Origin of the sequence: Streptococcus sp. CCH8-C6 (assembly GCF_001557225.1) — a bacterium.
GTDB classification, from domain to species: Bacteria; Bacillota; Bacilli; order Lactobacillales; family Streptococcaceae; genus Streptococcus; species Streptococcus sanguinis_C.
On the sequence record NZ_LSJN01000061.1, the window covers coordinates 1 to 54,718 of the forward strand.

The following is a 54,718-nucleotide window of genomic DNA, read 5'->3' on the forward strand; positions in this document are numbered from 1 at the left end:
CGACAACTATATTAGTATATCACCTATACCACCCAACTGTCAATACCTTTTTTGAAAAAAATTAAAAGTTTTCTAGAATTTTTTATTCATCAGAGGCTAGCCTCTATTAAAGAGTGGGAAGATAAGCTTCCTCACCTAGTTGACGAGCTAATAAACCAGCTCTCGCCAGCTGAAGCAAACTCTTTGTGAATTCATAAATATGCTCTCTTTCGCTTGTGGTCAACTCTTTTTTAGAAAATTTTCTTCTTAAAGCTTTGTAATCCCGACCTTCCTCTTGAAAGAAGGGAGCATCTTGTAAATAGGCTTTTACATTCTCCAAGTTTTCTAAAATACCAAGATGAAAAGCGGCAGAAGCAAAAGTTTTATCAAAAGGCTGGGTGCAAACGCTTCGAAACTCTACTGTCCCCCGTGTCGTCAAATCTTGATACTGGTAACTTCTGTGATTCTTGAAGTCTACTTCCCTTGGAGTCAAGTTTGCTTTTTCGCCTGAAAGGTCATAAGCCTCAATAGTTTTCTGGCTCAAGTATTCATTAGCAGCTATCGGATAGAAATAGTAGGATTGACCATTTCGTTCGGCAGTAAAAAGTGCTGATCTATCAAGATATGCAAAAAATTCATCTTCAGTTTGAAAATCTTTCGAATTAACACCCGCATTTTCCTGTAAAATGCCATGCATCGATTGCTCCCAGAAAATATCCCGTGCTATTTTTGTATCCCAAGAAGAATCAGAAAACTCTGAATTGGCAAAGAGATATGCCTTAGCAGCTTCAATTTGATTGAAGACATTGATAACAGTTAAATAATTTTCTCTTGAAACATCCAGCTGAACTTGACTCCCACAAATAAAAGCACCATATTCTGGATAATTGTGCAGACCATCCATGTTCTTTCCCATAGCCAAATACTGCATCAACATTTCATATCTTGGATACTTAACTGGACTATTATCATTTTCTGCCCAGAAAGGATGAATTCCTTTACCTTGAATTTCATGGTTTTCTTTGCGTAGAATTGGCTGAATAATGTTCAGATAGTTCTTAAAACGCTCTTCAACTTCTTGAATTCTGCTAGCCTTGGCAAAAGCAAATTCCAAAGTATTGTAAGAAACCTCAAAAAGAATCCTGTCTTCATTTTTAGTAGATTTCAGTTGGATAGGATTCCCGTCTCTGTCAAATCGTTCCGACTCAAAATCATACTCTTCCAACAGACGCTTCAAGAGATTCTTGGCAACATTTGTATCCGTTGCTCCACCCTGGCAATTGACAATAGGAAATTCTAACTCAATGCCAATGTATACCGTTGGATTCTCTTTAATATTCTTTAAATAACGCTCTTTTAAAATTTGGATTGAATCAGTCATTTTCATTTCCTATAAATTTTTGATAGTGTTAGAGTATTATAACAAAATTTCAGGTATTTTCCTAGCCTCATACAAAAACGCCTGCTTACGAAATTGTTTTTGCCTTAAAAGCAATTTCGTAAACAAGCGTCTACCTATTATCAACTATATGATGAGTGTTCCCGCTAGGAAAATTCCTAGCGGTAGACCAGAGCTAGACTAAGAATAGAGATTCTATTCCATCATCATAACACTCAACAAAGATTGATGATCTTATACCAATTCGATGATTGCCATTGGCGCAGCATCTCCGCGGCGCGGTTCAGTTTTCAGGATACGAGTATATCCACCGTTGCGCTCTGCATAGCGTGGTGCAATCTCAGAGAACAATTTTTGAAGAGCAGTAGTTGTAGTATACTTTTCTGTTGCTTCATCATAGTTTTCTGATGCAATTTCATTGCGTACAAAAGCTGCTGCTTGACGACGAGCATGCAAGTCTCCACGTTTGCCCAATGTAATCATTTTTTCAACTGTTTTACGGATTTCTTTAGCACGAGCTTCAGTTGTCACGATTGATTCGTTGATCAGCAAATCAGTAGTCAAATCGCGAAGCATTGCTTTACGTTGTGAGCTAGTGCGTCCTAGTTTACGGTAAGCCATGTATTCCTCCTTTATTTATCGTTTTTTAACCCCAGACCGAGATCAGCAAGTTTAACTTTTACTTCTTCCAGACTCTTGCGTCCCAAGTTACGAACTTTCATCATTTCAGGCTCAGATTTTTCTGTCAAATCAAATACAGTATTGATACCTGCACGTTTCAAACAGTTGTATGAGCGAACTGACAAATCTAATTCTTCGATGGTCCGTTCCAAAATGCGGTCATCAGAAGTCTTTTCTGCTTCCTTCATAACGTCTGCAGCGATAGCTACTTCTGTCAGGTTAGTGAAGAGATTCAAGTGTTCCGTAAGGATGCGGGCTGAAAGTCCCAAAGCATCTTCTGGAATAATTGTTCCATTCGTTAAAATTTCAAGGGTTAGTTTGTCAAAACCATCGTTGCTACCAACACGAGCTGGCTCAACCTGGTAATTAACTTTTGTCACTGGCGTATAGATAGAATCCACCGCAAGTGTTCCCACTGGCGCATCATCTTTCTTATTTTCATCTGCAGGCACATAACCACGACCACTGTTAACAGTCATCGTTGCCTTAAAGCTTGCGCCTTCTCCGATTGTAAAGAGATAATGATCAGGGTTTATAATTTCAATATCACTGTCTGTCAAAATGTCTCCGGCAGTTACTTCTGCTGGTCCTTCAACATCCAGTTCAATAATCTTTTCGTCTTGGACGTAAGATTTTACAGCAATCCCTTTGACGTTCAGAATAATTTGCATCACGTCTTCACGGACACCGGAAATCGTATCAAACTCGTGTAGCACACCTTCAATATTAATTGAAGTAACAGCAGCACCTGGAAGTGAAGCCAAAAGCACACGACGAAGAGAATTTCCCAGTGTTGTACCATAACCACGCTCAAGCGGCTCTACTACAAACTTGCCATAATCTTTATTTTCATCAATTTTTGTTATATTTGGTTTTTCAAACTCAATCATTTGCTATACTCCCTCTTAAACGAAAAGCAGTGTAACGGTTGGTGATTATACACGGCGACGTTTTGGAGGACGAGCACCATTGTGTGGTACAGGAGTCACATCACGAATAGCTGTTACTTCAAGACCAGCGGCAGCAAGAGCACGAATAGCAGACTCACGACCAGAACCTGGACCTTTTACAGTAACTTCAACTGATTTCAGACCGTGTTCCTGTGCAGATTTAGCAGCTGCTTCAGATGCCATTTGGGCAGCAAATGGTGTAGATTTACGAGAACCTTTAAATCCAAGAGCTCCAGCAGATGACCAAGCAATCGCGTTACCATGCACATCAGTAATCATAACAATAGTGTTATTAAATGTAGCGTGAATATGAGCAATACCGGATTCGATATTTTTCTTCACACGACGTTTACGTGTTGGTTTAGCCAAGACTTTTTACCTCCTTATATTATTTTTTCTTACCTGCAATCGCAACAGCTTTACCTTTACGAGTGCGGGCGTTATTTTTAGTGTTTTGTCCACGGACAGGAAGTCCACGACGGTGACGGATTCCACGGTATGAACCGATTTCCATCAAACGTTTGATGTTCAAGTTTACTTCACGACGAAGGTCACCTTCAACTTTAATCGCATCTACTTCACGACGGATAGCGTCTTCTTGTTCGATTGTAAGATCTTTTACACGGATGTCTTCTGAAACCCCAGCAGCTGCCAAGATTTTCTTAGAAGTTGGAAGTCCGATACCGTACACATAAGTCAGTGAAACGACTACACGTTTGTCATTTGGAATGTCAACTCCAGCAATACGAGCCATTTTTTCTCCTTTCTATCTTATCCTTGACGTTGTTTGTGTTTTGGATTTGCTGGGCAAATTACCATAACACGACCATTACGACGAATAACTTTGCAGTATTCGCAAATTGGTTTGACCGATGGTCTTACTTTCATTTTTTCCCTCCAAGTTTTTCGATTATTTAAAGCGGTATGTGATCCGTCCACGTGTCAAATCATAAGGACTCATTTCTACAGTCACACGGTCTCCCGCTAAAATACGAATATAGTTTTTACGAATTTTACCAGAAACTGTTGCTAAAATCTGATGTCCATTTTCAAGTTCAACCGTAAACATTGCATTAGGCATTGTATCAACTACCTTGCCTTCAACCTCAATCACATCGTCTTTTGCCACGCAAAAGTACCTCCATAAATTTCGATTTGATCCCTCTGAGCACAGAGGTAACAATTATAAGTCAGACTAATTCATTGTATCACTACTTGTCAAATATTGCAAGCAGGAAAAACGCTTTTATTTCAAATTTGTCAAGACTTTTTCGATAGCTGAGAAGACATCATTAATATCTTGATTTCCTTGAATATCATGGACCAGACCTTTGCTGCGATAGTGATCAATAATCGGCTGACCCTGAGCAATATTAACATCCAAACGACGTTTAACTGTCTCAGGCTTATCATCTTCGCGCTGGTAATAATCCTCTTCCTTGTAGTCTGCTGGCGGATTGAAGACCTTGTGGAAGGTTTCACCTGTTTCACGATGGATAATCCGACCGCTCAAACGCTCCAGCAAGCTGCTAGGATCCACTTCGATATTGATAACTCCGTCCAAAGCTAAATCAAGCTCTGCTAGCGTTTGATCCAAGGCATTTGCTTGCTCAATCGTGCGCGGATAGCCATCCAAGAGGAAGCCTGTTTGCTTAATATCATCCTGACTCAAGCGCTCTTTGACAATGCCGTTTGTCACTTGGTCTGGAACCAACTCGCCCTTGTCAATATAGGACTTGGCTAAAACGCCCATCTCTGTTTGGTTAGCAATCGCCGCACGGAACATATCTCCAGTTGAAATATGCGCAACATTGAAATGCTCAACGATTTTAGCAGCTTGAGTTCCTTTACCAGCACCTGGTAAGCCCATAATCAAAAGATTCATGATTGGTCTCCTTTTTTGTTTTTAAAGCAATCTATTAAACCGATTAATAAACTCGTTTAAAAACAAAATAGAAGGGGGTGAGTCTACTCTGTCCCCTTTTATTTTGTTTATTTTCGGTTCAAGAAAGGTTATCTGAACGGGCTTCTCATTAGAAAAGCTATTCAAAAAGTCCCTTACTCTGAAGTATCCATAAAGCCGACATACTTTCTCTTCAGCAGGTAGCCTTCTAGCTGTTTCATTCCCTCAATACCGGTTGAGATGATGATCAAGAGACTGGTTCCTCCAAGAGCAACGGCATCTGTCAATCCAAATACATCTTTAGCCAAGATAGGCAGGATAGAAATGAAACCTAGGAAGAGAGATCCCACTGTTGCCAAACGGCGCAGCAGTTTAGACATGTAGTCTTCTGTTCCTTTACCTGGACGAACACCTGGAATATAGGCTCCGCTCTTTTGCAGATTTTCTGCTGTCTTCTCTGGATTAATCTGTACAAAAGTATAGAAGAATGTAAAGAGGACAATCAGGAAGGCGTACATGAACATGCCACTAATGGTCGTTGTTGCCAAAAGTGACTGAGCTGTCTTAACCCAATCTGCGTCATAGCCCAAGGCACTGACAACTTGGAAAATCGCTGCCGGTGCAGCTGTAATCGAGCTGGCAAAGATTACTGGAATAACCCCAGCCGGATTGACTTTCAGTGGCAGATAGGAGCTAGAAGGTGCACCCTTAGCTACTTTCGTATACTGAACTGGAATTTTATATTCAGCCTGCTGTACAAAGGTTGTAAAGTAAATGATAAGCAGGACTGCCACAATCAGAATCCCTACAAAAATGAAGGATGAAGTCAAACGTTCACTAGGAATATTGACAAAGTAATCTTCATAGATACCTTTAATCATATCAGGGATAGCGGAAACGATACCAGCAAAGATAATCATGGAAACGCCATTTCCGTAACCCTTGTCTGTAATCTGCTCACCCAGCCAAGTTACAATCATTGAACCAGTTGCTAGAAGAACGCAAATCAAAGCGTAGGTCTGAACATTAGGATTGGCAACCAGATTAGCTCTTGAGAGAGTATCAAAACCAGCGGTAATCCCAATCGCCTGCACAAAGGCCAAAACCAGGGCGATATAACGGGTCGCTTGATTGAGCTTTCTACGTCCCACTTCCCCTTGCTTGCCCCACTCTACAAACTTCGGAAGCAAGTCCATCTGCAGCAACTGAACAACGATAGAAGCTGTGATATAAGGACTGACCCCAAGTGCAAAGACAGAGAAGTTGCGCATGGCATTACCAGAGACCAAGCTCAGCATATTCAAGAATGGCAAATCATTCAAATTGCTTAAGGCTTTGGCATTAATCCCCGGAACCGTTATGGTTGTACCGATACGGAAAACTAAGATGATAAAAATCGTGAACAAAATCTTAGACCGTACCTGTTTGATTTTAAATGCGTCTTTTAATAGTTTGAAAAACATAGGTCACCTCGCTTAGATGACTTCCACTGAACCACCTTTAGCAGTGATAGCTTCTTCAGCTGATTTAGAGAATTTAGCTGCCTTAACAGTCAATTTCTTTGTCAATTCTCCGTTACCAAGAATCTTGATACCTGATTTTTCAGCTTTTACAATACCTGCTTCGATGAGAACAACTGGTGTTACTTCAGCGCCATCTTCAAAGGCGTTCAGTTGGTCAAGGTTAACAATCGCATATTCTTTGCGGTTGATGTTCAAGAAACCACGTTTTGGAAGACGACGGAACAATGGAGTTTGTCCACCTTCAAAACCAAGGCGAACGCCGCCACCGCTACGAGCTTTTTGACCTTTTTGACCACGGCCAGATGTTTTACCGTTACCAGATGAAGTACCACGACCAACACGGTTGCGGACTTTACGAGAACCTGCAGCAGGTTGTAATTCATGAAGTTTCATTATATTATTTCTCCTCTTTTGTAAAATGCTAGCGCTCATATAGGAGAAAAGGTGTCTCCTATATAAACTCGCCTATACATATATTTAGTTTTAGGGGCTGAGAAAATCCCATCCCCTAACGTATTTTAATTTAAAGTTGTTAAACCAGCAAAGCTTATTTAACTTCTTCAACAGTTACCAAGTGTGATACTGCAGTAATCATACCGCGTACTGCTGGATTATCTTCTTTGATAACTGAGCTGTTCAATTTGCCAAGTCCAAGTGCTACAACAGTTTTACGTTGTGACGGGATGCGTCCGATTGGAGACTTAGTCAAAGTAATTTTAATTTGAGCCATGTTATCCCCTTTCTTATGCCAAGTCAGAAACTGAAATACCACGAAGGGCAGCAACTTCTTCAGCGCGTTTTAATTGTTTCAAACCTTCAACAGTTGCGCGAACGATGTTGATTGGAGTGTTAGAGCCAAGAGATTTAGATGTAACATCTGCTACACCTGCCAACTCGATGACGGCACGAACCGCACCACCGGCAGCAACTCCAGAACCCTCAACAGCTGGCTTAAGCAATACTTTAGCTCCGCCAAATTCTGAAAGAACTTCGTGAGGAATTGTTGTGCCAACCATTGGTACTTCAATCAAATTCTTCTTCGCATCTTCAACTGCTTTGCGGATTGCTTCTGGTACTTCTTGAGCTTTACCAGTACCGAAGCCAACACGACCATTGCGATCACCAACAACTACAAGAGCTGCAAAGCGAAGACGACGTCCACCTTTAACAACTTTTGTAACACGGTTGATGGCAACTAAACGTTCTTCAAGTTCAACTGCGTTGTCTTTAAATGCCATTTTCTAGTGTCCTCCTCTTAGAATTTCAATCCGTTTTCACGAGCTGCATCAGCCAAAGCTTTTACACGTCCGTGATAGAGATATCCACCGCGGTCGAAGACGACTTCAGAAATACCTTTAGCAACTGCACGTTCAGCAACGAGCTTACCAACAACAACGGCTTGTTCTGTTTTAGTTCCTTTTGAAACTTCTTTGTCAAGAGTTGAAGCGCTTGCGAGCGTTACACCCGCTACGTCATCAATCACTTGAGCGTAGATGCCTGTATTAGAACGGAATACGTTCAAACGTGGGCGATCAGCAGTTCCAGAGAGTTTTCCGCGAACGCGACGGTGGCGTTTTTGGCGGATTTTATTTTTATCTGGTTTCGTAATCACAATTTTCACCTCTTAATTTTAATCTTGTGCTTATGCACAACCTTGGGAAACAGCTTGTTTGGCTGAAAAAATCAGCCAGACAAGATTATTTACCAGTTTTACCTTCTTTGCGGCGAACGAATTCACCAACGTAGCGGATACCTTTACCTTTGTATGGCTCTGGAGCACGCAGACTACGTACGTAAGCTGCAGTTTGTCCGACTACTTCTTTTGAAATTCCGCTGACAACGATAGTTGTTGGGTTTGGAAGTTCAAAAGTGATGCCTTCTGGTGCTTCTACTTCGTCTGGATGAGATTTACCAACTGAAAGTACAAGCTTTTTGCCTTGAAGTTGTGCACGGTAACCAACCCCGCGCATTTCAAGTTCTTTCTTGAATCCTTCTGATACACCAACAACCATGTTGTTCAAAAGGGCACGAGTTGTTCCGTGGATTGTTTTCATTTCTTTTGAATCGTTTGGACGGTGAAGAGTTACTTCAGTTCCTTCCACACGGATTTCAATATCTTTTGAGAACTCACGAGTCAGTTCTCCTTTAGGTCCTTTTACAGTTACAACGTTGTCTTTGTTGCTGATTTCAACACCAGCAGGCAACACGATAACTTTATTACCAATACGTGACATGTTTATATTCTCCTGTTAGATTGTCAGGCCGCAAGCGACCAGTTTTCACGGGGCTTAAATCGATTTCTCGATTTAAAGGAACATTTAGGTTTCAATTTCAAAGCGAATCTAGGCATCGTCTCTCAGGCATAACTTTGGGTTAGGCAAGGGACGATAACGAAGAGTCACAAAGAAATTGAGAGCTAAATATTACCAAACGTAAGCGATAACTTCTCCACCAACATTCTTTTGGCGTGCTTCTTTATCAGTCAGCAAGCCTTCAGATGTTGAAAGGATAGCAATTCCAAGTCCGTTCAGAACTTTTGGAAGATCTTCGCGTTTTTTGTAAACACGCAGACCTGGTTTTGAAACGCGTTTCAAACCAGTGATAACTTTTTCACCATTTTGTCCGTATTTAAGGAATACACGGATGATGCCTTGTTTGTCATCTTCGATGATTTCAACGTTTTTTACAAAACCTTCACGCTTCAGGATTTCAGCAATCCCTTTTTTGATGTTTGATGCAGGCACTTCAAGCACTTCGTGGTTTGCTTGGTTAGCATTACGGATACGTGTCAGGAAGTCTGCAATTGGGTCAGTCATAACCATTTTATATTTCTCCTCTTACTAGTAGTTTGCAAGCTGCACTTGCTAGTTAATGATTGAGCTATGCTCAGATTGTGTTGACACATTCGAATAAGATTGCTCTTATTTGAACACGAGCTACAACCTGGGCAAAAAAGATAAATTTGTTTTGGAGCATCGCTCCTTCACCAAATTTCCTATTTTTGCTGTGGTTGTTGCGCTCTTTGTATCATGATATTACCAAGATGCTTTGGTAACGCCAGGGATTTGTCCTTTGTATGCTAATTCACGGAAGCAAACACGGCAAAGTTTAAACTTGCGGTAAACGGAATGTGGACGGCCACATTTTTCACAACGAGTATAAGCTTGCGTAGAGAACTTAGCTGGGCGTTTGTTCTTAGCAATCATTGATTTTTTAGCCATTTGTTTTACCTCCTATATTATTTTGCAAAAGGCATTCCAAGGCCTGTAAGCAATTCGCGTGACTCTTCGTCAGTGTTAGCAGTTGTTACGATAACGATGTCAAGACCGCGAGTCTTATCAACGTCATCAAAGTTGATTTCTGGGAAGATCAATTGTTCTTTCACACCAAGTGTGTAGTTTCCGCGCCCATCAAAAGATTTTGTTGGAACACCATGGAAGTCACGAACACGTGGAAGAGAAACTGAAACCAATTTATCCAAGAATTCATACATACGTTCGCCACGAAGGGTTACTTTAGCACCGATCGCTACACCTTCACGAAGACGGAAGCCGGCGATTGATTTTTTAGCTTTAGTGATAAGTGGTTTTTGACCTGAGATAAGAGCCAATTCTTCAGCAGCTTTTTCAAGGTTTTTAGCGTTTGATACAGCGTCACCGACACCCATGTTCAAAACGATTTTATCCACTTTTGGCACAGCCATAACAGATGAGTAGTTGAACTTTTCAGTCAAAGCTGGAACTACTTCTTTAAGATATTTTTCTTTTAAACGATTTGCCATTATACTTCTCCTTTCCTTCGTGATTAGTCAAGCACTTCGCCTGATTTTTTATTGTAACGAACTTTTTTGCCGTCTACAAACTTGTAGCCAACACGTCCTGCAACACCATTCTTGTCAAGCACTTGAACGTTTGACACATGGATTGGTGCTTCTTTTTCCACGATAGCACCTTGAGGGTTTTCGTTATTTGGTTTTTGGTGTTTCTTAACGATGTTTACACCTTCAACAACAACTTTGTTTACTTTTGGAAGAGCTGTAACAACAAGCGCTTCAACACCCTTGTCTTTACCAGCAATTACGCGAACTTTGTCGCCTTTTTTTACAAACATTTATTTCTCCTCTTAATTCTTACGCCCATAGGGGCACCCTGACTTTTGTCAGGGGACTGTGTTTGTTAATTTTGATTAAAGTACTTCTGGAGCCAATGATACGATCTTCATGAAGCCGCCGTCACGCAATTCACGAGCAACTGGGCCGAAGATACGAGTTCCGCGAGGAGTTTTGTCTTCACGGATGATGACTGCAGCGTTTTCGTCAAATTTGATGTATGAACCATCTTTACGACGAGCACCTGATTTAGTACGAACGATAACAGCTTTTACAACGTCACCTTTCTTAACCGCACCACCAGGAGTAGCTTGTTTTACAGACGCAACGATTACATCACCGATGTTAGCGAACTTACGTCCTGAGCCACCAAGAACTTTGATTGTCAAGATTTCGCGAGCGCCGCTGTTGTCGGCAACTTTCAAACGAGTTTCTGTTTGAATCATTTAAGTTTTCTCCTTTCTGGTTTGATTAGATGATAACCGCTTCTTCAACGACTTCTACAAGACGGAAGCGTTTTGTAGCTGAAAGCGGACGAGTTTCCATGATACGAACGATATCGCCTTCTTTGGCAACATTGTTTTCGTCATGTGCTTTGTACTTCTTAGAGTAGTTAATACGTTTACCATAGACTGGGTGGTTACGTTTAGTTTCAACTACAACTGTGATTGTTTTGTCCATTTTGTCAGAAACAACGCGTCCGACAAGAACTTTACGATTATTGCGTTCCATTGAAATTCTCCTTCCCTAGTCTATTATTTAACTTCTGATTGAACAGTTTTAATACGAGCGATTTGTTTTTTCACTTCTTTCAAACGAGCTGTCTGCTCCAATTGGCCAGCAGCTGCTTGGAAACGAAGATCAAACAATTCTTTCTTCAATTCATTTTCACGCTTCGCGAGTTCTTCTTGAGAAAGACCACGAAGTTCTTTAACAAATTCTTTTACTTCATTAAGTTTCATGCCTTCTCCTTATTCTGCTTCACGTTTTACGAATTTACATTTAACTGGAAGTTTGTGGCTTGCAAGGCGAAGCGCTTCGCGAGCGATTTCTTCTGAAACGCCAGCAACTTCAAACATTACTTTGCCACGCTTAACTGGTGCAACCCAACCTTCTGGAGCACCTTTACCAGATCCCATCCGTACACCGATAGCTTTTGCAGTGTATGATTTGTGTGGGAAGATTTTAATCCAAACTTTACCACCACGTTTCATGTAACGAGTCATAGCGATACGGGCAGCTTCGATTTGGCGGTTAGTGATCCAGTGGCTAGTAGTTGCTTGAAGACCGTATTCTCCAAATGCTACTTCTTTTCCGCCTTTAGCTTCACCGCGCATTTTTCCACGGAATTCGCGACGGTGTTTAACACGTTTAGGTACTAACATTGGTTATTTACCTCCTTTAGTGTTTTTACGAGCTGGAAGGACTTCTCCACGGTAGATCCAGACTTTAACACCCAGTTTACCGTAAGTAGTGTCAGCTTCTTCCCAAGCGTAATCGATATCCGCACGAAGAGTGTGAAGCGGAACAGTTCCCTCAGAGTAACCTTCGCTGCGGGCAATATCTGCTCCGTTCAAACGACCTGATACTTGAGTTTTGATTCCTTTAGCTCCTGCACGCATTGTACGTTGGATAGCTTGTTTTTGAGCACGACGGAAAGCAACACGCTGCTCAAGCTGGCGAGCAATTCCTTCACCAACCAGATGCGCATCCAAGTCAGGACGCTTGATTTCGATGATGTTGATGTGGACTTGTTTTCCAGTCAATTTGTTGAGTTTTGCACGGAGTGCATCAACGTTTGCTCCGCCTTTACCGATAACCATACCTGGCTTAGCAGTGTGAAGAGAAACGTTTACTTTGTTTACTGCGCGTTCAATTTCAATAGTTGAAATCGCTGCGTCAGCCAATTCTTTTTGAACGAATTTACGGATTGCAAGATCTTCATGAAGGTAATCCGCGTATTCTTTTTCAGCATACCATTTGGCATCCCAATCACGGATGATGCCGACACGCATACCAATTGGATGTACTTTTTGACCCACGATGTTACCTCCTTATTTTTCTGCAACGACCACAGTGATGTGGCTTGTGCGTTTGTTGATTGGTGAAGCTGAACCTTTAGCGCGCGGACGGAAACGTTTCATAGTTGGTCCTTCGTTTGCGAAAGCTTCAGATACTACCAAGTTTGCTTTTTCCAAACCAAAGTTGTTTTCAGCATTAGCGATTGCAGAGTTCAAAACTTTTTCGATAATGCCAGCAGCTTTGTTTGGCGTGAATTTCAAGATTGCGATTGCGTCAGCGACGTTTTTACCACGAATATTGTCAAGAACCAGACGAGATTTACGAGGTGAAACACGCACTGTACGAGCCATTGCTTTAGCTGAAGTAATTTCTGCCATTTATGTTCTCCTTATTTTCTACGTGTTTTCTTGTCGTCTGCAGCGTGACCCTTGTAAGTACGAGTTGGTGCAAATTCACCAAGCTTGTGACCTACCATGTCTTCCTGGATGTAAACAGGCACGTGTTTACGTCCGTCATAAACTGCGATTGTGTAACCAATGAAACTTGGGAAGATCGTTGAACGACGTGACCAAGTTTTGATGACTTTTTTCTTTTCGTCGTTAGCTTGAGCTTCAACTTTCTTCATCAGATGCTCATCGACGAAAGGTCCTTTTTTAAGACTGCGTCCCATTTTATATTTTCTCCTTTAAATAAGTACCACAGCGGCCTGCGCTGACTAGGCAGCGCTACCGAGCTGGCGGATAGATTGTTTTAAATTATTTCTCGTTGCGACGACGAACGATAAGTTTGTCAGATTTCGCTTTTTTGTTACGAGTTTTAAGTCCAAGAGCAGGTTTGCCCCATGGAGTAGATGGCGCTTTACGACCAACTGGTGCTTTACCTTCACCACCACCGTGTGGGTGATCGTTAGGGTTCATTACAGAACCGCGAACTGTTGGGCGGATGCCTTTCCAACGGCTACGTCCTGCTTTACCAAGGTTTACAAGTCCATGTTGTTCGTTTCCGACAACACCAACTGTAGCACGGCAAGTACCAAGAATCATACGAACTTCGCCTGATTGAAGACGAACAAGAGTGTACTTGCCTTCTTGACCCAATACTTGAGCAGAAGCACCAGCAGCACGAACCAATTCTCCACCACGACCTGGCTTCAACTCAATATTGTGAACCAAAGTACCAACTGGGATGTTAGCAAGTGGAAGAGCGTTTCCGACTTTGATATCTGCTTCAGGACCTGAAACGATGCGTTGACCAACTTCAAGACCTTTAGGAGCGATGATATAAGCCTTCACACCGTCAGTGTAGTGAACCAAAGCGATGTTTGCTGAACGATTTGGATCATACTCGATTGTTTTTACAACTGCTTCAACAGCGTCTTTGTTACGCTTGAAGTCAATCAAACGGTAGTGACGCTTGTGGCCGCCACCTTGGTGGCGAACAGTGATGCGACCGTTGTTATTACGACCAGCCTTGCTCTTCAAAGAAACAAGCAAAGATTTTTCTGGAGTGCTGGTAGTGATTTCAGCGAAATCCAAAGAAGTCATATTACGGCGACCGTTTGTTGTTGGTTTATAAACACGAATTCCCACGATATTTCCTCCTTAGATTATTCTTCTTCTGCACCGAACAACTCGATTGCTTTAGAATCGGCTGTCAGTGTTACGATAGCTTTTTTAGTTTTGTTTGTAAAACCAGTGTAGCGTCCAACGCGTTTTGCTTTTGGTTTTACATTGATAGTGTTAACGTTAGCAACCTTAACTCCTTCAAAAGCAGCTTCAACAGCTTGCTTGATCAAGAGCTTGTGAGCGCGAGTGTCCACTTCAAATACGTATTTGCCTGCTTCGTACTGAGCCATTGAACCTTCAGTGATAACAGGTTTTTTGATTACGTCGTACAAATTCATTATGCAAGAACCTCCTCAATTTTAGAGATAGCTGCCTGAGTAACCAGAAGTTTATCGCTGTTTACGATGTCCAGAACGCTTGCAGTTGTTGCAGTTGCAACTTTCACGTTTGGAAGGTTGCGAGCTGAAAGTGCAGCGAATTCATTTCCTTCTTCAAGGATAACAAGAACTTTAGTATCAATGCTCAGTGCAGCAAGCACTTTTGCAAACTCAGCAGTTTTTGGAGCTGTAAATGAAAGGCTGTCTACAGCTACGAATTTGTTTTCAGCAACTTTTTCAGAGTAAACTGATTTCAATGCCAATCTACGAACTTTACGTGGAAGTTTGTAAGCATATGAACGAGGAGTTGGACCGAATACGATACCACCGCCACGCCATTGTGGAGAGCGGATAGAACCTTGACGAGCACGTCCAGTTCCTTTTTGACGCCATGGTTTGCGTCCGCCGCCTGATACTGCAGAACGGTTTTTAACAGCATGAGTTCCTTGACGAAGGCTAGCGCGTTGGCTGATGATAACATCAAAGACAACTGATTCATTTGGCTCAATACCAAAGACCGCATCGTTCAGAACTACTTCACCAGCTTCTTTACCAGTTTGGTCAAATAATTTAACGTTTGCCATTGTGACTGATTTCCCCTTTCTTTATTATTTACCAGCTTTAACTGCTGACTTGATAGTGATAAGAGATTTCTTAGCACCTGGTACGTTACCTTTAATCAGGATAACGTTCTTCTCTGGAACAACCTGTACGATTTCAAGGTTTTGAATCGTTACACGGTTGCCACCCATACGTCCAGCCAAGCGTTTGTTTTTGAACACGCGGTTTGGCGCAACTGGTCCCATTGAACCAGGACGACGGTGGTAACGTGAACCGTGAGCCATTGGGCCACGAGATTGGCCGTGGCGCTTGATAACACCTTGGAAACCTTTACCTTTTGAAGTTCCTGTTACATCAACAACATCACCAGCTTCGAATGTATCGACAGTGATTTCTGCTCCTACTTCCAAGCCTTCAATGTTTTTGAATTCACGAATGAAGCGCTTAGGAGCTGTGTTAGCTTTCGCTACATGGCCTTTGGCAGGTTTGTTGCTCAATACGTCACGAAGGTCATCAAAACCAACTTGAACTGCGTTGTAACCATCTGTTTCAACTGTTTTAACCTGAAGAACAACGTTTGGAGCTGCTTCAACAACAGTTACAGGGATTAATTCGCCAGCTTCAGTGAAGATTTGAGTCATTCCCACTTTTTTCCCTAAGATTCCTTTTGTCATGAGAAAATGTTTCCTTTTCTATAATTTTTTTCAAAAAGTTTTTAACGAGCGTTTTTCATGCTCTGGTTTAGATCAAACTTTAGATTATAGTTTAATCTCTACGTTCACACCACTTGGAAGATCCAATTTCATCAAAGCGTCAACTGTTTTTTGAGTTGGGTTGATGATATCGATCAAGCGTTTGTGAGTACGCATTTCAAATTGTTCGCGAGAGTCTTTGTATTTGTGAGTCGCACGAATGATTGTGTAGAGGCTGCGCTCAGTTGGAAGTGGGATTGGACCCGCAACTTCAGCACCAGTACGAGTAGCAGTTTCTACGATTTTTGCAGCCGCTGTGTCAAGTGTACGATGTTCGTAAGCTTTCAAACGGATGCGGATTTTTTTGTTTGCCATCTTTTTCTCCTTTTCGTCTATTTAAGATAATAGGCTAGCTCCACAAGAAAACCGACAGGCGATTGCGTGGCAATGCAACCGAGCGTGTCGCAACCTCTTGCATCAAAGCTACACACTGTATTTTTACAGCACCATAGTATCTTAACACAAAGAACCAGTCATTGCAAGGGATTTGTGTAATTTTTTATAACTTTTTTATTTCTCGTTCAATTAAAGAAAAAAGCCCAATCTACTCTCAATAGATAGGACTTCGAATGATATGACTATTGTAGTTTTTTATTTCTACTTAAATCATTAAGAGAAAATTTTCAGAATCTGGAAAAGACCGCTTGCTACCACTTTGTCAAAGATATAGATGATTACTACAAAGAATGCAGTATATTCCATGACAGAGATAAAATCTGTCCATCTTTCTTTTCGGGTAGGCCAAGTTGTATCTTTCAATAATTTAAAAACATCTTTAAAGAATTTCACAACAATCTCCTATCTAGTTTCTTTATGCAGGGTGTATTTACTGCAATGTTTACAAAATTTATTAACTTCTAAACGCGTTGGTTTTGGAGTGCTACTGAGCTTAACCGAGTAGTTCCTAGAACCACAGACTGTACACGCTAGACTCGCCTTTTTTAATGCCATAACGCCTCCATCTTTCTTATTATAGCAGGATTCTATGCTTTTGACAAGCCGTTCAGCTCTTTTAAATCCTATTGAAACCAGCTGGTAACAGTATCCCAGAGGTTTTTCGCTTTCTCAGGAATACCAGTGTCATCAATGGCTTTCTTGGCTTCATCCACCAGATTTTGAGCTCGGTCCTGAACATCCTGCAGGAAGTCTTTGTTTTCAGTTGTAGTACCCGTTTCCTCTGTACCATAGGTGTCCACAGGGGCAATACCGTTGGCAGCATAGGCATTCTTTTCTCCTTCAAAGGAAGTTCCTTCTGTATATGGCAGGATGCTATTGGCAACATTTCGGAAAACCGCCGATGCTTCATTCGCACTGGTCCCAGTCAGATAGTGGGTCTCATCAGTTTTTGGAAAGCCTAGCCACTGGCTGATAACCACATCCGGCGTATAACCAATAACCCATTGGTCACCAGATAGATCTGGGTTAAAGTCCGTTTCAGTCGTACCGGTCTTACCAGCCATAGTATAGCCATATGGAGCTGCATAAATACCTGTACCGTTCGAGAAAGTCCCCAGCATCATGCTGTTCATCTTGTCAGTCGTTGTGCTATTGAGAACCCGGGTAGAAGTTTGGCGATGGGTCTTGACAACTTGACCGCTGGCATTTTCAATTTTTGTAATGAGATGGGCATCATTCATCACACCGCCATTGGCAAAGACTGAATATGCCTGCGCCATCTGCATTGGATTGGTTGTAACTCCGCTTCCTAGTGCTACTCCCAAAGTCTTATCAACCTTGTCCATATTCAGACCAAACTTTTTCCCGTACTCAAAGGCCTTGTTAATGCCTAACTCATCTACAGTTGAAACAGCTGGAATGTTCAGAGATTCTGCCAAGGCTTGATACATTGGAACTTTAGGGGAGCTTTGGATATTGCCGTAGTTGTTAATGGTATAGTCGCCAAAGGTGGTTCTGGTATTATCCAGCTCCTTATCTGTCGGCCAACCGGCAGCGACGGCCGGGCTGTAAGCAACCAAAGGCTTGATAGTAGAACCCGGGCTGCGGGAGGACTGGGTTGCATAGTTAAAGCTTCTGAAGGTAGAGCCTTCTGCACTATTGACTCGTCCAACTAATGCCCGTACACCGCCAGTTTTTGGATCCAAGGCAACACTGCCTGACTCAGCCATAGTGCCATCTTCTGCTACAGGAAAGAGAGAGACATTGCTGTAAATAACCTGCATGCTGGCTTGGTAGTTCTGATCCAGTTCAGTATAAATGCGATAGCCATTATTGACAATCTCTTCTTCTGTCAAGCCGTAGTCATTGACCGCTTCATTGATGACCGCATCGAAATAGGATGGATAGCGATAGTCTTCTGACTTACCGGCATACGCATCAACCAGCTGGCCACCGATTCCTACAGCGGCAGCCTGATCGGCCGTCCCCTGATCAATAAAACCTGCAGCAACCATATTTTGCAGCACCGTATTACGGCGATTGGTCGCATTTTCGACTGAATATAGCGGATTATAAATCTCTGGTCCCTTGAGCATACCAGCCAGAACAGCCGACTGGTCCAAACTAAGCTGACTAGCCGAAACTCCGAAATATTTCTTAGAAGCATCCTCCACACCCCAGACACCATTTCCAAAATAGGAGTTATTGAGGTACATGGTCAGAATTTCCTGCTTGCTGTATTTCTTATTGATTTCCAGAGCCAGGAAAAATTCCTTGGCCTTACGCTCAATGGTCTGGTCCTGAGACAGATAGGCATTCTTGGCCAGCTGCTGGGTAATGGTAGACCCCCCACCAGAGCGACCAGCCGTCAGGATAGCTAGGATAAAACGACTGTAGTTAATGCCGCCATTCTCATAGAAAGTCCGGTCCTCTGTCGCGATGACAGCATTTTGCAGGTCTTGACTAATCTCAGTCAGCTCGACATAAGTTCCTTTCTGACCAGACAGACTTCCCGCTTCATTGCCATCCTTGTCAAAGATGAGCGTGGTAGCTTTGAGGGCATTCTGCAAATCCTTGACATTGGTCGTCTTAGCCACATAAAAGAGATAGCCGCCGACTACCAGACCAAAGGTCAAGCCGAGAATCAGGAATATCTTGGTCAGATGAAACCTGCGCCAAAAACGGCGGATAGGATGCTGAGAGAGAGGTTTCTTTTTGCCCTTGCCCGAACGGCTGAGACCAGATTTAGCCTGCTCTTCTGTCAGCTCTACCTCCTCTGCTGCTTCTTTTTGAGGTTTCTGTATAGTAAAATAATCTACTAATTTTTCAAACAAATCTTTTAAATTCTTCATAAACCTTATTTTATCACCTTATTTAGGTGCAGACAAGAAAGTACCCTATTTCCTGTCTGATTTTTAGTTATTTTTAAGAAAAAGAGTATATTAAATAGCCTTTTAAAAGCCTCTGCAGCAAGTCTTACCCGACACTGCCTGTTTCCAAACAGCAGGCTTTCTGCTACAATAAATGTATGAAATTTACACTGACTATCCCAGATGGACTGCCCGCTATGACAGTCAAAGAGCTGCTGGAAGAACAATTTCTCATTCCGCGAAAAATCCGTCATTTTCTGCGGACCAAGAAGCATGTGTCCGTCAACGGTCTAGCTATCAACTGGCAGACTGTAGTCAAACCTGGAGATGACATCTGCCTGATATTTGATGAAGAGGATTACCCTCAAAAGACAATCTTGTTTGGAAATGGCGAACTCGTAGAGGAGCTCTATCAGGACCAGCACCTCATTATCGTCAATAAACCCGAGGGTATGAAAACCCACGCTAATGAACCAACAGAGCTAGCCCTTCTTAATCATGTTTCCGCCTATGTCGGTGAGACCTGCTATGTCGTTCACCGGCTAGATAAAGAAACCAGCGGTGCTGTCCTCTTTGCCAAGAATCCCTTTGTCCTGCCCATCCTCAATCGGCTGCTGGAAAAGCGAGAAATCAGCCGCGAATATTGGGCTCTGGTCCAAGGCAAGTTCCCAAGCAAAAAGCTTATCTATAAAGACAAGATTGGCCGCGACCGCCATGACCGCAGGAAACGGCTGGTTGACCCCCGAAAAGGACTCTATGCAGAGACCCATGTGACTAGGGTCAAGCAATTTGGGCAGGCTGCCTTGGTCAAATGCCAACTCAAGACTGGACGCACCCATCAGATCCGTGTTCATCTAGCTCACCACGGACACCCACTTATCGGTGACCCACTTTATCATCCGCAGCCCAAAGGGCGGCTTATGCTCCATGCCCATCGGCTGACCTTCACCCACCCTTTTACGCTAGAAAAAATAACCATCGAAGCCCGCTCTGACAGTTTTGAAAAAGTATTGAGCAGTCTAAACCCAAGATAGACCAAGAAAAGCAACAGTATGATCTGTTGCTTTTAGTTTGGAGTGAAGAGGATAAGCTATGATAACTTACATCACTGAGCCGGAAGTGCACTGATAAGTCTGGGCCCGATAGCTTTCTGAAAAACTATGCTCAGCAAATAAGACAGTAAGAAAATGATAAAAAAGCCAAAACTATAAATAGTATTCCGAGGCATTATCGACCTGAAAACGAAGATAATAAAAGGATGGATGATATAAATCATGGTGGCGTACTTTTTGGCAATATTATTCAAAATCGGAATATCAATGTTGGCCCCATTTCTGACCGCATAGAGGAAAATTGCACTGGATGAGAAAAGAGTACTAGGATATAGGTCGTACTCCGTACCCATGAAACAGTACTCAAGCAAAATCAAACCCGCTATTCCCAGGCCAATCGCCCATTTCCTGACAGAAGACAAGTCGTAGGATAAAATCCAATCCCGATGCTTGGCAAACTGCATGCCTAGAATAAAAAAGGGAAGACCCATAAACAGGAAGTTTCGATAGTAAAATTCGCTATCTGTATTGAACTCGATACAAAAGGCCAGAACCAACAAGAATAAGGACACACCAAAGCTAGTTAAACGGTGGAAATGCTTATAAAAAACCAGATAAAGCGTATAGATATAGGAGATAGCCAGCAAATACCAAGTCGGTGTAGCAGCTGAACCAATCAAGTCTCTGGGACTGTTAAAGAGGAAAAAGTTTGTAAAATCAGATAGGTCTATAGATGCCATCTTTTCTGTTAGTTCTCTGGTCAGCACTAGGTTGACAAAATGCACAATCGTGTAAAACAGGAGACTTGCAGTTGTCAAAAGGAGCATTTGCTTGAGACGATATTTGACCTTATCTTTGGAAATATTATAGGAAAAATAGCCCGACAGCATCATGAAAAAGGGAACTGCAAAGCGGGCCACAATTTGATAAAAAACGCCAAATTGCCCCGGAAGCAGAAAGTGTAAGGAAACAATACTAAAGCAAGCTAGGGCTTTAAAAGCGTGCAAAGTTGTGTTTTCAGTCTTCATGCAGACATTATAGCATGTTTATTATTACAGCTCATCAAGACCAGATTACATGCCCATTAAAAAACATATCAATTGATGACATTCTTTAAAAAGTTTTGCATCTGTAGGAGAAGACAGCTCTTATATAGAAAAACTCTTCTGCACTATTACAAAAGAGTTTTATTCACCTGACTGATATTCTATGTTAGCTTTCATAGCCATTAGGATTTGAGCTTTGCCATCTCCAAGAATCTCGCATCATATCTTGGAGAGTTTTCTCAGCTTTCCAGCCCAAAATGTCATTCGCTTTACTTGCATCGGCATAGCAAGTCGCCACATCTCCAGGCCGTCTCTCCTTGATAGCATAAGGAACTTTCACTCCATTGACATTTTCAAAGGCTTTAACCATATCCAGTACACTATAACCAATCCCTGTACCAAGATTGAAGACAGCAACTCCTTTGTTTTCTAAATTATGTTTCAAAGCCAAAACATGACCCTTGGCTAAGTCGACTACATGGATATAATCCCGCACTCCTGTACCGTCGTGCGTATCATAATCATTTCCGAAAACGCTAAGCTCTTGTAATTTACCGACCGCAACCTGAGTAATATAAGGCATGAGATTATTAGGAATTCCATTTGGGGCCTCACCAATCATACCAGACTCGTGAGCACCAATTGGATTGAAGTAACGAAGATTGGTTACAGACCAATCTGAATTTGCAAGAGCAACATCCGTCAAAATCTGCTCCATCATCAGCTTGGTATAACCATATGGATTGGTCGCTGAAGTAGATAAATCTTCTGTCAATGGTGAAATATTATTCATACCATAGACAGTAGCACTTGAACTAAAGATAATATGTTCCACTTTGTGCAACTTCATAACATCAAGCAAAGAGATGGTCCCACATACATTATTCTTATAATATTTTAGTGGTTCTTGCACTGATTCCCCTACAGCTTTGTATGCTGCAAAATGGATTACTGCATCAATTTGATTCTCTTCAAAAACCCGATTCATAAAATCTTTATCCGAAATAGAACCCTTGTAAAACGGAACCTCTACTCCTGTGATAGTTTTCAACCTATCCAATACTTCTACAGAGCTATTTGAAAAGTTATCGACAATAATGGCTTCATAGCCTGCTGCTATTAACTCAACCACTGTGTGGCTTCCTATATAGCCCGCTCCTCCTGTAACTAAAATTCTTTTCATGAGTCATCCCTCCTCGTAAACCCTAAAATTCATTTTAATTTTGCTAGTGCAGTTAGCAGATATTTCCCTTCCTGAAGTTGGCTGCCAATCCTTCGAGCATTTCTTACCAATTCGTTGTATTCTTCCTCTGTTAAGTTGCTTAGTTCTGTTTCTAGATCATAGAGAGAAGAAACTGCAATACCACATTTCTGTTTTAACATAAAATGAGCTAGAGCCGACTCTTTCCATACCACTACAGGAAATCCTGCTGCCAAATACAAAGAAGCTTTGTGGGAATTATTAAAACGTAGGTAATTCCCATATGTGCCTTGGCAAGTTTCTGCGCTATCGCCATCCCAAACTAACCCAAAACTTCCAACTAGTGCTGAAAGGAGCTCATCTGGCATAAAAGATCCAAAGTAACTCGTATTCTTCGAAGAACGACTTTCATCAAATCCAACTCCATAAAGATTAAACGAAGGTTTATCCGGCAAAGCGTATAAATATCCCGCTTTACTAGGCGTCAAATTACCAGCAACCATAATAGGAAAATCTTTTTGAGGCCTTGTCTTCTTATCAAAATCTGGAGTCAAATAATCAAAAATTTCTAAGCTAACCATTTGTTCCATCGGTACACCTTGCTCGAACAAAACTTTCTTCATAGTATCATTATGAACTATTATACCATTTACAAGTCGAAAGGTCTTTTTTTCTTGAAAATAATTCCTTAACTTATGACGGAACTTAACTGTAGATGCTGCCGAATTTCTCAAAGTCTCCACATCATGGATTAATAGATATAGTTTTACACCCCTTTTTTGTGCTCGCTTTATCAATGAAGAAATGAAAAACGTATGATGGATAATGGGAAACTGAATTAGTAATTCATCCCCATCACCTAACTGATCGAAAGCAGCTTTCATCGCACGATATTTGTGCTCCTGAGCCTTTAAAAAATTCATTTCGTACCAATTTTCTACTCGAAGAGCTAGCCCCCTATACCCTGCTGATATTAGGATTGCTTCCGCATCGTCTCGCGCCTTATTTCCCGCATTTTTTTTATGCTCATTATGCAGAAATGAATCTTTTAGATAATACTTGACCATTTGTCCTCTTTATCTCCCATTATTCCTAAAAATTTCCCAATTCCTCTTTAACAACATCCAGTGCACGCTCTATGGTTACGTGCATATCGTAGTATTTATAATCTGCCAAGCGCCCACAAAAGATAACTCTATCGTTCTTCTTAGATTCTGCCAAATATTGCGCATAGACTTCGTTATTTTTCTGATCATTTATTGGGTAATAAGGCTCGTCTCCCCTTTTCCAATCCGCTGGATATTCCCGAGTGATGACCGTCTTCTCCTGAGTCCCAAACTCAAAATGCTTGTGCTCAATGATACGTGTATAAGGAATTGTACGCTCAGTGTAGTTGATGACAGCGTTCCCTTGATAGTTCGCTTCGTCTAAAACTTCATGTTCAAAACGCAAACTACGATACTCTAACTCACCAAATTTGTAATCAAAATACTGATCAATCATTCCAGTAAAGACAATCTTTTGAGCTGACGCTTCCCATCTCTCACGATCTTCAAAGAAATCCGTACCAAGCTCCAGTTCAATACCCTCTAATAATTTTTCAACTATTACATTATACCCGCCAATTGGAATCCCTTGATAACGGTCATTAAAATAATTGTTGTCATAAGTCAGACGTACAGGTAGACGCTTGATGATAAAAGGTGGTAAATCTGTCGCTGAACGCCCCCACTGCTTTTCTGTGTAGCCTTTGATTAGCTTCTCATATACATCCGTTCCAATCAGCTTAATAGCTTGTTCTTCCAAATTTTTGGGTTCAACATCTTGCATATGGGTTGTCTGCTCTGCAATCTTATCCTTGACTTCTTGTGGCGTTTTAGTCCCCCACAAGCCATAAAAGGTATTCATATTGAAAGGAAGATTATAAAGCTGACCTTGATAATTGGCTAGAGGTGAATTGATATAGTTGTTAAATTCAGCAAATTGATTCACATAATCCCAAACTTCCTTGTTAGATGTATGAAAAATATGGGCTCCATATTTATGGACATTAATTCCCTCAACATTTTCACAGTAGATATTCCCGCCAATATGGTCTCTTTTATCAATCACCTTAACAGTTTTGCCGCGATTCGTAGCTTCATGAGCAAAAATAGCTCCTGAAAGTCCCGCACCAACAATTAAATAATCATACATAACATATCCTTATTTCTTAAATACACTTTTCAATTCTTGAACATTCAAGACACGCAACGCTAACACTAATCCAGCATAGATTAATAATCCCAATAACGCACTAATCAATACATTGACAACGGAAGGAAAGTGAATCAAAGGCTGGATGACATACAAAATTCCGTACATGACTAGCGAAGCAGCCAGTATTTTCAACATAGATGGAAGAATCTTTATCTCTTTCAAATAAGATCGAGTGAAATAAAGCTGAATCAACCAGACCAAACCTTCAGTGGCTACCGAAACGATAGATGCACCGATATAACCTAGAGATGGAATCAATAAGATATTCAATCCTACACTAAAGAAAGCCGGAATGGTCGTAGATAACATGAACTCACGATTCTTATTATGAGAAATCAGAATCTGAATCCCCATGATATTAGTCCAGCCAATAAAGAACATTCTAAAGACCATAATAGCAATTGCATAGCGTGCATCTTGGAAGTCTTTGCCCAAGAAAAAATTGACAAAATCTTTGTTAACAATCAAAATACCAGCAACCATCGGAAATATTACTAAATTATAGACCAAGAAGGACATTTCATGCAACTTATTAACTGCTTTTTGATTACCTGATGACAGAAGATTGGATACTCTCGGTAACATGACACTCCCTAGGGAAGTCACAATCGTCAACAAAATATTTAAAAACTTGAGAGCCTGATCATAAATCCCTACATCTGTTGTCGAAGACAAGGCACCTAACATGGTCCTATCTAAAGTGATATAAAGTGAAATAGCAATCTGGGGTAAAAACAATAAAATAACCGGTTTAATATGCTGCTTAGCATAAACTATGTCTAGATGAGGTCTGCCTATATGTTCTCTAGCTGGAAGCCACATGCTCAATTGTCCCAGCAAGTCATAGCCAACCAGCAGTACAATATACAGATATAAATCAGAAGGTTTTTTTACAAAGATAAAAATAGAAGCAACTCCTAGGAGTTTAACAGCTGTATTCCGAACCGTGATTTTTTTAAAGTCTTCCATCCCTTGAAAAAGCCAGGAAATATCTAGACCTCTAGAAAGTAAACTGAATCCCAAAATATAGGCTATCAGATTATTCATGGATGGAATGATTAGGCACACAGCAATATAAAGAACAAGCGCCAAACAAGTCGCCAAAACCTGCAAACTATAGATTCCCCAGAAGGTCTTCTGAACCTCTTTGCGATGTCCTGAGATCTCCTTGGTTCCATAATTAGCCACGCCAAGTGTTGCTAAAAGTATAAAATAGGTCACTATTGAGTTGTAGTATCCGTAGGAACCTAAGGCGCTAGATGAAAAAACTCGAGTGATATAAGGCGTAGTAATGACTGGTAAAACAATTATTAGCAACTGATAAGATAGATTGTATAAATAATTTTTTAATACTCTCACACAGAGTTCCTCGTTTTAGATTTCTTTGATAACAGTTCTCCCACTGGCAATGCTGCAAATGTAATAAACATAAAAATATTATAAGACGGACGAACCCAGAAGGCTTCAAACATACAGTTGACCGCAATCAAAGACAAAACAGCAAGTAATAGATGATCTTTTTCACGATAAAGGGTCCACGACCGCATCATATATAGACAAACCAATAGAATTACTGGAATCATCCCATAGGTAAACAACATCTGAACATAGGAAGAGTCTACATAGTCATAGCTCAATACGGATTCTGTACGTCCTCCATAACCAACAAATGATATTCCACGAGTACCAAACCATTGAATGTCATATTTTTTAAATGCTTCATGGCCTAAATGCAATCTCATGCTAAAAAAGTTATTTAATGCAACATATATAGGCTGGGACCAAGTAAACTTATTGGACAGATAGATCATGACTGACGATGCTATACCCGCTGACAAAGGGAGTACTGCAAAAAGTCGTAATGGCTTATTCTTTCGGATATAAAAATAAAGGAAAATGAGAGACATTATAGCTATAGATGCCGCGTTCAGACGAGCGTCGCAATAACGAATGATAAAATAGGATAGTCCCAATCCTAAAAAAGTTCGTAAAATAATAAATCTTTTTCTAAAGATGTAAGAAAAAGCAGTATAAAGATAGAAACAATGGGAAGCAAAGTCCGTTGGATAAATAAATCCAAAGGAATTGCGAACAACAACTCCGGCAGATCTAGACTGAACGAACTGCAAGTTTGGAATGACTCCTATTGAGGATAGTACAGTAATTAATACGACAAAAAACAAGGCTGTTATAGTATACGTTTTGAGCACACTTTCCATATCAGCATCATAAAGAAAGACAATCAGCATCGTATACATTAAAGCATTAAGATTTCCAGCTTTATAATAAACCATAAATCCTACAAAAATAAGAAATGGCGCAAAAATTAAATAACTTAAAGAATAGTGGCGAATATAAGAAAAACGTACAGCTAGTAACAAAATCGCCAAAAAAGGAAGCACATTAGGAATATTAGGCAAAATCGGTGCTAACATAGAAGTGTTTATCATATCTATAGAAATTAACACTATTAAAACTGCTGTTACAAGCAATTTATCACGTTCAATCCTTAACATTTTCTTTTTCCTTTTCTAATCTCTAATACTTCTTTCAATTTTTCATTGCATTCTTTTTTTCCACCTTTTAAAGTGAAAATAGAGTCGTGGATACTTAGTAATTAAAACATACAAAATCTTACGTTTCTTACTAACTCTAGCATTCTTCAAGACAAGAGACAAATAAGGTCTTGTCTGTTCCTGAAGACGCTTGAACTCTGATGGATTTCCATCCTGAATCATCGTAAAGATAAGAAGACTTCCCGTAAAGAAGCGTGAAATGATGGCTTCTTGGAGTTCAGAACTCTCAGGATAGGCTGTATTCACAACCTCTTTTAAATGATTAATTGCTTCGTAAAACTCATATTGTTTGGGTGTGAAAGCCGAGGCAGTAATGCTACCAGGTCTATGGTAATAATGGTAAATCGGAAGATGGTACAAGGCCACGGATTGGGCTTGATTGAGATGCTCGCTGATAACATAGAGGTCTTCGTAGATGCGCCCCTTGGGGAAGGGAGTTTTTTCAAGTAGTTCTTTCCGATAGAGTTTACCACAAGCAGAGACCGTTACAAGGTCCCCGTAAAGCATCTCAGTTAGAGCCTTTGCCTTGTTGTAGACCTTAACTTGGTCTAGATCAAGCTTTTCAAAGTGAAAATTTTGAGAACGATGATAGTGAGCTGTCGGCTCTACTTTACAACTAACCATATCTGCTTGGGTACGATTTTGTAGCTCTGCTAGCAGTTCTAAGGTGCAAGGTTCCAAATAGTCGTCCGGATCAAGGAAGGTAATCCAGTTACCCTTGGCTTTCAAGACCCCATAGTTACGAGCATCAGACAATCCACCATTCACCTTGTGGTAGCTAGTCACCCAATCATACTGCTGGGCATACTGGTCACATAACTGTCCTGATCCATCACTCGAGCCATCATCAATCAAGAGGACTTCCATATCCTTGTAAGTCTGATGTTCCAAACTCTCCATGGCATAATGAAGGTAGTCCTCCACATTATAAACAGGCACAATTACCGAGATCATATTTTCTTTTCTTTCTCTTACTTAGTTTTACAGTTTAAATCTCAAATGAGCTTCTATCTGGAAGCAGTTGATCCATAGCCTTGATAAAGTCTGTCATCACCTGCTCCTCGTCTTGAATGTTAAATCCATCATTGATACACATAATTTGGTATTTGCCAGAATTTAGTATCTTCCAAAAATCTGGTCCGGCATTATCCAAAGAAAAGAGTCCCCCCAACTTAGGATTTCCGACAGCGTATTGACCACTGGCAATCTGCCAATACTTAAAGAGCCAAACATTGGTATCAGAAGGATTTCTAAAGCGACTAGCCGAGGTTCTTTCCAAGACAGCTTTTTCCTTTTCCCATACCAAGTTCATCGTTGATCTTAGTAGAGGATAGGGCAGATGACTCTCCCAGAAACCACAGATAAACCGACTGTTTCTATATAGTAGCGACTTAACGATACTTTTTAATCCCTGCTTTGGATCAAAGAATTGGCCATTCTTCAAAATTTCATTTCGACTGAAATAGCTAGTGACAATCTCCATGTCATTTATCTGAAAATTCCCCGTTCCATATCGCTCAGGAATAATCGGTGAAAGAGCCGTATTATATTTGGGTAAACCATCCTCTGAGAAAAAATCTGTCGGCTCGACTGGAGCTGTCAAATACATATCGTCATTAAAAAAAACAAAATGCTCTGAGAGACCAGGGATTCGATGGATGTTACTTTCGATAGGATTGGCAGAAAAAACTGGCAGGTAGTCATTACAGATAATCTCTGTATGATCTACCAACACCAATTTTTCACTATTTATATCTAACCAGCTTGGCTTTTGCTGGTCGGTCACGAGGTAGACCTTATTGACCCAAGGAGCAAATTTTTCAACTCCTCTAAACCAATATTTAAAGGTCCCCCATTCTCGGTAAGCCTTGACTGAATTCATACTCTGTTTAGAAGTATTAACCGAGCCATCATAGATTGATTTTTTTTCTTGCCACACAGGATTATTCCCATCAACCCAAGTAACAACAAAATCTATTTTATTCATAACTAATCTTTTCTATCTGTTTTATACAACTCCGAAAAGTTCTTGATGTAACTCTCCAAAGAAAACAGCTCTTTTTGTCTCTGATATCCTACTCGCCCAAATTTTTCTCTTTTTTCAGAACTATCTAGTAAGAGAGAAATGGCATTAGAAAGTTCTTGAGGACGATTTGGTTTGACTAAGCAACCACTTTTGTCATCTACTACCATTTCAGCTATTCCCCCATTGTTATAACCAACAACTGGTTTTGAACAAGCCATGGCTTCTAGGACTACTGTAGGTAGGGAATCAGGTTTTATACTTGGTAAGACAAAGATATCAAACATATTATAAAGTTCAGAAGTCTTATCGTAGTAATCAATACGATGAATTTGTGACACAACAGATGAAGAAGCTATTCTCTTATCTAGTTCTTCTAAGCGCCATTCTTCACCAGGAAAAACACCTCCAGCTAGGAAAGCCACCGCTTGCTCATTCTTTTCCAAAAGTGGCTCGACTGCTTCTATGAAATCATTTTGTCCTTTGATAGCATTGACCCGACCAATCATGCCAATCACAAGTGCATCTTGCGCAATGTCAAATTTTTCACGAATAGAAGACGCATCCTTTGGATAATAGACAGCATTATCGACACCGTTATAAATCACTTCCACTTGGCTATCTTTGATAAAGGGAGACTGCTTGATATGATTAGCGACCGCTTGGGACACCGTCACAATCTTGTCTGCATATCGTCCCATGAGCATATTGATAAAGTCAGAAATAGCTTTGGGTTTGACGATGATCTCATGAACATGCCAAATCAAAGGCAGCTTGAGCTTGCGTTTCAAATAGATGCCCTCCAAAACAGCCGCTGTATTATTGTGAACCATATCTATACTGTGTTCTCGAGCATAGAGGGCGATTTGCTTAGCATAGAAATTATAAGAGCGAATATAGTCGGCAATGCCTTTGGGATTAAAATACTTCCTTCGTAAAATCGGGTAATCCAGCACGCTAACCTGAGCTCCAACCTGTCGCAAAGACTCTACTAGCGGACCATCATTTGGCAGGATTACATGAGGATCAAATTCATCTTTATCCAGTTCCTTAATGAGCTCCAACAATACCTTGTCTGCCCCATACATTTCTGCCCCAGCATGTAAGTATAAAATCCGTTTCATTTCCTATCCTTCAAATAAGCTTTCGTAATCTGTTACTATCTTCTCCCAGGTAAATGCATCCGCAATGCGCTGATTTGATTTTCTATCCAAATCTGCGATTACTTCCGGTGACAGTTCCTCTACTTTTTCAATCACATCTGCTAGTTCATCTTTTTTCCAGTAGATAGCACTATCCTGACCTACTTCACGATTAAAACCAACATCCAATAAGAGATTTAATTTAGTAGATGCCAAGGCCTCCAATAGAGACGGATTTGTCCCACCAACTTCGTGGCCATGAAGATAGGCAAATGCATTCTCCCGAATGTACTTGAGCAATTCTTGGTCATAAACTGTCCCAACAAACTTAACTCTAGGATCTTTATCAAATCCTGTGTCTTTGAGCAACTGATTGTAAAACTTGTTTTCTTCAACATTGGTAATCAGAACAAAGTCTTTTTTAGAATGAGATGCCATAACCCCCTTTATCATGGCTTGGTAGTTATTTTCTGGCACAAAGCGCCCAACAACTAAGTAATACTCATTCTCAGTAATTCCGTTTTTCCGGTACCATGACTGAACTTTTTCATCGTTAGCAGACAGCTCAGACTTGCTTGTATCCGTCCCATAGGCAATGTAGGTCGTCTTTGGGGCATATCTCACATAGTCTGCTTTTATGTAAGATTCGATATTCTCACTATCACAAACCAAGAGATCTGCATGCTTAACCATCAGCGCCTCGGAAATTTTCCAATACTTGCGCACTGGCATGCTCCATTTAGCTCGCAGCCATTCATGGCCATCGGGATTGACAAGTATCTTGCCCCCTAGTGCTTTGATTTTCTTTTTGATACTCCCGATAAAAGGTCCAATTCTACAAGCTAAAATGTAGAAAATCGGCTCAGAATCTTGATTGTGCTTAGCTAGTTCAATAGCCTTATTTAGTGCAGCAATATCGTAGGCAATTGCTCGAGCTGGGCCAATCTTAGGCACGTCAATATTATAGCAAATAGCCCCGTTGTGCTCGAAAATATCTTCTGAAATCCCAGACTTGGCTGAATTCTCCTTCATACAAGCCACATAGTACTGGATATTAGAATTTCCCTGGCAGGAAGTTAACTTCTCAACAAAGGTCTCAAATCCACCATATTTAGCTGGGATACCTTTAGATCCCACGATATAGACTGACTTTTTCATACTCCTCCTAACTACGAAAAACAATTCCCCCTACTTTGCTCCATCTCTAGCCAATACGACTCTAAATGTCTTTAGCAAAATTTTGATGTCTGACCAAATCGTCCATTCATCTATATAAGCAACATCCAAGCGTACCACTTCATTAAAGTCTGTAATTTGACTACGGCCGCTAACCTGCCAAAGACCTGTGATTCCTGGCTTAAAACTAAGACGCCGTTTTTGCTCTGGTGTATATTGCTCGTACTCATCCACAGTTGGCGGTCGTGTCCCAACCAGACTCATATCACCAATCAAAACGTTGTAAAACTGCGGTAGTTCGTCCAAACTGGTTCTACGAATAAAGCGTCCTATAGGGGTCACCCGTGGATCATCATTGACTTTAAACATTCCGCCGACCATGGTATTTTGCGACATTAAATCTTTTTTCCGTTCCTCCGCATCAGTATACATTGACCGGAACTTATAGAACTTGAAGCGTCGTCCATTCTTTCCAATTCTCTCCTGCACAAAGATAGCAGGCCCTCCATCTTTCTTGATAAGTGGAACTAAAACAAGCGCAACTAAGCCACAGAAGAAGAGACCGACCAGAGAACCAATAATATCCAACATACGTTTCGCTAACACATGGCCATACTTATAAAAGTTTGTTGAAAAAGTGACTACACTCAAACCCGCAACTTCTCGAACCCGTTTCTCTCCCATAGAAATAAAACTTAATCCATTGATATTTACAGAAACATCAATTCCCATCGCTTCAAATTGTGAAACGAATTCACCAATATTGTAGCTTTCATTCGGAAGATTAATAAATACTTCATCTACTACTTCACGTGTCGCAAAAGAGATAATTTGCTCTTTGGGAACATTTTTTGTATTAGGGCTACTAAAAGGAGCGTCATCTAGTAAAGACACTGCTACAATTTTTCCCCCTATATCTGACGAACTCTGTAAACGATCAAAAACTTTTTCCAAAGCATTTCCTGCAGTAATTAGAAAAATTCTTTTACTATTTTTTAAATTGGGATAGACTGACTTATGATAACGTTTAAAAGCCAAGTTAACAAAATAAACTAACGTGGCATTTATAATAACAAAGTAGACAAGTCCTCTTCTAGATATCGAAAATCGATCTTCCATCATAAAAGAAACAAAACTAATTGCTAAGCTATAAAAGATGCTGTATCTTATAGTGAAAATAAATTCTTCTAAATAGCCTCGTTTTAATATTTCATAGTAGAAATCACTCGCATAAAAAGCAATGATATGCAGTAATGACAACACTAAAATACTAGACTGATTAATCTCCGTTTCTTTTAAAGGACTTACTAAAAAGCCAGTAAAGAGTACGACAAAAAGCTGAATAAAGCCAAGTTCTGCTTTTTGAAATTCTTTCCTATCTTTAAACATAAGAAGCTCCTAACCATCCTAAACATTTATGAATTTCTATTTCCCATAATTTCCGTAGTCCCCATAACCTCCATAAGAACCATAGGAGCCATAACGCTCTAGTTGAACATTAAATTTATTTAGTACAACACCTAGAAACGGTGTTCCTGTCTGTGCCAACTGTTCTTTCGCCTTAGCTACTGCTTTACGCTTGACAGCCCCAGCTTCTGTCACTAACAAACTTGCATCACATTTCTGAGCAATAATAGCAGCATCAATAACTAACCCAATTGGTGATGTATCGATGATAATGTAATCATAGCGAGTACGGAGAGCTTCTAATAAAATTTCAAAATTCTTACTTTGCAGCAATCCAGTCGGATTAGGGGAAGGCTGTCCAGCTAAAATAATATGCAAATTGGCAATATCTGTAGTATTCAAGATAGCCTTAACATCTGACTGCCCTGATAAAAAATCTGTCAATCCTAAAACCTTACCATGACTCTTAAAAACGCCTGACATCACAGAGTTACGGATATCCGAATCAATTAACAAAGTCTTATACCCAGACCGAGCAAATGCAATCGCTAGATTGGTAGATGTCGTCGACTTCCCTTCATTCGGCATGACAGAAGTTACTTCAACTACCTTAATGTTCGCACCACTCAATTGAACATTAGTACTGAGCGCATTATAGTATTCTTCTGTTAACTTTACTAAGTCTCTTCTCTTTCTTACTAATTCTAAAACTGCCATTTTCTCTCCCTCACATTTTCTTCATATCAGGTACAACCCCTAGAAGAGTTAGACCTAAAATATCCTCAATATCTTCTGGTTTCTTCACTCGATCGTCTACTAACTCTACAGTGATAATAACAAGAGCAAAAACTAGTCCTCCAACTAAAAATCCCAAAAGAATGTTTCGGCGAATATTAGGAGAAGAAGGCTCTTTAGGAATTTCAGCTTCCTCTAGTGTTGTTACATCTGGAACCTTTGTTACTTCAATAATTTTTTCTGCTGCAACATTACGCAAGGAATTTGCAATACGTGCAGCTTCCTCTGGACTTTTATTTTTAACTGTAATAGAGACTATACGAGTATCCACAGGCACTGAGACAGATATATTCTTAGCAAGCTCTGCTGGGGAAATCTTCAATTGTAAATCACTAATTGCCTGAGATAGCACAGCTTGCGATAAAATAATTTCCTTGAAGTCTTTTACTAAATAAGAACCAGCCTGCAAATCTTGATTAGTCAAAGCCGATTCAGTCGTGTTTTGTCGGCTAACCACATAGATTCGGGTCGTAGTTTGATAAACTTTAGGCGCAATAAAAGCGCTATAGCCTAAAGCCAACAAAGCGAACACCACCGCTCCTAATACAATGGTGAACTTCTTTAACCATAAGGTTCTAAGCATTGAGAGAACGTCTATTTCCATCATTTGATTTTCTTTCTTTTCCATGAATCCTCCTAAATTAATTCATTGTTCAATAGTTTCTGCTGATTAGCTCCAAACAAGGCTGTCGCCCGTTGTGAACCATATTTTTTTTCAACTAAGTCAAAGGCTTCTTTCATATAAGTTGGTCGTTTACTTATATTATGCATATCGCTCGCAACAAAGTGGACTAAATCTCTCTCCAAAAAGAAGTGAGCACGCTTCTTCATAAATTTGTAGGAATCGCCAAATAGTTTTGGTTTTAAAACACTAGAGCTGTTAATCTGAGTATAACAACCCATATCAATCAACTCTTGAACTTTCCTTTCATCACGTTCCAGACAATGATAGCGTTCAATGTGGGCAACAACTGGTGTCAAGCCTAAGCGAAGAATATTTCCCAAACCTGTATGAATCTCCTTATACGGAGTCGCCATACTAAACTCGATTAACACATATTGGGTTTCTCCTAATGTAGGAAGCAACCCCTGCTCTAATTTTTCTAAAACATCACTAGTGTAATAAATTTCTGCACCATAAAGAATATTAAGATCTGGCGCAATAAGTGGTGCTAGTTCTTTAACCTTTTGGAAATGCTCTTGAATCTTTTCCTCAGATGTCTCAAACATACCCTTTCGACGGTGGGAAGTCGAAAAAATCGTCCGAACTCCCTGACGATAACTTTCCTCAAGTAGCTCTTTACTTTCCTCAAGAGTCTTAGGACCATCGTCCACATCAAAGATAATATGAGAATGGATGTCAATCATGGCGTTTTCCCTTCCATTACCTGCTGAATCACTGCCTTAGCATTATCAAGGCTTTCCGGTTGGATTTCCATCATGTAGAGATTGGAATCTGGCATAGCATAGGATGGTAGATCCATGCGGCCATTTCCGCTGATGGCTTGTGACTGAACTTGATAGCTTCCACCTGACTCCAGCTGGGTATTGACCAGATTCATAAGAACAGGCAGCTCCATATTGGTCTGAATAGAGTCCTGCAAGCCGGAAATAATCTCGTTGTAGTTCTTCAAAGCACTAGTTGAAGTCAGCTTTTTAATGACTGCTTCGATAACTTTTTCTTGATTTTTCCCGCGGTCATTGTCGCCACCCTGAAGAGAGTAACGCTCGCGAACAAAACCTAATGCCTGGTCTGAGTTCATATGGACTTTCCCTACTGGAAAATGATGATTGCCATGTCGGCTGGTAAATTCTTGGTCATTTTCAACATCAATCCCTCCCAGCAGGTCTACCAGCTTGAGGAAGGAAGTAAAGTTCAGACGAACGTAGTAGTCAATGCGAATGCCGTAAAGATTTTCCAGCGTGTGGACAGAAGCATCTACTCCGTAAATCCCTGCATGGGTCAGCTTGTCCATCTGCCCAGCTCCTCCGTCTGCAATCGCCACATAAGAATCACGAGGAGTTGTAGTCAAGAGGACTTTCTTGGTCTTGCGATTGACCGTCATGATGATATTGACATCGGAACGAGAGACAGATGAGATAGACCCATAAGTGTCAATACCACTGACATAGATATTGAAGACATCCGCATCAGCAGCATCGCTGCGCTTGCCAGTCTCTACTTGACGGGTGATTTTATAAGTATAGATTTTCTTTATCTTTGAAGCATAGTCAGCATCATGGGAAGCCAGCATGTCTTCAAAAGAATTATTTAAAACAATTGCTTCTGACTCATGATTAACTAGCCCTTTGTAAGCAGCAATATAGGATGAGGTACTTGTTACTGAGATTTCTAGACTCTTGGTCTTTTTAAGATGCTCTATTAAAGAATTAATATTTTCTCCATCTCCATTCCCAGTTGGAGCCATTACATTTTGAATCTGGCTGATATCCGTAATCTCACTATCAGATCTGACATAGACTCCCATTTCAATGTCAGAGTAATTGGATGATGAATTGACCCCGTTCGACAAGTCGATGAGAGTTTTTAAACCATACATTCCACCTGAAGTTACAATCAAAACTAAAAAAAGTAATATCAGAGTGAAAACTTGAAATATATTTTTCCATACAAAAAAGGAGGATAGAAGAACTACGACCCCTAGAACAACTGTTATAATAAGGTTTAGGTGATGAAATGCTAGAACATTATTTTTAAATATTGAAAAAATTAATAAGCCTGAAATGAGGGCCGCTAATACAAGCAAGGCGGCATTAAAGAGCCTGAGCTTCCGTCCTTTTTTTGAAGTAGGCATAATTTTCCTATGGTGATTCATAATTCTCCCTTTTTACTCCCTGAATATAAATACATTTTATTATACCACAAATATACTTTTATTAACCCAAATATTTTAAAATATTTGGATTTTTTTCAAAATTTGTTAACAAAAAAGGACGGAATGTCTTAATTTTCGGTAAATTTCTTCTTTGTTCTTGTTGACCTTATATTTTATGACTTTTGACAATAAAAAAAAGAGGCGCAACCTCTTTTTTAAAGCATCTTATCCCTGTCAACTTGCTCATAGGCCTGGAGGCCATCATTTAGCTTGTTCCAGATGACTACCTGACCTGACTGAAGGGACTTCTGCACATCAATGATTCGCTGATTGGAAGATCCACGAAACTGTAACATGAGATTCTTCTTGGTAATGTCAAAACGGCCGTCTACTAGGATGTCAATCAGGCTCAGCAACTCCAGCTTATCCTCCGTTTCCAGCATCATCTCCTCCCAGGTGTAGCCCGTCCAGGACCAGATATCCTTGTCTGGAAGCTCTCTCCGAATCCGCTTGACCAAGGGCAGGAGAATGCCTGTATTGAGAAAAGGCTCGCCGCCTAGGAGGGTCAGCCCCTGCACATAGGGTTCCGCCAAATCTTTCATAATCTGCTCCTCCAGTTCTTGTGTATAAGGAATGCCGGCGTTGAAAGACCAAGTTGCTGCATTATAGCAGCCCTCACAGTGGAACATACAGCCACTGACATAGAGAGAGTTGCGGACACCTTCGCCATCCACAAAGTTAAAGGCCTTATAGTCAATGATTCGCCCCTTGCTCAGCTCCTCACTTTTCCATTCTTGAGGTTTAGGATTGTTCATCTTCATCCTCCAAATCAATCCAGTAGCGCTGACTTCTGTCGATTGTATTTTCGTAAACTCCACCAGCGGAGAGAATGGTGCGGCGGCTGGCTTCGTTATCTTCATCGCAGGTAATCAGCACTCGTCCTAGTCCTTGCTTTCGAGCCTCTGCCAGTCCTAGCTCTAACTGCAACTTGGCCAAGCCCTTTCTGCGTTGACTGGGCCGAATAGAATAACCAATATGCCCACCCTCTACAAATAATTTGTCATTCAAGGACAAGCGCAGGGCTAAAAAGCCCAGAGGCAAGCCGGTCTCATCAAAGGACAAAAATTGGATGGCAGCAACCCAACCTGCTGGCAAGTTTGCCACATCTTCCTTCTGTTCTATAATTTTCAACCAATCCTCATAATCCTTTGCTCGCTTCCAAGTGGAGCCCATGCCACCATGCATATAGGATTTTGCTTCATCGAACTCCGCAATCATCTCTAAAATCGCATCTTTATCTTCCAAAGTTGGTCGTCTTAGCTCCATATTCCCTCCTTAATTGACATCGATCCAGTAGCGCTCTTTCCCGCCTCGAATATCCTCTAAAGCTCCGCCATTAGCCAGAATCACTGCTCGACTGGCAGCATTGTCACTATCGCAAGTTACTAGGACTCGTTTTATATTTTTACTTTTGGCTACTTGCAAACCTTGTCGCAGCTGCTCCTTTGCCAATCCTTTCCCACGCGCAGAAGGACGGATACTATAGCCGATATGCCCGCCTTCTTGGAGCAAAAAGTCATTGAGCCGCAAGCGCAGATTGAGAAAGCCCACAGCCTGACCATCCGCAGCAAAAGAGATTAGTTGGATGTAAGGCACAAAACCTTCTGGCAAGCTTAGACCTGCCTCAGCTAGCTGAATCGTCTCCAGCCAGTCCTCATAGACAAAATCTGCTCCGCCAAAGAAGCCGTCCTGTCGGCTACCAGCTGCTTCAAAGTCAGCCAGCATCTCTAAAATCTTTTCCTTGTCTCCTAGTTCCGGTCGTCTCAGCTCCATAGTACCTCCTGATACGAAGAGAGTGAGGCCACCTTGCGCCCCACTCTGACTTCTATTGTTTCTTGTTCTTTTCTAAAAATTGCTGACGCAGTTTGGCTAATCGTTCTTTTTTGCTGCTGCCGCCCTGCGAATGTTTTTCATGGAAACGCTGCACCTGAGCCTTTCCTTTGTCATCCAATTGATACTTTCCCATCTTAATTTCCTTCGTACTTAATAGTCGAGCCATTCATGTGCTTGACCCGAGCTGATATTTCCTTGTGTCGGCCATTGACCATTGGACGGGCTTGCGGATTTCCTAAGTAACCGCAGGTCCGCTTGACCACATCAACCGTCTTGGGATCGCTGTTGCCACAGTTTGGACAGGTGAAGCCCCGCTCGGTCGGCGTAAAATCTCCCTCAAAGTTACACTTGTAACAACGGTCAATCGGTGTATTGGTTCCCAGATAGCCAACCCGGTCATAGGCATAGTCCCAAACAGCTTCCAGTGCCTTGGGATTTTGCTGCAACACAGGATATTCACAGTAATGGATAAAGCCACCTGAGGCTCCCACTTCAGGATAAATCTTCTCAAAGTCCAGCTTTTCAAAAGGTGTTGGATTCTTGCGCACATCGTAGTGGAAGGAGTTAGTATAGTACTCCTTGTCAGTAATGTCTGGAACGACGCCAAACTTCTCTGTATCCAAACGACAGAAACGGTCGGTCAGACTTTCAGATGGCGTTGAGTAAACAGAGAAATGATAGTCATACTGCTCGGACCACTCTTCCACCCGACGCTTCATATCTTTGACAATAGCAATCGTAAAGTCCTTGGCTTCTGGATTGGTCTCCCAATTACCGCCATAAAAGACTGCTGCCACTTCATACAGACCGATATAGCCCAGGGAAACCGTTGCACGACGGTGAGTAAAGAGCTGGTCTACCTGATCATACTTGCCCAAGCGTTGGCCAAAAGCCCCATACTGATAAAGAATCGGTGCATTGGCTGGACTGGCTTCCTTGGTCCGCTCCACACGGTAGACCAAAGCATCTTCAGCGATATTCATCCGCTCGTTAAAAAGTTCCCAGAATTTATCCAAATCCCCCTCGGATTCAAGCGCAATCCGTGGCAGATTGACAGTAACGACACCTAGATTCATACGGCCGGAGTTGACTTCCTGGCCATTTTCATCCTTCCAGCCTTGCAGGAAAGAACGGCAACCCATCGGCACCTTGAAAGAACCAGTCAAGTCGATAATCTTGTCATAGGAGAGGACATCTGGATACATGCGTTTAGTGGCACACTCCAGAGCCAGTTCTTTGATGTCATAGTTCGGCGTTCCCGGCTCGAGATTGAGCCCACGCTTAAGGGTGAAAATCAGCTTAGGGAAAATTGCTGTGCGGTGCTCGCTTCCCAGTCCCTTGATACGGATATTGAGAATAGCCTTCTGAATTTCCCGCTCAAAACGATTGGTCCCCAGACCAAAGCCCAGTGAAGTAAAAGGAGTCTGACCGTTAGAGGTAAAGAGAGTATTAATCTCATACTCCAGCGACTGCATGGCATCGTAGATATCCTTCTTGGTCTTCGCCCAAGCGTACTCTTTCTGCTTATCCGGCAAAACCCATTGCTCTGCATCCTTGAGATGCTTTTGATAATTAAGCTCAGCATAGGGCGCCAAGACCTCATCAATTCGATCGGCCGAACAGCCACCGTACTGGCTGGAAGCTACATTGGCAATAATCTGCGAGATTTGCGCTGTCGCAGTCTGAATAGACTTGGGACTCTCTACTTCTGCATTCCCAATCTTGAAGCCATTTTTCAGCATGCCGTCAAAGTCAATTAGACAGCAGTTCGTCATCGGCGTATAAGGGCTATAATCCAAATCATGGTAGTGGATGTCCCCCTTCTGGTGAGCATTGGCCACATGAGGCGGCAACATCTTAAGGCCGATGGATTTGCCGACAATCCCAGCAGTCAAATCCCGTTGGGTATTGAAAACATCACTGTCTTTATTAGCATTCTCATTGACTACCGTACGATCTTTGTTGAGAAGCTTGTCAATAGTAAAGTTGATGTCTGTCGCTTTTGAGCGCTCAAAATCCCGTTGGGTGCGGTAAGTGATGTAGTTCTCCGCAATGGCGTATTCCTTGGCATTTAAAAGCTCATGCTCAACGATGTTCTGAATCTCATAGATTTTGACATACTTAGCGAAGCGACTGCTAATTTCTGCCACAATGCGGTCTGTGATAGCTTCTAGCTTGGCTTCCAGCATCGGATTCAGCGGACCGACTTCTTGAGCTGCCCGCACCATAGCCTTATAGATCTTTGACACATCAAAAGCCACCCTGCGGCCATCCCTCTTCTCCACATAAATCGCTGGAGCAGTTTCAAACTTCTCTTCCCTTAAAATCATCATGAACACTTCCTTTTCCTGCCCTTAGGACAAATCAAGTCTCTTCAGACCAGATAGTTAGGGAGATATTTCTAGGAATTCTCCGATAGCTCTTCATCCAAAGAACAGTATTTTTTAAATAAGTCGATACAAGTCTCATTATAACACGTTAAAATTAAAAATCAATATGTTGTGGAAAAAAAGTTAATTTTTAACTTTAGACACAACATATTGATTTTTTACTATTTAAGTTGATAAAGCTTGAAACGGTCGAGTTTGAGGTCAACTTCCTTGTAATTTTGGGAAATTAGCTGCTTCACATCTGACAGTAATTTGATATCATTGTTAACCAAGATATACTTGGGCTGGCTGTTTTCAAGTCCCTTCTGAAGACCTAGACGATTTTCAGCCGTTCCCACATACAAAGTTGGAGACAAGAGAGAAACAGCTGATAGGCGGCCGCTCTTTTGATACAGACTAGCCGAGGTGTCCCAGGCATAGATGGTATCCCCATCCTTGGTCTTTTCCTTAATATACTGAGCCGCCTCGCTTCTTTCAGCAGATACACCGCTGGAAAGGATATACTCATTCACCAAAGGATAGCCAATCAGATAAAAGATGGCTAAGAGCGGCAGAAAGAACTGGCCTGAGAGATAGGAAGTCCACATGGTAGGACGACGGCGATCCCGGCGGTGACGCCCCGGTGCCTGCTGCTTGCCTTTATTGAACCACAAAGCAAAAAGAATCATGGCAAAAGGCAGAGCCGGAAGCAGTTGATAACTGCCTTGATCTTGCAGGATAAAAGCCGCAAAGACAGTAATGAAGAGCCCTAGCAGACCGATAAAGCGCAAGACGCGCAGGCTGGTTGCTTGCCCCTTTTCCCTTGAAAAGAGATTGGCACCCAAAGCAGAAATGAAACCTAGACCAACCGTCAGCAAGCCATAATAAACCAAATTAGAAATACTATGACTGCCAATCAAGCTGATGGAATCCCAAGCATAGGTCACCTGACTGATAGCCTGGCCAAAGGTTTGATTGGCAACAGTAAAGTAGCCGATAGGATAAAAAATCACTGAGAAGCCAAAGAGGCCTGCCAAGAGCTGATAAAAACCTTGAGCTGCTCGCTTGGTCGCGATATTGTAGACCAAAAGCACCAGAGCAGTCAAAGAATAGAAGACTAGGCTGGAAACCGGATCAATCATAAAAGCAAGAGCTCCAAATGCTCCATAGACAATGAACTTTTCGTCCTTGATTGAATCCTGCAGATAGCGCACCAAGAAAGATAGATCCCAAAAAATAAAGGGCAGAACAAAAATATTAGAGTAAAGACCGCCAAATCCAAGGGCAAAGACTAGCAGGTAAAAGAGCAGCAGGAGGCTGCGCGATAAATCCTGTTTAGGCTGTAAGAGCACCAAGGTCTTGTGCAGGAAAAGTCCAGCCAGCCACAGAGCCAGCGTCTGAAAGACCATCCACAAAAGCTGGCCAAAAGCCAGACTGCTGGTCCAAGCCATCAGATAGTAAAGCAGGCCACTAGTTCCATATATTTGCGAATAAGGCACCTGCCCCTGAGTCATGGCCCAACCGGCATAGAGATTCTGACTTTGTAAATTCGTTGCTAGATTGGTCAAAAAAGGATTGACCACACTTAGCAGGCTGATAGCCAAACTGCACCAGAGCGTCAAAAAATAGGGCGTTGGCTCTGGCTTGGTAATTTTTTGCTCAGACCTTTCAGCCCTAGTTAGCTGCTCCTCTGAAACCTCTAAAACTTTTTCTTCCGTTGTATCATGCATATAAAATATTCTCCTTGATATCAGTCCCATCTAGTATATCAAATTCCTGTCCTCCTGTCAGCTTTCTCTTGACCCTTCTTCTGAGCATTATAGCTTCTAGCCAGCTCCTCCAATTCCCGAAAACAGCGATATTCTCTCGTTTCATAAGCAAACGGCTGACTGGAAATTTTCTCCATTGTCATCTTAAAAAATTCCTTTATTTTTTACATTCGTAAAAACAGAGCAAAAATCTGTCACCATATAAAAGTGAGAATGACAAAAAGATATCTCAGCACAAACCGCAAAAGCACATACAAAAAAATCTGAGACTTCCGCCTCAGATTTTCTGTATATTTCTGCAGAACTTACCCTCCTCCGGCATTAGAGCATAGGTGCAAAGAGCTGCATGATTTCTTTGATAAGGCGACGATACCAGCTGCTATCAAGATTTTCAGGAAGAATTTCCTCAGAAGCCTCAAAAATGGCTTCAAAATCTTCCTTGATAGCTGGGATACTCTCCGTATGGTACATCAGAACTGCATTTTCATAGTGGTGCACCAGACTGCGGTAATCAAAGTTAATCGTCCCTACCACAGCAAATTCATCATCAGCCACCACGTTCTTACTGTGGATAAAACCTGGCGTGTACTCAAAGATCTTAACCCCTGCTTCCATCAGATCCGGATAGGCTCCGCGGGTAACAATCTGAATCAACTTCTTGTCCGGAATGAAAGGGGTCACGATGCGGACATCCACTCCCCGCATAGCAGCATTCTTAATATCCTCCGTCAGGTCATAGTCAATAATCAGATAAGGCGTGGAAATGTAGACATAGTCCGTAGCCTGACTGATGATATTTTGATAGACCGTTTTGCCAACCTGACCCTTATAAATAGGCTTAGGCCCGCTGCCATAGGGAACGTAAAGCCCTTTGCCTTCAACAGCTTTATTTTCCAGATGGTACTTGTCAAAGTCTGTGATTTCCCCGCGGTTGATATACCAGTTCATGAGAAAGAGCCGCGTCAGAGCTTTGACTGCCCGACCTTCCAAGCGCACACCGCCATCTTTCCAGTGGCCAAAACGAACGATATGATTGATATACTCGTCAGCTAGATTAATGCCGCCAGTATAGCCAACCTGACCGTCAATGACCAAAATCTTGCGGTGGTCACGGTTGTTGTAGGATACCGTCATTCGCGGAATCACCTTGTTAAACTTATAAGCCTCGATGCCCATCTTGCGCAGCTTACGCGTATAATCGCCTGGCAAAGTAGCCATGCAGCCAATATCATCATAGAGCAACTTGACTTCAACGCCCTGCGCAGCTTTTTCGACCAAGATTTCCAGAACACTGTCCCACACCAGACCTTCATCAATGATATAAAATTCCAGAAAAATGAATTTCTCAGCAGCCCGCAGATCAGCCAGCATCGCCTCAAACATCTCCTCTCCGATAGGGAAATAGCGAGAAGCTGTACCGTCATAGACATCCGCATTATTGTCCATACTCAGCAGTGATTTGATAATACCGTAGGCTGACTTGTTTTCCTTTTTCAGCTGAACACGGAGTTCATAGCTGTTGTCCTCGCGAAATTTCATGGAGTCCATATTTTCCAGCTGAATCATTTCTTTTTTAGACAGCCGCCGCTCACCAAACATCAGATAGAGCAGGAAGCCAAATACGGGTACCACAGCAATCAGGAGCCAAGTCACCTTGCTCTCAGGCGGCATATTGCGGTTGACAATCGCTAAAATAGTCCCAATATACAGGAAAACAATCATCGCTACTGACAGCCAGTTGGGTGCAATCTCATTAAAATAGAAGAACGCAACAAAGACAAAGACCAGCTCCAGCAGCATAATAATGATGCTGAAACCGTATTTTGACATTAATAAGCGGAATTTCCTGAAAGTCATACACTCTCCTATCTCATTGCATATATTCTAGTATAGCAGTAAAATTGCCTTAAAACAACGTTTATATCAATGCAAACTGTATTTCTGATTGATAAAAATCTAAGTACAGCTTTTGAATACTACTATCCTCTAAGTCGCACTGCAAGATTACAACTAATAAAAGGAAAAGCCCTATTCAAGACAGGGCTCTTTCATCATTGTTTCGTAAAGACCAGTGTGTCATCATCATAAGGTTCTTGGGAAAGATCCTCAATTGTCAGCTGATTGCCCTCAATGCGATAGCGCTTGACATCATCTCCGATGATCATGGTCTGGTTGGTAGCATCAATCTGAACCTGTTCAATCTCCTGCTCACCATCCGCCTCAACCTTGGTCAGCTGGCCAGTGGTGCCTGAAATCTGCAAGGTCAGCTGATCGCCTTCATGACTTGTCTGGTAGCTGCCATCCAGCTCGCCATTGGCTGCTTGCTCGGAAGAGGATGCTGAAGCAGATGAACTGTTATTGGCCGCACTAGACGTGCTAGCTACTGACGAAGACTCTGCTGGCTTGCTGGAAGCGGCTGACTGAGACTGAGAGGAAGGCGCCGTCTGGTTCTGATTAGAACCGCAGGCTGCCAAGGCCAAAACAGCCGCAGCAGTTAGACCCGAAAAAATTAACTTTTTAGAAATTGCCATAGTATTCTCCTTTTTCTTCTGTCTTTATTGTACCAAAGCAGGACTCTGGCGGTCAATTTATAAACTTGTCAAATAAGCTCTGACTTCTGCAATAAAATAGAGGGAGCCCGTAATGAAAAGCAGTTGATCATCGTTTTGTCTCTCCTGAAAATTCTGAATAAGCTGCCGATAATCCTCTATGTATAAGAAGCCTTCCGCTTCAGCTTGACCAAGGGAATCTCCATCAGAAAAGGAAGTAACCGTCAACTGAACATTTGGCAGAGCCTCTCGCAGATAATCCAGCATGGCGCTATAGTCCTTACGCTTGAGAGCACCGAAAAGAAGCAAGCACTCTTTGTCATTCTGGCTCTGGATAAACTCCACTAACCTCTCCAGCGCGGGCAGATTGTGAGCCCCATCAAGATAGATACCTGGACTAGCTTCTTCCAAGCGCCCTACCCACCGAGTCTCCTGCAAGGCCGTCCGAATCCTAGCAGAATCTATTTCCCAGCCCTGCTGCTGCATGAAGAGTAGGAATGCCTGCAGGGCCAGCGCAGCATTTTCCTCCTGATAGCTCCCCTTGAGTCCCAGTTCAAGATTGGATAGGGCCATAGTAGAATTAGAAAAAGTCTGATTCGTTAGAGAAAAATCGCGACCATACTGATAGAGTTCTATTCCCAGCTCCTCAGCTCGCTGTTCACAAACCAATCGCGCTTCCTCTGGCAGTGGCCCGATGACCGCTGGCCGCCCCGGCTTAAAAATCCCTGCCTTTTGCTTCGCAATCGCCGTCAAGCTCCTTCCCAGAGTCTCTTGGTGGTCCAAGCCAACAGAGCTGATGGCCGCAATATCTCCCGTAATGACATTGGTCGTGTCCAAGAGTCCGCCGATCCCCACCTCAATCAGGGCTATGTCCACTTCCTGCTCCTTGAAATAGAGAAAGGCAATCAAGGTCAGAATTTCAAAATAGGACAACTGGTCATGGCTTTCGAGCAGTTCTTGCTCCATCTTTTGCACCTCTTGACCCAGACGGATAAAATCAGCTGGAACAATCGGTTGACCGTTAATACAAATCCGATCGTGAATACTAATCATATGAGGCGAGGTAAAACTCCCTGTCTTGCGACCATGCCCCGCAAACAGCTGACGCATGAAAGCAATAGTAGAGCCTTTGCCATTTGTACCAGTTACATGAATCGTTGGAAAACTCTGCTCAGGATTTCCCAAAAGAGCTACAGCCTGCTGCATCCGCCCTAGACCCGAACGAAAGTTTAGACCAATTCGGCTATTCAGCCATTCTTCAATTTCATTCATTTTTTTACCTAAAAAAGAGCAGCGAAGCAGAACTCAAATCTGAATTGCAACTCGCTCCTCTTTCTAATCTTTATGATATGAGATGGAAAATAGCCGATCCTTGGCTACTTCCTTCATCTGTCAAGTTTAGCTAGCTTTTCGCCCGCACTTGTCCATTTCTGGAAACGAGACTAGGCTAGTCTTACTCTTCCATAAAGCTGTTGAAGACTTCTTCAATCATATCCCATTCAGCATCTGAGCCTTCTGGGATTGGCTGCAGGTCGCCTTCTGTGCCATCTTCATTTTCGGTAAAGGAATAAGCTTGAATCTCTACTTCACCATTCTCATCTTCTTCCGCATTAGCCGGAATCAAAAGAACATAATTCTTGCCAAACTCTTCCTTGCCGTCAATGGTCAAAAGAATTTCAAATAAAGTCTCGTTTCCTTGCTCGTCAACCAAGGTGATTAATTCCCGCTCTTCATGTTCGTGGTCATGGTTATGATCATGTGTCATACTAGTGTCTCCTTCATTTCTTTTCTAAAAATTTCGATCCAGATAATTCTGCAAAATCAGCTGCGCCGCCAGCTTATCAATAACTTTCTTGCGCTTGCTGCGGCTAATGTCCGCCTGCTCCACCAGCATGCGCTCAGCAGCCACCGTCGTCAAACGCTCATCCTGATAGTCAACCGGCAGACCAAACAGCTCAGAAACCCGCTGGCCATAAGCCTGGCTGGCCTCCACTCGAGGGCCGCTGGTATTGTTCATATTCTTAGGCAGACCAATAACAAACTTATCAACCTTGTACTCTTTAACCAGCTCACCCAAGCGCTCTAGGCCGAATTCGCCCTTTTCTTCATGGATCGGAATAATCTCCAGTCCTTGAGCCGTAAAACCAAGAGGATCACTAATGGCAACCCCAACCGTTTTCGAGCCCACATCTAATCCCATAATTCTCATTAGAGATCGACGCCTTGTCCTTTCAAATAATAACGAACCAACTCCTCAACAATCTCATCGCGCTCGTATTTGCGGATTTGATTGCGGGCATTGTTATAGCGAGGTACGTACGCAGGATCACCACTGAGTACGTATCCCACGATTTGATTGATTGGATTGTATCCTTTGTCATTGAGCGACTTGTAGACATCTGTCAAAGTCTCGCTAATTTCTTTTTTATTTGAATCATCGAGATTAAAACGTACTGTTTCATCTGTAAATCCCACAATTACACCCTCTTTCTTTAGAATATCCCTATTATAGCATAATTAAAGGCTTTTCACAAATTTAATTCATTCTTCAATGATATCTGTATGCTCTAACTTTCAGCCTCTAAAAGCTGCTCTTTGCAGAATGGATAGAGGCAATGTTATTCAGAAAGATTTGGTACCTCTAAACCACTCTCTCCCTTAAAATTATTTAAAAACTCCTCTGGGCTCAAAGTCTGAATTTGACCAAAAAGTTCCCCATAAGTTGGAATTTGTTTAACAGCTTCAAAATCGAGCTCTTTAGGATTTACGCTAATCACAAATAAAAATTCATCTGATGTAGCATCTGCACGCATATCAATGCCATTGATTGTTTCAATTTTATCCAATCCAAGTAAACTTTCTGCTGTCTCTAACAATTCATTTTTTGCTGATGAAATACCATCCTCTCCCATCGTTTCTTTGATATTAGCAGGAATAGTCCTATTGATTCTTAGAATAACTTTTTCATACTCAGAACCTTTGTATGTAAGGGTTAGAACTCTGGTTTCTTTCCCTCCCTCAAATACCTGATCCGTTTGATAAGATTTGGTAATACTCTCTGATTTCTCGACAACGCTTTTATCGGTCTTTTGCTGGTCTGAATGATTGACAGTTGGCTCAGTCTTTTGACCACAAGCGGTTAAGCATAATAGAGTAGCAAATAAGTAAATGAATACTTTTTTCATCTCTTAACTCCTTAAACAATAAGTTAACTACATCATATCATGATTAAAAAAGCGCTGTCAAACTGATTGTCACTCTGTCATTAAAATGTAATAAAAAAGAGCAGCTTATTTCTGCTCTTCTGCTCCATTCATCAGGAGATTGTTGATGTATTCTTCTGGCGTCAGCTTAATCATTTCTTTGAGCTTGAGATTTTGAAAATAAGGCATAGCTGCCGCTTTTTCGATATCTAGGCTCTCAAAATCATAGGTGGAAGTCATTTTTAGCTCATTCTCATTCAAAATAGTGACTGAGCCGCTAAAACCTTGAAGTCCACGAGCCTGCACATAGTCTGCATCCTGCTCCAGTGACTCATTGAGCGACTTCTGTGCTTCCTCCAGCCCCATCTGCTTGATAGCTTCTTTCATCTCAGCATCAGTAGCAGTCAACCTTTCAATAACCAAGCGTTTGAAATGCTCTCCCTGATAAGTCACTGTCCGACTCTGCTGGTTTCCTCGTTCATCCTTTGGAAAAACAAGTGTCCGAGTAATCACTTCCTGCTGCTTGGCATTATCCATGATTGGCAGATTATTGCTGATTTCTTTCTTGTCAGCCGCATTTGAAGGCGTCTCCGTTTTTTTCTGTCCACAGCCTGCTAACAGTGCCACACTCAATCCCAGTCCTAATATAATTTTCTTCATCTTCCATCCTCCTCAGAGATATTGTATCACAGTTGTGCTCCTTGTCAATCCATCAAGTCGCCAAAGCTCTCTATCAACCTGAACAAAAAGAAGAGTCGAGATTCTCTTCCCGACTCTTTCAGTTATATTCAAAGATTAAAGAGCTGCCCGTAGACGAGCTTCTGCATTTTCAACATTGCGAACAGAACGTGGCAGAAAAGCACGGATATCATCTTCTTTGTAACCAACTTGGAGACGTTTATCATCCACTAAAATGGGACTTTTCAAAATACGCGGGGTCTCCATGATGATGTCAAGAACTTCGTTAACACTTAATTCCTCAATGTCAACACCCAAACCTTTAGCATAGCGGTTTTTGGATGAAACAATACTCGCGATACCATTTTCTGTTTTGGTTAAAATATCCAGAAGTTCCTCTTTGGTGATGCCTTCTTTACCTAAATTTTGTTCTTTATAAGTTAATTGATGAGCGTTTAGCCAGGTTTTTGCTTTTTTACAACTAGTACAACTTGAGACAGTATAGATTGTGATCATGTAAGTACTCCTTTCGCTACACGATACTAATATCGTAGTCTATTATATCACAAAAACCATCGGTCTTGCGACCTATTTTGCAAAATTACTCTTCAATTTCAATGGCATCGTCCAAATCAAGAATCACTTCTTCCATCGTTTCCACAGGACTGTCAGCCTTGCTGCCAACCGCTTCTGCTAGCTCATCTCCTTCAATCAAACCATAGCGAACACGAACCTGGCGGTCAATTTCGTCAAAGACTTCTGGATGATCAGCCAAGTACTTCTTAGCATTTTCAGAACCTTGACCGATTTTTTCATCATTGTAGGAGTACCAAGCACCAGCTTTTTTGATGATATCCAAATCAGTCGCAATCTTAATCAGCTCACCTGTCTTAGAAATACCTTCTCCGTACATGATTTCCACGAAAGCTTCTTTGAATGGCGGAGCTACCTTATTTTTAACGACCTTGATTTTGGTTTCTTTACCAACATTGGTATCCTTCTCATCACCAGTACCTTTGATTTGAGTATTACCGCGAACATCCAGACGGACAGAAGCATAGAACTTCAGTGCACGGCCACCTGGTGTTGTTTCAGGATTACCAAACATAACGCCAACTTTTTCGCGCAGCTGGTTAATGAAAATCGCAATCGTCTTCGTTTTGTTGATAGAAGCAGACAGTTTGCGCATAGCCTGGCTCATCATCCGAGCCTGCAAGCCGACATGGCTGTCACCGATATCGCCATCAATTTCCGCACGTGGTACCAGGGCTGCAACTGAGTCCACAACCACCAAGTCTACCGCACCTGAGTCAATCAGCTTGCCGGCAATTTCCAGTCCCTGTTCTCCAGAATCAGGTTGAGACAGCAGCAACTCATCAATATTAACACCCAGAGCAGCCGCGTATGACGGATCCAAAGCATGCTCAGCATCGATAAAGGCTGCGATACCACCTTCTTTTTGCGCTTGAGCAACAGCGTGAAGCGCAACGGTTGTCTTACCAGAAGACTCCGGACCATAGATTTCAATAATCCGTCCCTTAGGGTAACCACCAGCACCAAGGGCAATATCCAAGGCCAAAGAGCCAGAACTCATAACTTGAACCTTTTGCTCTGCCCGCTCGCCAAGACGCATAATAGCTCCCTTACCAAAATCCTTTTCAATGTTTTTAAGAGCATTATCCAAGGCTTTTTGGCGCTCATCGCCGAATTTCTTTGAGATTTCGTCTAATTTTTTTTGTTTCTTTGCCATTTATTTCTCCTGTTTTTTCTAAAATGTCTTTTGGCCATCTTCGTCATTATACCAAAAATCAGCTATTTAATAAAGTTTTTCGTACTAGGTTGAAGGCGTGCAGAACAGCAATTTTCCGCACATCACGCCGACTTCGTCCAGCAATATTGACCTTAATAGTTTCTGTTCCTGAAGCACTTGCTAAGCCGATAAAAACGGTCCCTGCTGGATGGCCTTCCAGTGAATCTGGACCAGCCACACCTGTCAGACTGACAGCTAGGTCACTTTCGGTCAGCTTTCTAGCCTGCTCTGCCATTTTCCCAGCCGTAAAAGCGGAAACGACACCGTGCTTCTCCAGGTCTCCCAACGGAATATCCAGCATCCGGCTCTTTTCCTCCATGCTGTAGGTGACAAAGCCACCTGAAAAAATGGAAGAGGCTCCAGCAAAATCAGCCAAGGTCGCCTGAAAGAGCCCTGCTGTCAGACTCTCCGCCGCCGAAATCGTCTTTCCTTGACTCTTCAGCAAGTCAAAAGCCACCTGAGCCAAGGAATTGTCATCTCCATAACCATAGAAAATCTCTGACAGCGACTGACCTTCAAAAGTCTTATGTGCCAAAATTTCCTTTTCCACAGCCTCAAACTTGGCATCTGCTTCTGCCTGACTCAGAGCCTTGGTGGACAGTCGCAGGGTAACCTCTCCCGTCTTTGCATAAGGAGCAATGGTGGGGTCACTCTGCTGCTCAATCATCTCTGACAAAATAGTCACTAGCTGACTCTCGCCGATACCAAAGAAGCGTAGCACCCTCGAATATAGCTTTTGACCTGTGGATAAGAGGGGAACCAGCTCGTTGTTGACCATAGGCTTGAGCTCGCTAGGCGGACCAGGCAGGACTACATAAGTCACTCCATCAACTTCCAATAAACCGCCAACAGCTAAACCAGTCGCATTTAGTAACGGAGTCGAGCCTTCAACTAGCTGGGCCTGACGCTCATTGTTGGGCGTTCGAGCATAATCTGGCCGGCTGGCAAAAAAGCGATCCAGCTTTTCCACAGCCTGTGAGTCAAAATTAAGCTCACGCCCTAAGAACTTAGCCAAGGTCTGCTTGGTCAAATCATCCTCTGTTGGCCCCAAGCCTCCTGTTAGGATAATCAGATTACTACGCCCTTGAGCAATTTCCAAAACAGAGAGGAGACGATTTTCATTGTCCCCCACTGCTGTTTGAAAATAAACATCAATCCCCAGACTCGCCAGTTTTTCAGATAAAAATTGGGCATTGGTATTGACAATCTGACCTGTCAGAATCTCGGTGCCCACAGCAATAATTTCTGCTTTCATAGAACCTCCTATCTTACTATTCGGAATTGGCTTTATTTTATCACAAAAAATCTTAAAAAAGTTGATTTTCATTTCAGGAAATAAAAAGAACTGTCAAGTTCCTTGACAAACTTGTCAACATACTGTGGAAAACTTTTAAGAATGACTGATGTTATGTAGAATAACTGGATTGTTAGGAAAATGCTATTGGCAAATGGTTTCATTATTTTTATAATAAAGATGAAAAAAGGAAATCATCTAAATACTTTTATTTGAAGAAAGGAGATCATCATGAAAATTTCACAAGTTCTCAAAGATATTCGTCAACAAAATCAACTCACTCAAGAGGCCTTGTCGGAAAGGCTCAAGGTTTCCCGCTCTGCCATTGCCCGCTGGGAAAGCGAAAAAGGTATCCCTGATATTGGAAATCTCATCGCTATCAGTCGGGAATTTGATATCAGTCTGGACACACTCATCAAGGAGGATGAGCGCTTGGAGAAAAAGGTCATCGAAGATAGTAAGGCCAAGAAATGGCATTATTTAGTCATCCTCTACCTTTTTTCCATCTTGGTTTATATTGTTGTCTTTGCTTACTTGCACCATATCTTTATGGCTGGTTTCCTCATCTCCACCCTCTTTATGCTTTTCTATGAATTACGCATCTTTATCAAGGAAAAGATTTGGATGCAGAAAGGATAACTAAACAAAATTCCTTGGATGTTAGAAAACCAAGGAATTTTTTCTATGAAGCAAGGAATATAGTCGCACTATTATGAAAATTATGAAAGAGAACTGACAAGCAAAGATTGCGTTCACTTTTTACATATAAGACAGCAAAGAAAAAAGAGGAAAGTAAAACTGCAGCTACCTTTGACAAATGAGCTGAATCAAGATTTGTATTTCAAAAATTTATTGGAACTTTTGTCTTTATGCGTTTGTCGTGTCATCATAAATTATTTTTTAAACGCTTCGTATAGTTTTTTATAGAACTCTTTCTTTTCTTTTTTTTGATTATTAAACTCTTTTTTGCCGTAATCAAAATTCGCTACTGAAAATCCCTTGCCATCATCAGAAAAAGTGAAGAATTCTATCCCAATCAATTTATTATTTTTAGCATCTACTACAGTAGTTCCTAAATTATTGTTAAATTGTTTAACTTCTTCTTCACTAACCCCAAACCCCATAGCAGTGCCATCTGCAATAATATTTGAAAACACTTCTTCTGAAGATGCTACTTCTTTGACAGATATTAGATAGACAGCATCTTCTGTTTCTACTTGCCTTACCTTATCCCATCTTTCGGTATCATTCGAAGAGATTGTATAGACTGTTAAATCCACCGAAGGTTTATTGGGATTTTCTTTTTTAATCACTTGTTTGCCAATTAAGACGATTGCGAGTACTCCAATGACTAGTAGCAAACTAATATAAATTTTCTTTTTCATGCCTGACTTCCTATATCTTTTATATCAATGATAACATCAACTTTACTATATACAGCTGGATCATGCGTTGCTATAATAACATAATTATCCTTGGTTGCTTCACTCAATAATAAGTTGATGATTTCATTCCCAATCTCACTATCCAAGGCTCCTGTAGGTTCATCCGCTAAAATAATTTTACGCGGTTTCATTAACATTCTTGCAATAGCTACACGCTGAGCCTGTCCCCCAGACAATTCATATATTTTATGTTTTAAATAGTCCGTAGAAAGGCCTACTTTTTCAAGTATCTCAGATATAATTTTTTTGTCTTTATTGAGGAGTTTTAAATTATCATATACTGTTTTGTTTTCTATCAAAGAATAATTTTGGAATACATACCCAATAGTATTTTTAAAATAGGTTCTTTCTTTTGTTTTCCAAATATCCTGTTTATCAACTAACACTTTTCCACTGTCAATTTTTTCTAGCCTTCCTATAATGTTTAGCAAGGTAGTTTTACCTGAACCCGAACCGCCAATCAAGGCGTAGCTTTTTCCAGCTTCAAAGGTTAAATTTAAATCTGTAAATATTTCTTTTGAGCCATATTTTTTTGTAACATTCACAATTTCAATTGTCATTAGTCATCCCCTTTTAGAATTTGAGTGTATCTATCAGATAATTTTCTGAAACTTATTATTATTGACATCATTAAAACCGTTAAAGAAGCAAGACCAATATACAATAACTCTATTTGTCCTGTCATGATAAATGTCAATAAGATAACCATTATAATCGTTATCATAAAATATTTTAGACTTGAAATGGCTATACCTGTTTTCGATAGGCCTAAAATGATTTTTTTGACATAGTCATTCTGTTTTAAGGCAACAAACATTTGAGCATATTGATAAATGAGTAGAAATACAATTCCGCAAATAACTATTTGCAGTATTTTTGAAAGGAGAATTTGGTGCTCTAAAGATTGAATATTAAGTTTCACAGTTTGGTAAACCTCGACTGGATTGATTGAAAAATTCAAACTAGCACTCAAATCGTTGATGTCCTTAATTGCTTCTGGACTAAAAAGTGAGTTATATATGATATTGCTTGCCAAAATAAAATCGTTAGTTTCTACCATTTTATCAGTATCTAATACAACCACTATATTACTCTTACTATTTGTCAC

71 protein-coding genes (1 of these 71 cut by a window edge) are annotated in these 54,718 nt (G+C 41.4%); 2 read left to right on the plus strand and 69 right to left on the minus strand.

The annotated features are described in order from the left end of the window. Positions 1-106: 106 nt before the first annotated feature. The 33 genes from AX677_RS05690 to pbp2a all read right to left on the minus strand — a co-directional run bounded on the left by AX677_RS05690 (position 107) and on the right by pbp2a (position 19,068). Positions 107-1,366 carry a hypothetical protein gene (locus AX677_RS05690; RefSeq protein ID WP_060976469.1) on the minus strand — a complete coding sequence of 420 codons (1,260 nt, stop codon included), beginning with the start codon at positions 1,364-1,366 and terminating at the stop codon, positions 107-109. 246 nt (positions 1,367-1,612) lie between these two features. Then, the gene (rplQ, locus tag AX677_RS05695; protein WP_002894521.1) at positions 1,613-1,999 is read right to left on the minus strand and encodes a 50S ribosomal protein L17; all 387 of its coding nucleotides are present in this window, start codon (positions 1,997-1,999) and stop codon (positions 1,613-1,615) included. 11 nt (positions 2,000-2,010) lie between these two features. Continuing rightward, entirely contained in the window at positions 2,011-2,949 is a 939-nt protein-coding gene (locus AX677_RS05700) for a DNA-directed RNA polymerase subunit alpha (protein WP_002894519.1), read from the minus strand. A gap of 45 nt (positions 2,950-2,994) precedes the next feature. After that, positions 2,995-3,378, minus strand: a complete 384-nt coding sequence (gene rpsK / locus AX677_RS05705; RefSeq protein WP_001118385.1) for a 30S ribosomal protein S11 — start codon at positions 3,376-3,378, stop codon at positions 2,995-2,997. 19 nt (positions 3,379-3,397) lie between these two features. Further along, the gene (gene rpsM, locus AX677_RS05710; RefSeq protein ID WP_002894516.1) at positions 3,398-3,763 is read right to left on the minus strand and encodes a 30S ribosomal protein S13; all 366 of its coding nucleotides are present in this window, start codon (positions 3,761-3,763) and stop codon (positions 3,398-3,400) included. A 17-nt stretch (positions 3,764-3,780) separates the two neighbouring features. Further along, positions 3,781-3,897, minus strand: a complete 117-nt coding sequence (gene rpmJ / locus AX677_RS09145) for a 50S ribosomal protein L36 (RefSeq protein WP_001808836.1) — start codon at positions 3,895-3,897, stop codon at positions 3,781-3,783. A 22-nt stretch (positions 3,898-3,919) separates the two neighbouring features. Then, positions 3,920-4,138, minus strand: coding sequence for a translation initiation factor IF-1 (infA, locus tag AX677_RS05715; RefSeq protein ID WP_001029883.1), 219 nt, complete (start codon positions 4,136-4,138; stop codon positions 3,920-3,922). A gap of 117 nt (positions 4,139-4,255) precedes the next feature. Further along, positions 4,256-4,894, minus strand: coding sequence for an adenylate kinase (locus tag AX677_RS05720; protein WP_060976470.1), 639 nt, complete (start codon positions 4,892-4,894; stop codon positions 4,256-4,258). Between the two features lie 173 nt (positions 4,895-5,067). Further along, positions 5,068-6,375 (minus strand): preprotein translocase subunit SecY, encoded by a 1,308-nt coding sequence (secY, locus tag AX677_RS05725; RefSeq protein ID WP_002898721.1) that lies wholly within the window; start codon positions 6,373-6,375, stop codon positions 5,068-5,070. Positions 6,376-6,387: 12 nt separating this feature from the next. Beyond that, positions 6,388-6,828 carry a 50S ribosomal protein L15 gene (rplO, locus tag AX677_RS05730; RefSeq protein ID WP_002901833.1) on the minus strand — a complete coding sequence of 147 codons (441 nt, stop codon included), beginning with the start codon at positions 6,826-6,828 and terminating at the stop codon, positions 6,388-6,390. Between the two features lie 154 nt (positions 6,829-6,982). Further along, on the minus strand, positions 6,983-7,165 hold the full coding sequence (gene rpmD / locus AX677_RS05735; protein ID WP_002894509.1) for a 50S ribosomal protein L30: 183 nt from the start codon (positions 7,163-7,165) through the stop codon (positions 6,983-6,985). A 13-nt stretch (positions 7,166-7,178) separates the two neighbouring features. After that, positions 7,179-7,673 carry a 30S ribosomal protein S5 gene (gene rpsE / locus AX677_RS05740; protein WP_002894506.1) on the minus strand — a complete coding sequence of 165 codons (495 nt, stop codon included), beginning with the start codon at positions 7,671-7,673 and terminating at the stop codon, positions 7,179-7,181. Between the two features lie 17 nt (positions 7,674-7,690). Continuing rightward, positions 7,691-8,047 carry a 50S ribosomal protein L18 gene (rplR, locus tag AX677_RS05745; protein ID WP_009659213.1) on the minus strand — a complete coding sequence of 119 codons (357 nt, stop codon included), beginning with the start codon at positions 8,045-8,047 and terminating at the stop codon, positions 7,691-7,693. Positions 8,048-8,132: 85 nt separating this feature from the next. After that, positions 8,133-8,669, minus strand: a complete 537-nt coding sequence (gene rplF / locus AX677_RS05750; RefSeq protein WP_002894503.1) for a 50S ribosomal protein L6 — start codon at positions 8,667-8,669, stop codon at positions 8,133-8,135. A gap of 189 nt (positions 8,670-8,858) precedes the next feature. Continuing rightward, complete coding sequence (gene rpsH / locus AX677_RS05755; protein ID WP_002899666.1) at positions 8,859-9,257, minus strand: 30S ribosomal protein S8; 399 nt, start codon at positions 9,255-9,257, stop codon at positions 8,859-8,861. A 213-nt stretch (positions 9,258-9,470) separates the two neighbouring features. Then, the gene (locus AX677_RS05760; RefSeq protein ID WP_001085697.1) at positions 9,471-9,656 is read right to left on the minus strand and encodes a type Z 30S ribosomal protein S14; all 186 of its coding nucleotides are present in this window, start codon (positions 9,654-9,656) and stop codon (positions 9,471-9,473) included. Between the two features lie 17 nt (positions 9,657-9,673). Next, positions 9,674-10,216, minus strand: coding sequence for a 50S ribosomal protein L5 (gene rplE, locus AX677_RS05765; protein ID WP_002894499.1), 543 nt, complete (start codon positions 10,214-10,216; stop codon positions 9,674-9,676). Positions 10,217-10,239: 23 nt separating this feature from the next. Next, positions 10,240-10,545, minus strand: a complete 306-nt coding sequence (rplX, locus tag AX677_RS05770) for a 50S ribosomal protein L24 (protein ID WP_002894497.1) — start codon at positions 10,543-10,545, stop codon at positions 10,240-10,242. Positions 10,546-10,620: 75 nt separating this feature from the next. Continuing rightward, positions 10,621-10,989, minus strand: a complete 369-nt coding sequence (gene rplN, locus AX677_RS05775) for a 50S ribosomal protein L14 (RefSeq protein ID WP_002894494.1) — start codon at positions 10,987-10,989, stop codon at positions 10,621-10,623. A gap of 25 nt (positions 10,990-11,014) precedes the next feature. Then, positions 11,015-11,275: a 30S ribosomal protein S17 gene (gene rpsQ, locus AX677_RS05780; RefSeq protein ID WP_000440801.1), complete on the minus strand. Its 261-nt coding sequence runs from the start codon at positions 11,273-11,275 to the stop codon at positions 11,015-11,017. 23 nt (positions 11,276-11,298) lie between these two features. Next, the gene (rpmC, locus tag AX677_RS05785) at positions 11,299-11,505 is read right to left on the minus strand and encodes a 50S ribosomal protein L29 (protein ID WP_002894488.1); all 207 of its coding nucleotides are present in this window, start codon (positions 11,503-11,505) and stop codon (positions 11,299-11,301) included. Positions 11,506-11,514: 9 nt separating this feature from the next. Next, on the minus strand, positions 11,515-11,928 hold the full coding sequence (gene rplP / locus AX677_RS05790; RefSeq protein ID WP_000960948.1) for a 50S ribosomal protein L16: 414 nt from the start codon (positions 11,926-11,928) through the stop codon (positions 11,515-11,517). A gap of 3 nt (positions 11,929-11,931) precedes the next feature. Then, positions 11,932-12,585, minus strand: a complete 654-nt coding sequence (gene rpsC, locus AX677_RS05795; RefSeq protein ID WP_002894486.1) for a 30S ribosomal protein S3 — start codon at positions 12,583-12,585, stop codon at positions 11,932-11,934. A 12-nt stretch (positions 12,586-12,597) separates the two neighbouring features. After that, a complete protein-coding gene (gene rplV / locus AX677_RS05800) occupies positions 12,598-12,942 on the minus strand; it encodes a 50S ribosomal protein L22 (RefSeq protein WP_002894484.1) in 345 nt (114 codons plus the stop codon). A gap of 11 nt (positions 12,943-12,953) precedes the next feature. Beyond that, a complete protein-coding gene (gene rpsS, locus AX677_RS05805) occupies positions 12,954-13,235 on the minus strand; it encodes a 30S ribosomal protein S19 (RefSeq protein ID WP_000533766.1) in 282 nt (93 codons plus the stop codon). An 85-nt stretch (positions 13,236-13,320) separates the two neighbouring features. Beyond that, positions 13,321-14,154: a 50S ribosomal protein L2 gene (rplB, locus tag AX677_RS05810; RefSeq protein ID WP_002894482.1), complete on the minus strand. Its 834-nt coding sequence runs from the start codon at positions 14,152-14,154 to the stop codon at positions 13,321-13,323. Between the two features lie 17 nt (positions 14,155-14,171). Continuing rightward, a complete protein-coding gene (locus AX677_RS05815; protein ID WP_002894481.1) occupies positions 14,172-14,468 on the minus strand; it encodes a 50S ribosomal protein L23 in 297 nt (98 codons plus the stop codon). Next, a complete protein-coding gene (gene rplD, locus AX677_RS05820) occupies positions 14,468-15,091 on the minus strand; it encodes a 50S ribosomal protein L4 (RefSeq protein ID WP_002894480.1) in 624 nt (207 codons plus the stop codon). Before rplD ends, AX677_RS05815 begins: the two co-directional genes overlap by 1 nt. 24 nt (positions 15,092-15,115) lie before the next feature. Continuing rightward, a complete protein-coding gene (rplC, locus tag AX677_RS05825; RefSeq protein WP_002894479.1) occupies positions 15,116-15,742 on the minus strand; it encodes a 50S ribosomal protein L3 in 627 nt (208 codons plus the stop codon). 84 nt (positions 15,743-15,826) lie between these two features. Continuing rightward, positions 15,827-16,135: a 30S ribosomal protein S10 gene (rpsJ, locus tag AX677_RS05830; RefSeq protein ID WP_002894478.1), complete on the minus strand. Its 309-nt coding sequence runs from the start codon at positions 16,133-16,135 to the stop codon at positions 15,827-15,829. Positions 16,136-16,429: 294 nt separating this feature from the next. Then, complete coding sequence (gene secE, locus AX677_RS05835) at positions 16,430-16,609, minus strand: preprotein translocase subunit SecE (protein WP_002931917.1); 180 nt, start codon at positions 16,607-16,609, stop codon at positions 16,430-16,432. 9 nt (positions 16,610-16,618) lie between these two features. Continuing rightward, positions 16,619-16,771, minus strand: a complete 153-nt coding sequence (gene rpmG / locus AX677_RS09150; protein WP_002894024.1) for a 50S ribosomal protein L33 — start codon at positions 16,769-16,771, stop codon at positions 16,619-16,621. 68 nt (positions 16,772-16,839) lie between these two features. Further along, positions 16,840-19,068 carry a penicillin-binding protein PBP2A gene (pbp2a, locus tag AX677_RS05840; protein WP_060976471.1) on the minus strand — a complete coding sequence of 743 codons (2,229 nt, stop codon included), beginning with the start codon at positions 19,066-19,068 and terminating at the stop codon, positions 16,840-16,842. A gap of 176 nt (positions 19,069-19,244) precedes the next feature. On the opposite strand from pbp2a, the gene AX677_RS05845 reads away from it, so the two are divergent. Continuing rightward, positions 19,245-20,120 carry an RluA family pseudouridine synthase gene (locus AX677_RS05845; RefSeq protein ID WP_060976472.1) on the plus strand — a complete coding sequence of 292 codons (876 nt, stop codon included), beginning with the start codon at positions 19,245-19,247 and terminating at the stop codon, positions 20,118-20,120. A gap of 71 nt (positions 20,121-20,191) precedes the next feature. Here AX677_RS05845 and AX677_RS05850 read toward each other — a convergent pair whose 3' ends face one another. From AX677_RS05850 to AX677_RS06000, 33 genes are all read right to left on the minus strand, one after another. After that, positions 20,192-21,166 carry an acyltransferase gene (locus tag AX677_RS05850; RefSeq protein WP_060976473.1) on the minus strand — a complete coding sequence of 325 codons (975 nt, stop codon included), beginning with the start codon at positions 21,164-21,166 and terminating at the stop codon, positions 20,192-20,194. 184 nt (positions 21,167-21,350) lie between these two features. After that, positions 21,351-22,367 carry a UDP-glucose 4-epimerase GalE gene (gene galE, locus AX677_RS05855; RefSeq protein WP_002931909.1) on the minus strand — a complete coding sequence of 339 codons (1,017 nt, stop codon included), beginning with the start codon at positions 22,365-22,367 and terminating at the stop codon, positions 21,351-21,353. 29 nt (positions 22,368-22,396) lie between these two features. After that, positions 22,397-23,452 carry a sugar transferase gene (locus AX677_RS05860; RefSeq protein WP_060976474.1) on the minus strand — a complete coding sequence of 352 codons (1,056 nt, stop codon included), beginning with the start codon at positions 23,450-23,452 and terminating at the stop codon, positions 22,397-22,399. A 25-nt stretch (positions 23,453-23,477) separates the two neighbouring features. Then, positions 23,478-24,581 carry a UDP-galactopyranose mutase gene (gene glf / locus AX677_RS05865; protein WP_060976475.1) on the minus strand — a complete coding sequence of 368 codons (1,104 nt, stop codon included), beginning with the start codon at positions 24,579-24,581 and terminating at the stop codon, positions 23,478-23,480. Between the two features lie 9 nt (positions 24,582-24,590). Continuing rightward, positions 24,591-26,003: a flippase gene (locus AX677_RS05870; protein ID WP_060976476.1), complete on the minus strand. Its 1,413-nt coding sequence runs from the start codon at positions 26,001-26,003 to the stop codon at positions 24,591-24,593. Beyond that, a complete protein-coding gene (locus AX677_RS05875) occupies positions 26,000-27,160 on the minus strand; it encodes a hypothetical protein (protein ID WP_060976477.1) in 1,161 nt (386 codons plus the stop codon). Before AX677_RS05875 ends, AX677_RS05870 begins: the two co-directional genes overlap by 4 nt. Positions 27,161-27,202: 42 nt before the next feature. Next, positions 27,203-28,174, minus strand: coding sequence for a glycosyltransferase family 2 protein (locus tag AX677_RS05880; RefSeq protein ID WP_060976478.1), 972 nt, complete (start codon positions 28,172-28,174; stop codon positions 27,203-27,205). Positions 28,175-28,208: 34 nt separating this feature from the next. Next, positions 28,209-29,207, minus strand: coding sequence for a stealth conserved region 3 domain-containing protein (locus AX677_RS05885; RefSeq protein ID WP_002931897.1), 999 nt, complete (start codon positions 29,205-29,207; stop codon positions 28,209-28,211). A gap of 2 nt (positions 29,208-29,209) precedes the next feature. Further along, positions 29,210-30,367, minus strand: a complete 1,158-nt coding sequence (locus AX677_RS05890; protein ID WP_060976479.1) for a glycosyltransferase family 4 protein — start codon at positions 30,365-30,367, stop codon at positions 29,210-29,212. Between the two features lie 3 nt (positions 30,368-30,370). Then, on the minus strand, positions 30,371-31,543 hold the full coding sequence (gene cps2T, locus AX677_RS05895; protein WP_060976480.1) for a beta 1-4 rhamnosyltransferase Cps2T: 1,173 nt from the start codon (positions 31,541-31,543) through the stop codon (positions 30,371-30,373). A 30-nt stretch (positions 31,544-31,573) separates the two neighbouring features. Further along, positions 31,574-32,950, minus strand: a complete 1,377-nt coding sequence (locus AX677_RS05900) for a sugar transferase (RefSeq protein WP_002931889.1) — start codon at positions 32,948-32,950, stop codon at positions 31,574-31,576. Between the two features lie 36 nt (positions 32,951-32,986). Then, positions 32,987-33,685 carry a polysaccharide biosynthesis tyrosine autokinase gene (locus AX677_RS05905; protein WP_002931888.1) on the minus strand — a complete coding sequence of 233 codons (699 nt, stop codon included), beginning with the start codon at positions 33,683-33,685 and terminating at the stop codon, positions 32,987-32,989. A 10-nt stretch (positions 33,686-33,695) separates the two neighbouring features. Beyond that, positions 33,696-34,391, minus strand: a complete 696-nt coding sequence (locus AX677_RS05910; protein ID WP_002931887.1) for a Wzz/FepE/Etk N-terminal domain-containing protein — start codon at positions 34,389-34,391, stop codon at positions 33,696-33,698. A gap of 8 nt (positions 34,392-34,399) precedes the next feature. Next, positions 34,400-35,131: a capsular polysaccharide biosynthesis protein Cps4B gene (gene cps4B, locus AX677_RS05915; protein WP_002931886.1), complete on the minus strand. Its 732-nt coding sequence runs from the start codon at positions 35,129-35,131 to the stop codon at positions 34,400-34,402. Continuing rightward, positions 35,128-36,600: an LCP family protein gene (locus AX677_RS05920; protein ID WP_060976481.1), complete on the minus strand. Its 1,473-nt coding sequence runs from the start codon at positions 36,598-36,600 to the stop codon at positions 35,128-35,130. Before AX677_RS05920 ends, cps4B begins: the two co-directional genes overlap by 4 nt. 215 nt (positions 36,601-36,815) lie before the next feature. Next, entirely contained in the window at positions 36,816-37,415 is a 600-nt protein-coding gene (gene nrdG / locus AX677_RS05925; RefSeq protein WP_060976482.1) for an anaerobic ribonucleoside-triphosphate reductase activating protein, read from the minus strand. Further along, entirely contained in the window at positions 37,402-37,926 is a 525-nt protein-coding gene (locus tag AX677_RS05930) for a GNAT family N-acetyltransferase (protein ID WP_002931883.1), read from the minus strand. Before AX677_RS05930 ends, nrdG begins: the two co-directional genes overlap by 14 nt. Positions 37,927-37,935: 9 nt before the next feature. Beyond that, a complete protein-coding gene (locus tag AX677_RS05935; RefSeq protein WP_002931882.1) occupies positions 37,936-38,433 on the minus strand; it encodes a GNAT family N-acetyltransferase in 498 nt (165 codons plus the stop codon). Positions 38,434-38,485: 52 nt separating this feature from the next. Further along, positions 38,486-38,626 carry a hypothetical protein gene (locus tag AX677_RS09155; RefSeq protein ID WP_002902050.1) on the minus strand — a complete coding sequence of 47 codons (141 nt, stop codon included), beginning with the start codon at positions 38,624-38,626 and terminating at the stop codon, positions 38,486-38,488. Position 38,627: 1 nt separating this feature from the next. Continuing rightward, entirely contained in the window at positions 38,628-40,823 is a 2,196-nt protein-coding gene (nrdD, locus tag AX677_RS05940) for an anaerobic ribonucleoside-triphosphate reductase (RefSeq protein ID WP_060976562.1), read from the minus strand. A gap of 221 nt (positions 40,824-41,044) precedes the next feature. Next, positions 41,045-42,592: a hypothetical protein gene (locus AX677_RS05945; protein ID WP_060976483.1), complete on the minus strand. Its 1,548-nt coding sequence runs from the start codon at positions 42,590-42,592 to the stop codon at positions 41,045-41,047. Positions 42,593-42,630: 38 nt separating this feature from the next. After that, positions 42,631-42,774: a hypothetical protein gene (locus AX677_RS09160; protein WP_002916703.1), complete on the minus strand. Its 144-nt coding sequence runs from the start codon at positions 42,772-42,774 to the stop codon at positions 42,631-42,633. 178 nt (positions 42,775-42,952) lie between these two features. Continuing rightward, positions 42,953-44,488, minus strand: a complete 1,536-nt coding sequence (cls, locus tag AX677_RS05950) for a cardiolipin synthase (RefSeq protein ID WP_060976484.1) — start codon at positions 44,486-44,488, stop codon at positions 42,953-42,955. 194 nt (positions 44,489-44,682) lie between these two features. Then, a complete protein-coding gene (locus AX677_RS05955) occupies positions 44,683-45,162 on the minus strand; it encodes an SP_0198 family lipoprotein (protein WP_060976485.1) in 480 nt (159 codons plus the stop codon). 57 nt (positions 45,163-45,219) lie between these two features. Next, positions 45,220-46,452, minus strand: coding sequence for a folylpolyglutamate synthase/dihydrofolate synthase family protein (locus AX677_RS05960; protein WP_060976486.1), 1,233 nt, complete (start codon positions 46,450-46,452; stop codon positions 45,220-45,222). Between the two features lie 181 nt (positions 46,453-46,633). Continuing rightward, on the minus strand, positions 46,634-46,945 hold the full coding sequence (locus AX677_RS05965) for a DUF1292 domain-containing protein (protein ID WP_060976487.1): 312 nt from the start codon (positions 46,943-46,945) through the stop codon (positions 46,634-46,636). Positions 46,946-46,969: 24 nt separating this feature from the next. Next, the gene (gene ruvX, locus AX677_RS05970; RefSeq protein WP_002894074.1) at positions 46,970-47,389 is read right to left on the minus strand and encodes a Holliday junction resolvase RuvX; all 420 of its coding nucleotides are present in this window, start codon (positions 47,387-47,389) and stop codon (positions 46,970-46,972) included. Continuing rightward, positions 47,389-47,655 carry an IreB family regulatory phosphoprotein gene (locus AX677_RS05975; protein WP_060976488.1) on the minus strand — a complete coding sequence of 89 codons (267 nt, stop codon included), beginning with the start codon at positions 47,653-47,655 and terminating at the stop codon, positions 47,389-47,391. The genes ruvX and AX677_RS05975 overlap by 1 nt, the downstream gene beginning before the upstream one ends. Positions 47,656-47,798: 143 nt before the next feature. Next, a complete protein-coding gene (locus tag AX677_RS05980) occupies positions 47,799-48,365 on the minus strand; it encodes an SP0191 family lipoprotein (protein ID WP_060976489.1) in 567 nt (188 codons plus the stop codon). 105 nt (positions 48,366-48,470) lie between these two features. Continuing rightward, positions 48,471-49,043 (minus strand): SP0191 family lipoprotein, encoded by a 573-nt coding sequence (locus AX677_RS05985; protein ID WP_060976490.1) that lies wholly within the window; start codon positions 49,041-49,043, stop codon positions 48,471-48,473. A 135-nt stretch (positions 49,044-49,178) separates the two neighbouring features. Beyond that, positions 49,179-49,577, minus strand: a complete 399-nt coding sequence (spx, locus tag AX677_RS05990) for a transcriptional regulator Spx (RefSeq protein WP_002894078.1) — start codon at positions 49,575-49,577, stop codon at positions 49,179-49,181. Between the two features lie 85 nt (positions 49,578-49,662). Then, entirely contained in the window at positions 49,663-50,811 is a 1,149-nt protein-coding gene (gene recA, locus AX677_RS05995; protein WP_060976491.1) for a recombinase RecA, read from the minus strand. A gap of 58 nt (positions 50,812-50,869) precedes the next feature. After that, positions 50,870-52,126, minus strand: a complete 1,257-nt coding sequence (locus AX677_RS06000) for a competence/damage-inducible protein A (protein ID WP_060976492.1) — start codon at positions 52,124-52,126, stop codon at positions 50,870-50,872. A gap of 270 nt (positions 52,127-52,396) precedes the next feature. Here AX677_RS06000 and AX677_RS06005 point away from each other — a divergent pair, with 270 nt between their 5' ends. Beyond that, positions 52,397-52,804 (plus strand): helix-turn-helix domain-containing protein, encoded by a 408-nt coding sequence (locus tag AX677_RS06005; protein ID WP_060976493.1) that lies wholly within the window; start codon positions 52,397-52,399, stop codon positions 52,802-52,804. 254 nt (positions 52,805-53,058) lie between these two features. Here AX677_RS06005 and AX677_RS06010 read toward each other — a convergent pair whose 3' ends face one another. The 3 genes in view from AX677_RS06010 to AX677_RS06020 are tightly spaced (each overlapping or abutting the next) and all read right to left on the minus strand, a layout consistent with a single transcriptional unit that may run on beyond the window. Beyond that, entirely contained in the window at positions 53,059-53,550 is a 492-nt protein-coding gene (locus AX677_RS06010) for a hypothetical protein (protein WP_002922685.1), read from the minus strand. Further along, positions 53,547-54,170, minus strand: coding sequence for an ATP-binding cassette domain-containing protein (locus AX677_RS06015; protein ID WP_060976494.1), 624 nt, complete (start codon positions 54,168-54,170; stop codon positions 53,547-53,549). The genes AX677_RS06010 and AX677_RS06015 overlap by 4 nt, the downstream gene beginning before the upstream one ends. Then, positions 54,170-54,718 carry the final stretch of a hypothetical protein gene (locus AX677_RS06020; RefSeq protein WP_060976495.1) on the minus strand. It continues 1,434 nt past the right edge of the window, so 549 of the gene's 1,983 nt are visible here — the last part of the coding sequence; the start codon falls outside the window, past its right edge — the gene reads right to left on this strand; it ends in the stop codon at positions 54,170-54,172. The genes AX677_RS06015 and AX677_RS06020 overlap by 1 nt, the downstream gene beginning before the upstream one ends.

What these genes read in the sequence shown, in the direction of transcription:
- AX677_RS05690 (WP_060976469.1), bottom strand. Translation starts at nt 1,366, where the DNA reads ATGAAAATGACTGATTCAATCCAAATTTTAAAAGAGCGTTATTTAAAG.
- rplQ (WP_002894521.1), bottom strand. Translation starts at nt 1,999, where the DNA reads ATGGCTTACCGTAAACTAGGACGCACTAGCTCACAACGTAAAGCAATG.
- AX677_RS05700 (WP_002894519.1), bottom strand. Translation starts at nt 2,949, where the DNA reads ATGATTGAGTTTGAAAAACCAAATATAACAAAAATTGATGAAAATAAA.
- rpsM (WP_002894516.1), bottom strand. Translation starts at nt 3,763, where the DNA reads ATGGCTCGTATTGCTGGAGTTGACATTCCAAATGACAAACGTGTAGTC.
- rpmJ (WP_001808836.1), bottom strand. Translation starts at nt 3,897, where the DNA reads ATGAAAGTAAGACCATCGGTCAAACCAATTTGCGAATACTGCAAAGTT.
- AX677_RS05720 (WP_060976470.1), bottom strand. Translation starts at nt 4,894, where the DNA reads ATGAATCTTTTGATTATGGGCTTACCAGGTGCTGGTAAAGGAACTCAA.
- secY (WP_002898721.1), bottom strand. Translation starts at nt 6,375, where the DNA reads ATGTTTTTCAAACTATTAAAAGACGCATTTAAAATCAAACAGGTACGG.
- rplO (WP_002901833.1), bottom strand. Translation starts at nt 6,828, where the DNA reads ATGAAACTTCATGAATTACAACCTGCTGCAGGTTCTCGTAAAGTCCGC.
- rpmD (WP_002894509.1), bottom strand. Translation starts at nt 7,165, where the DNA reads ATGGCTCAAATTAAAATTACTTTGACTAAGTCTCCAATCGGACGCATC.
- rpsE (WP_002894506.1), bottom strand. Translation starts at nt 7,673, where the DNA reads ATGGCATTTAAAGACAACGCAGTTGAACTTGAAGAACGTTTAGTTGCC.
- rplF (WP_002894503.1), bottom strand. Translation starts at nt 8,669, where the DNA reads ATGTCACGTATTGGTAATAAAGTTATCGTGTTGCCTGCTGGTGTTGAA.
- rpsH (WP_002899666.1), bottom strand. Translation starts at nt 9,257, where the DNA reads ATGGTTATGACTGACCCAATTGCAGACTTCCTGACACGTATCCGTAAT.
- AX677_RS05760 (WP_001085697.1), bottom strand. Translation starts at nt 9,656, where the DNA reads ATGGCTAAAAAATCAATGATTGCTAAGAACAAACGCCCAGCTAAGTTC.
- rplE (WP_002894499.1), bottom strand. Translation starts at nt 10,216, where the DNA reads ATGGCAAATCGTTTAAAAGAAAAATATCTTAAAGAAGTAGTTCCAGCT.
- rplX (WP_002894497.1), bottom strand. Translation starts at nt 10,545, where the DNA reads ATGTTTGTAAAAAAAGGCGACAAAGTTCGCGTAATTGCTGGTAAAGAC.
- rplN (WP_002894494.1), bottom strand. Translation starts at nt 10,989, where the DNA reads ATGATTCAAACAGAAACTCGTTTGAAAGTTGCCGACAACAGCGGCGCT.
- rpsQ (WP_000440801.1), bottom strand. Translation starts at nt 11,275, where the DNA reads ATGGAACGCAATAATCGTAAAGTTCTTGTCGGACGCGTTGTTTCTGAC.
- rpmC (WP_002894488.1), bottom strand. Translation starts at nt 11,505, where the DNA reads ATGAAACTTAATGAAGTAAAAGAATTTGTTAAAGAACTTCGTGGTCTT.
- rplP (WP_000960948.1), bottom strand. Translation starts at nt 11,928, where the DNA reads ATGTTAGTACCTAAACGTGTTAAACACCGTCGCGAATTCCGTGGAAAA.
- rplV (WP_002894484.1), bottom strand. Translation starts at nt 12,942, where the DNA reads ATGGCAGAAATTACTTCAGCTAAAGCAATGGCTCGTACAGTGCGTGTT.
- rpsS (WP_000533766.1), bottom strand. Translation starts at nt 13,235, where the DNA reads ATGGGACGCAGTCTTAAAAAAGGACCTTTCGTCGATGAGCATCTGATG.
- AX677_RS05815 (WP_002894481.1), bottom strand. Translation starts at nt 14,468, where the DNA reads ATGAATTTGTACGACGTAATCAAAAAACCTGTTATCACTGAAGGTTCA.
- rplD (WP_002894480.1), bottom strand. Translation starts at nt 15,091, where the DNA reads ATGGCAAACGTTAAATTATTTGACCAAACTGGTAAAGAAGCTGGTGAA.
- rplC (WP_002894479.1), bottom strand. Translation starts at nt 15,742, where the DNA reads ATGACAAAAGGAATCTTAGGGAAAAAAGTGGGAATGACTCAAATCTTC.
- rpsJ (WP_002894478.1), bottom strand. Translation starts at nt 16,135, where the DNA reads ATGGCAAACAAAAAAATCCGCATCCGTTTGAAAGCTTACGAACATCGT.
- rpmG (WP_002894024.1), bottom strand. Translation starts at nt 16,771, where the DNA reads ATGGCATTAAAAAAGGCGAGTCTAGCGTGTACAGTCTGTGGTTCTAGG.
- pbp2a (WP_060976471.1), bottom strand. Translation starts at nt 19,068, where the DNA reads ATGAAGAATTTAAAAGATTTGTTTGAAAAATTAGTAGATTATTTTACT.
- AX677_RS05845 (WP_060976472.1), top strand. Translation starts at nt 19,245, where the DNA reads ATGAAATTTACACTGACTATCCCAGATGGACTGCCCGCTATGACAGTC.
- AX677_RS05850 (WP_060976473.1), bottom strand. Translation starts at nt 21,166, where the DNA reads ATGAAGACTGAAAACACAACTTTGCACGCTTTTAAAGCCCTAGCTTGC.
- galE (WP_002931909.1), bottom strand. Translation starts at nt 22,367, where the DNA reads ATGAAAAGAATTTTAGTTACAGGAGGAGCGGGCTATATAGGAAGCCAC.
- AX677_RS05860 (WP_060976474.1), bottom strand. Translation starts at nt 23,452, where the DNA reads ATGGTCAAGTATTATCTAAAAGATTCATTTCTGCATAATGAGCATAAA.
- glf (WP_060976475.1), bottom strand. Translation starts at nt 24,581, where the DNA reads ATGTATGATTATTTAATTGTTGGTGCGGGACTTTCAGGAGCTATTTTT.
- AX677_RS05875 (WP_060976477.1), bottom strand. Translation starts at nt 27,160, where the DNA reads ATGTTAAGGATTGAACGTGATAAATTGCTTGTAACAGCAGTTTTAATA.
- AX677_RS05880 (WP_060976478.1), bottom strand. Translation starts at nt 28,174, where the DNA reads ATGATCTCGGTAATTGTGCCTGTTTATAATGTGGAGGACTACCTTCAT.
- AX677_RS05885 (WP_002931897.1), bottom strand. Translation starts at nt 29,207, where the DNA reads ATGAATAAAATAGATTTTGTTGTTACTTGGGTTGATGGGAATAATCCT.
- AX677_RS05890 (WP_060976479.1), bottom strand. Translation starts at nt 30,367, where the DNA reads ATGAAACGGATTTTATACTTACATGCTGGGGCAGAAATGTATGGGGCA.
- cps2T (WP_060976480.1), bottom strand. Translation starts at nt 31,543, where the DNA reads ATGAAAAAGTCAGTCTATATCGTGGGATCTAAAGGTATCCCAGCTAAA.
- AX677_RS05900 (WP_002931889.1), bottom strand. Translation starts at nt 32,950, where the DNA reads ATGTTTAAAGATAGGAAAGAATTTCAAAAAGCAGAACTTGGCTTTATT.
- AX677_RS05905 (WP_002931888.1), bottom strand. Translation starts at nt 33,685, where the DNA reads ATGGCAGTTTTAGAATTAGTAAGAAAGAGAAGAGACTTAGTAAAGTTA.
- AX677_RS05910 (WP_002931887.1), bottom strand. Translation starts at nt 34,391, where the DNA reads ATGGAAAAGAAAGAAAATCAAATGATGGAAATAGACGTTCTCTCAATG.
- cps4B (WP_002931886.1), bottom strand. Translation starts at nt 35,131, where the DNA reads ATGATTGACATCCATTCTCATATTATCTTTGATGTGGACGATGGTCCT.
- AX677_RS05920 (WP_060976481.1), bottom strand. Translation starts at nt 36,600, where the DNA reads ATGAATCACCATAGGAAAATTATGCCTACTTCAAAAAAAGGACGGAAG.
- nrdG (WP_060976482.1), bottom strand. Translation starts at nt 37,415, where the DNA reads ATGAACAATCCTAAACCTCAAGAATGGAAAAGTGAGGAGCTGAGCAAG.
- AX677_RS05930 (WP_002931883.1), bottom strand. Translation starts at nt 37,926, where the DNA reads ATGGAGCTAAGACGACCAACTTTGGAAGATAAAGATGCGATTTTAGAG.
- AX677_RS05935 (WP_002931882.1), bottom strand. Translation starts at nt 38,433, where the DNA reads ATGGAGCTGAGACGACCGGAACTAGGAGACAAGGAAAAGATTTTAGAG.
- AX677_RS09155 (WP_002902050.1), bottom strand. Translation starts at nt 38,626, where the DNA reads ATGGGAAAGTATCAATTGGATGACAAAGGAAAGGCTCAGGTGCAGCGT.
- nrdD (WP_060976562.1), bottom strand. Translation starts at nt 40,823, where the DNA reads ATGATTTTAAGGGAAGAGAAGTTTGAAACTGCTCCAGCGATTTATGTG.
- AX677_RS05945 (WP_060976483.1), bottom strand. Translation starts at nt 42,592, where the DNA reads ATGCATGATACAACGGAAGAAAAAGTTTTAGAGGTTTCAGAGGAGCAG.
- AX677_RS09160 (WP_002916703.1), bottom strand. Translation starts at nt 42,774, where the DNA reads ATGACAATGGAGAAAATTTCCAGTCAGCCGTTTGCTTATGAAACGAGA.
- cls (WP_060976484.1), bottom strand. Translation starts at nt 44,488, where the DNA reads ATGACTTTCAGGAAATTCCGCTTATTAATGTCAAAATACGGTTTCAGC.
- AX677_RS05955 (WP_060976485.1), bottom strand. Translation starts at nt 45,162, where the DNA reads ATGGCAATTTCTAAAAAGTTAATTTTTTCGGGTCTAACTGCTGCGGCT.
- AX677_RS05960 (WP_060976486.1), bottom strand. Translation starts at nt 46,452, where the DNA reads ATGAATGAAATTGAAGAATGGCTGAATAGCCGAATTGGTCTAAACTTT.
- AX677_RS05965 (WP_060976487.1), bottom strand. Translation starts at nt 46,945, where the DNA reads ATGACACATGATCATAACCATGACCACGAACATGAAGAGCGGGAATTA.
- ruvX (WP_002894074.1), bottom strand. Translation starts at nt 47,389, where the DNA reads ATGAGAATTATGGGATTAGATGTGGGCTCGAAAACGGTTGGGGTTGCC.
- AX677_RS05980 (WP_060976489.1), bottom strand. Translation starts at nt 48,365, where the DNA reads ATGAAAAAAGTATTCATTTACTTATTTGCTACTCTATTATGCTTAACC.
- AX677_RS05985 (WP_060976490.1), bottom strand. Translation starts at nt 49,043, where the DNA reads ATGAAGAAAATTATATTAGGACTGGGATTGAGTGTGGCACTGTTAGCA.
- spx (WP_002894078.1), bottom strand. Translation starts at nt 49,577, where the DNA reads ATGATCACAATCTATACTGTCTCAAGTTGTACTAGTTGTAAAAAAGCA.
- recA (WP_060976491.1), bottom strand. Translation starts at nt 50,811, where the DNA reads ATGGCAAAGAAACAAAAAAAATTAGACGAAATCTCAAAGAAATTCGGC.
- AX677_RS06000 (WP_060976492.1), bottom strand. Translation starts at nt 52,126, where the DNA reads ATGAAAGCAGAAATTATTGCTGTGGGCACCGAGATTCTGACAGGTCAG.
- AX677_RS06005 (WP_060976493.1), top strand. Translation starts at nt 52,397, where the DNA reads ATGAAAATTTCACAAGTTCTCAAAGATATTCGTCAACAAAATCAACTC.
- AX677_RS06010 (WP_002922685.1), bottom strand. Translation starts at nt 53,550, where the DNA reads ATGAAAAAGAAAATTTATATTAGTTTGCTACTAGTCATTGGAGTACTC.
- AX677_RS06015 (WP_060976494.1), bottom strand. Translation starts at nt 54,170, where the DNA reads ATGACAATTGAAATTGTGAATGTTACAAAAAAATATGGCTCAAAAGAA.